We start from the raw sequence: 57,249 nt of genomic DNA, 5'->3' as shown, positions 1-57,249 counted from the left end.
AAGCTGGCGGACCTTTATTAGGGGTTTGTGGTGGTTTTCAATTACTGGGACAATACTTTCTGCTAGCGGATGGCAGCCGGGTTGAAGGTATTCATGCCATGGACCACTATACTCTGAATCAACCTGATGACCGCTTTATTGGTAATATTGAAATTAAGGATCCAACCAATGGGGATATTTACCATGGCTTTGAGAACCATCAGGGACGCACTTTCTTGGATGATAAGGAGCGACCACTTGGCCAGGTTTTGAAAGGTCACGGAAACAATGGTGAAGATGGGGGCGAAGGATTAGTCTATAAAAATGTGTATGGGACCTACTTTCATGGGCCTATATTTACGCGTAACGGTAATTTAACCTTACGTGTGTTGGAAACCATCTTAAAACGGCGGTATCCAGAAGTCGCATGGGCTGATCAAATTGCTAAAATTGAACCAGAATACTTCTAACACAAAAAGGGCCGTCTCCGATTGAGACATGCCCTTTTTTTATAGTTTGAAGTTCGCTATACTGATATATGAGTGTCCAATCAAGTTTGATTGAGTTGATAAGGGGGAAGCAGATGGCCCAACTATTTTTTCGTTATGGTGCAATGGCATCAGGGAAAAGCATTGAAATTTTAAAGGTTGCGCATAATTATGAAACCCAGGGGCGACAGGTCTTGTTGCTGACGAGTGCCTTGGACAATCGAACCCAGGTGGGGGAAATTGCTTCTAGAATTGGACTAACTCGTCCAGCCGAAGCAATTAATGAGACTGATAATTTGTTTGATTTGATTAATGAACAAAGGTCAGATATTGCGGCGGTCTTAATTGATGAAGCTCAATTTATGACCAAGACCCAGGTCTTACAGTTGGCTCAGGTAGTAGATGAGCTGGGGATTCCAGTACTGACCTTTGGCTTAAAAAATGATGCTTTTAATCAATTATTTCCCGGCTCAGAAGCCCTGTTAATCTATGCTGATAAAATTGAAGAGATGAAAACACTCTGCTCCTTCTGTGGACGCAAGGCGACGATGAATCTGCGTTTGTCGGATGGCCAACCGGTTTATGAAGGGGAACAAGTGCAGATTGGCGGGGATGACAGTTATTTGCCAGTTTGTCGTTACCACTATAATCATCCTGATTTAGCAGCCTTAGCTAAGCGGGTAACCCCAAAGTCATTTTTAAATGAAATCAGAGATAAATAAAGGAAATTAAACTATATGAATGATATTTTTGAGCGTGTGCAGTCATTAGTCGACCGTTATGATGAAGTAAACGAATTAATTTCAGACCCAGAAATTATTGCTGATACCAAGCGCTTTTTGAAGTTGTCTAAAGAAGAGGGGCAATTACGTGAGACGGTTGAAGTTTACAAAAAATACGAAGCCGTTATGCATGAAATCAAAGGTGACAAGGAATTACTGGCTGAAACGAATGATCCTGAATTAGAGGAGATGACCAAAGAAGAGTTGAAAGAGCTTACTGAGCAACAGGAATCTTTGGAAGAAGAACTAAAAGTGCTCCTGCTACCTAAGGATCCTAATGATGATAAAAACATCATTATGGAAATTCATGGTGCTGCTGGGGGCGATGAAGGGGCCTTGTTTGCCGCCGACCTATATGATATGTATAGCCGCTATGCCGAACGACAAAAGTGGCAGGTAGAAGTAATCGATGAAAATCGGACTGAAATTGGTGGCTATAAAGAAATTGTGCTGATGATTACTGGGGAGAATGTTTACTCTAAGTTAAAGTTTGAAAATGGTGCGCACCGTGTGCAACGAGTACCAGAAACTGAATCAGCTGGACGTGTCCACACCTCAACGGCTACGGTTGGCGTAATGCCTGAGTATGAGGACGTGGATATTGAAATTGAGGATAAGGATCTACGTGTTGATGTTTACCGCTCATCAGGTGCTGGTGGGCAGCATATCAATAAGACATCATCTGCCGTACGAATGACGCATTTGCCAACTGGGATTGTGGTAGCGATGCAAGACCAACGTTCACAACAACAGAACCGGGCCAAGGCCATGGAAATTTTGAAGCAGCGTGTATATGACTACTATGCTTCAGAAAATGAAGCCGAGTATGCAGAACAGCGTAAAACAGCTGTTGGAACCGGGGACCGTTCAGAACGGATCCGCACCTATAATTACCCACAAAATCGGGTAACAGACCACCGCATTGGTTTGTCCTTGAATAAATTGGATCGTATCATGAATGGTGAATTGGCAGACGTGATTGACCCCTTAATTATTGCTGATCAAGCCGCTAAACTTGAAAACATGAGTCAAGGCTAGCCTATGTTTGAAGACGAATGGACAATTGCAGCTGCCCGTGAATGGGGACTTTGGCAATTAGAACCCTTTATTGTTGATGATGTTGAACGGCAGGCCCAGGTGGATTATGTGCTAACCGGTCTAATGGAGTGGAATTATGCGCAGTTAGCAAATAATGTTAATACTGTCTTAGCTGATGATGTACTTACCCATTTCAAAGAGGCAATCAAGAAAATTAAGGCTGGTCAGCCAGTTCAGTACGCGCTAGGCCAAGCAGCCTTTTTTGGTCGTGAATTTGTGGTAGATGAGCGCGTCCTCATTCCACGGCAGGAAACGGAGGAGTTGGTTGCCTGGGCCTTGGATAGTTTTTCGCCGCTTGCCCCTGTTCAGGTCTTAGACCTTGGAACAGGGTCGGGCGCTATTGCCATAACAGTGGCTAATGAACGTCCGCATTGGGTGGTGACGGTGAGTGATGTTTCTAGATCGGCCTTGTCAGTTGCTAAACTCAATGCACAGCGGCTAGGGGCTGCTGTTGAGTTTGTAGAGAGTGATTTATTTACTAATATTAAGCCTGAATTTGACTTAATTATTTCTAACCCACCTTATATTAGTGAAAACGAAAAGACTGCAATGGATCAGTCGGTCTTAGATTATGAACCAGCCTTAGCCCTTTTTGCTGATCATGACGGTTTAGCTGTTTATGAGGCGTTAGCCCAACAGCTTTTAGAGCATCTAAAGGTTGGCGGTCAGGCCTATTTTGAAATTGGTTATCAACAAGGACCAGCAGTGGTAAAGCTATTCAAACAATTGCCACATGTAAGTGTAAAATTAAAACAAGATATGAGTGGCCATGATCGAATGGTTCAGCTCAAGCGGGAGGCATAAAATAGAATGGTTGAAACGAAGATATGGACAGCAGAGGAATTGCCAGATGCGGTTAAGGCACTTAAAAGGGGGGCACTAGTCTCGTTTCCGACAGAAACAGTTTATGGATTAGGTGCAGATGCCTACAATGAGCGGGCAGTTGGCAAGGTCTATACGGCTAAGGGACGTCCCTCTGATAATCCTTTGATCGTACATGTTGCGGATGTTGAACAAGTTAGTGATTTTGCACAGGTAAACGAATGGGCCAAAACGTTAATGGCAACCTTTTGGCCTGGACCTATGACTATGATTTTGCCGGTTGTTCCTGGTGTGCTGTCAAAAACAGTAACTGGTGGTCTTGATACAGTGGCCGTACGCTTACCTGCTAATGATTTAACGCGTGACCTCATCCGCCAAGTGGGTAGTCCGCTGGTTGGCCCCTCAGCAAATACTTCGGGTCGTCCTTCACCAACCTTAGCTAAGCATGTTTATCATGATTTACATGGCAAAATTGCGGGTGTTCTTGATGATGGTCCTACTAAGATTGGGGTTGAGTCAACAGTAATCGACTTATCAACGGATATGCCCACAGTGTTGCGCCCAGGATGGATTACACCAGAAGCAATTGAAGAAGCACTAGGACGCTCTGTCATGTCCCAAAGTCGGGTTCTTGATCCTAGTGAAGCGCCTAAAGCGCCGGGAATGAAGTATCGCCATTATGCCCCAGATAAGGCCGTTTATATGGTTGGAGATGATGAGTGGACGCAGGCCATTGTGTGGGCCCAAGACCAATTATCACCGGTTGGTTTAATGTTGCCCAATGCATTGATTGCAAAACATCAGTTGGCGGGCATGGATTTTGTTTGGTCACTGGGAGATGATGCCCGCAGTGCGGCAGCCAATCTGTTTGCAGGTTTACGGTACTTTGATGACCAAAAAGAGGTGCAAACGATTTTAGTTGCCTCTATGCCTGCTCAATCAGAGAATGCGGCCTATAATAATCGGTTAGGTAAGGCTTCCGGAGGTCATTTTGCAAGTGAGTTATGGACAGATTAATGTCTAGTTGGTTATGATTGTAGGTAATACCAATTACCTGATTAATGATGTTAGCTGAGGAGGAGTTCAAGATGACCGATTATCGCCAATTTGATCCAGAGTTGTGGGCTGCTGTTGACCGCGAAAGTGATCGACAAGAGCATAATATAGAATTAATTGCCTCAGAAAATATTGCTTCAGCCGGGGTGAAGGCTGCTCAAGGAAGTATTTTGACAAATAAATATGCTGAAGGGTACCCAGGCAAGCGGTATTATGGTGGTACAGAATATGTCGATCAAGTTGAACAGTTGGCGATTGATCGCGCCAAGACTTTATTTGGGGCTGACTATGCGAATGTGCAACCACATTCTGGGTCTCAGGCTAATGCGGCCGTCTATGCAGCCTTATTAGATGCAGGCGATGAAGTCTTGGGAATGGGCTTAAATGAAGGTGGGCACTTAACCCATGGTGCGGCGGTGAACTTTTCTGGAAAAATGTATCATTTTCATGAGTATGGGTTGGATGAAAATGAACGCATTGACTACGATCAGGTACAACGTTTAGCTGATGAGTATCACCCTAAGTTGATTGTAGCGGGTGCTTCGGCTTACTCACGCTTTATTGACTTTGACCGTTTTAGAGCGATCGCCGATTCGGTGGGAGCCTACCTAATGGTTGATATGGCGCATATTGCCGGATTAGTTGCAGCTGGTGTGCACCCCTCACCAGTGGGAATTGCGGATGTCGTTACAACCACTACTCATAAAACGTTGCGCGGTCCGCGGGGTGGTATGATTCTAGCCAAAGCAGATCTAGCTAAGCAATTAAATTCAGCCATCTTCCCAGGTACTCAAGGTGGGCCGCTTGAGCATGTTATTGCGGGTAAAGCGGCTGCCCTTTATGAGGCCATGCAACCAGAATTTAAGGAATATGGTCGTCAGGTGGTTGCCAATGCCAAGGCAATGGCGGATGTTTTCGCCGCCGCCGATGACGTGCGCGTGGTCTCTGGTGGTACTGATAATCATCTTTTTAACCTGGACTTAACTAAGACCGGTTTGTCAGGGAAAAAAGTCCAACAACTCTTAGACAGTGTGCACATTACGACGAATAAAGAGGCGATTCCAAATGAACCGCGTAGCCCTTTTGTAACCTCTGGAATTCGAATTGGCACGCCAGCGATCACTACGCGCGGCTTTAAAGAAGAACAAGCACGGACGGTGGCTAACTTAATTTTGACTGTTTTACGTCATCCAGAGGATGAACAGGTCTTGGCACAAGTAAAGCAAGCCGTGCTTGATTTAACTGCGCAATTCCCACTTGATCAGATTGAATACGCCAATTAAGGCTAGATTTGGAGATAATACATTATGAGTAAACTAACTGTTTTTGAACATCCTTTAATTCAACATAAACTAACCCTAATTCGCGATAAAAAGGTTGGCACGAAGGAGTTTCGTGAAATCGTTGATGAAATTGCGTCCTTAATGGCTTATGAAGTCACGCGTGATTTGCCTATGACGGAAGTTGAAGTGGAAACGCCAATTACAACAACAACACAAAAAATCCTAGCCGGGAAAAAATTGGCAATTGTGCCAATTTTGCGAGCCGGTTTAGGTATGGTTGATGGCATTATGAAGTTAATCCCTGCTGCTCGAATTGGCCACATTGGGATGTATCGTGATGAAGAAACGCTAGAACCGGTGGAATATTTCGTTAAATTACCTGATGATATTGACCAACGTGAGGTGTTGTTGGTCGATCCAATGTTAGCTACTGGTGGCTCAGCTGACATGGCCATTGATGCATTAAAGCGGCGCGGAGCAGATAAAATCAAGTTAATTACCCTTGTTTCCGCCCCTGAAGGAGTGGCTGCAGTTCAAAAGGCGCATCCAGATGTTGATATTTATACGGCGGGCCTTGATGAGGGCTTAAATGAGAATGGTTATATTGTTCCTGGCTTAGGCGATGCAGGTGATCGTTTATTTGGAACACACTAAAGGAATCAGTAGTAGTGGTTAACGCTGCTACTTTTTTTGTAGGCTTTTACTCATCAACCTGCTAGACTAAAAGAAGTAAGTAATGTAAACAACTGAACTAGAGAGGGGATTAGGATGACTAAGTTGACAGAGTATGTGGCAGCGGCCCAGCACATGATGGTATTAGGAACCGCCGTGGACGAGCAACCATCTGTGCGGGTGGTTGGGTTTGCCCAAGATGCAAAAGCAGAAAATATCTTTTATGTTGTTTCTGCACCGAAAACACCAAAATTAGCGCAAATCCAACACAATAAACAAGTCGCCTTTGTAACTTTCCCTGGTCCAGGGGGTAAGCGTATTTCAACCAATCAAGCAAGGGCCAGCGTGTCATCAAAAACGTGGCCTGAGATTGCGCCACTGTTTGCTGATAGCGAAGGCTTTAAACAGGGACATCCACATCCAGAAGATGAAGTCATTATTGAGATTCAAGCTGCTTCACTCTTATTGGATTCCTTTGTGGAACCAGCTGAAGTGATAAGCTATTAGGCTTGCTCTTTAATGAAGGGTAGCGTATACTAAATAAAAATTTGTTGTGCTTTAAACCAGTCCTGTGAGACTGATAAGCAGCTACTATTCTTGTTGGTTCATGAATTAATCGAACTTAGCTAGAGCTGGTACCTGCGGGGACCAGCTCTTTTTGCTACCACCGTTTTTTAAATTGAAGGAGAGAAAATGACGAAGCAAGTACATGATGTTGTCTTAGATGTTGATGATCGGCCAAAATTCTTCCAGTGGTTAGGCCTGTCCTTACAACATATGTTTTCAATGTTTGGGTCGACGGTTCTCGTACCTCTATTAGTTGGTTTGAATCCCGGAATTGCATTGTTTTCTTCTGGGGTGGGTACCTTATTACATATTTGGATTACTAAGAAAAAGATTCCAGCTTATATGGGGTCATCCTTCGCCTTTATTGTACCGATGGTATCGTTAATGAAGACGACAGGTTACCCTGGCGTGGCTGCCGGTGTGATTGCTGTGGGGGTTGTTTATTTAATTGTGGCGGCAGTTGTGGCACTCATTGGTACCGATTGGATTGAGCGCTTATTACCACCGATTGTGGTGGGCCCAATTATTATGGTTATTGGATTATCATTATCTTCTTCTGCGGCTCAATCAGCAACAGTGCTAAACGGTCATTATGATTTGCGAGTTTTTGCGGTAGCAATGATTACCCTAGGTGTGACTATATTCTTTAATATGTACTTATCAGGGTTTATGGGGTTAATTCCTATTCTATTGGGTATCGTGGTTGGTTATCTCTTTGCGCTTTGGTTTGGCCTAGTCGACTTGAAACCAGTGACTGAGGCTGCCTGGCTAGCTTGGCCAGATTTTGATATTCCCTTTATTGATTACCAGCCGCATATGTATTGGAATGCCATTATTGTTATGGCACCAATTGCCTTAGTAACGATTACTGAGCACTTGGGACATTTAATGGTCTTAGATGAATTAACTGGCCGGGACTTTATTAAGAATCCGGGTCTACACCGTACGCTGGCCGGCGACGGCGCGGCCTCCATCTTTGCCGGCTTAGTTGGTGGTCCTTCTGTGACATCGTACGGTGAAAACATTGGGGTTATGGCTATTACCAAGGTGCATTCCGTGTATGTTTTGATTGGGGCAGCGCTATTTGCGATTGCCTTCTCATTTGTTGGTAAGTTATCAGCCCTCATTCAGTCTATTCCAGGTGCAGTAACTGGTGGTGTCTCCTTTTTACTATTCGGGGTCATTGCAGCCTCAGGGTTACGTATTTTGGTTGAAAACAAAGTTGATTTTAATCTAAAGCGCAATTTGATGATTGCTTCAGCTGTGTTGGTAATTGGTATTGGAAATGCCTACTTGCAGGTGGGAACAGGCAGTCAGGTAGTACAGTTTTCTGGGGTTGCGATTGCAACGGTCCTAGGCATTGTTCTTAATTTAGTTTTGCCTCAGGAAGCAGCATCAGAGCGTCAACTACATTCATAATCAGATAAACATAAAAGGTCTGTTTGTTAAACAAACAGACCTTTTCCTAATGTCGGGCTAAATACCAGTCTATAGCCTCTACAAACAAGTTGGATAAAAAAAGTTTGTGAAAAAAAGAACCAAACACCTATCTGCCTAGTCTTTGTATATTCACAATATCTAAACTGCAAATTTTTTTAATTGAAAATCAAAATGGAAGAGGTTAGTATAATGATATATTGATGACGGAGCCACCTAGGTGACTGACTGTTACCAATGAAAAGGGAGAAAAGGGGGTGAATCTCTGTGGGTGAAAAGACCGCATCATTTAGTATTGCGGGGCTAACATTTGACTGGCCAGTTATTATTTCAGTGACCATTACGATGGCCATTGTGTTTTTTGTTCTCTATTGGATGGCACATAAGTTGACCATGAAACCAAAGGGCAAGCAGAATGCATTGGAAATGATCATTGACTTTACTAACGGCATTGTGGAGACATCGTTGCCAAATCAAATTGGTAATAATTTAAAGTTCTATGCTTTCACATTATTTATGTTTATTTTTATGGCTAATCAAATTGGGCTAATCTTACATATTAGTGTAGACGGCGTAACTTTTTTGAAGAGTCCTACAGCTGATCCGTTAATTGCCTTAACGTTGGCCTTAATTTCAATTGGTATCTCACATTACCTTAGTGTGAGTCAGTTAGGATTTAAAAAGTATGTAAAAACAGTATTTCTAAGTCCGTACCCTGCTTTATTACCAATTAACTTGATTGATCAGTTCACCAGTTATATGACCTTAGGCTTACGGCTTTTTGGTAATATTTTCGCTGGTGAAACTGTGTTGGCGCTACTTTGGCAATTTGCTAAGGCAGCGGGATTATTGTCGCTTGTGCCGGGAATGTTAATGACAATCGTATGGATTGCCTTTTCACTCTTTATTGGTGCAATCCAGGCATATGTCTTTGTTACACTGACGATGGTATATACGTCAGAAAAATTAGAAGTATAATATAGAACCTATTCAGGAGGATATACGTCATGACAGGTAGTTTAGCAACGATTGGTGTTGGTTTGGCTGCTGCGGGAGCCGCTATTGGTGGAGGAGTTGGTAACGGATTAGTTATCTCAAAGATGCTAGAAGGGATGGCTCGCCAACCAGAATTAGAAGGAAAGTTACGTTCAAACATGTTTATTGGTGTCGCCTTGATTGAGGCCGTGCCAATTATCGCTATTGCGATTGCATTCATGTTGTTAAGCAAATAAGCAAAACATGGAGGCCAACTAATTATGTTAGATCAATTTATTCTAGCGGGTGCTAGTGAAGGGTTGGCTCTGGGTAACTTGTTGTTCGTCTTGGTTGCCTTTTTACTCCTCATGCTACTTCTAAAGAAGTTTGCCTGGGGTCCAGTTACCAAGATGATGGATGATCGTGCGCAAAAGGTAGCAAATGATTTAGATACGGCACAAACGCAACGTGAGCAAGCAGAACAATTAGCTACAGCGCGGAAAGAACAATTAGCTGCGGCCCGACAGCAGGCTAATCAAATTGTTTCTGACGCTAAAGATGCAGGCAAGAAGCAAGGTGCACAGTTGATTGCTGATGCTCAAGCGGATTCGAAAGCCTTAAAGGAACGTACGGCTGCCCAGATTGAACAAGATCGTAATGAAGCGATGACGCTGGTCAAAAATGATGTGGCTGATTTGTCGGTTACGATTGCCCAAAAGATTATTCAAAAAGAATTGAACTTGTCAGACCAAAAGGCATTAATTGATGCCTATATTGATGGATTGGGAGAGAGCAAATAATGGCAATGAATCGAGTAGCGGTTGCTAAGCGCTATGCAGTTGCATTATTTGAATTAACCCATGCGCAAGGCACTGATGAAACGACAGCTAGTGACTTGCAAGCAGTGTTGATGGTTATCCAAACTGACCCAACCTTGATGAAGGCCTTAACAGCTCCTAATATTACTGAGAATGCCAAGCAGAATCTGCTAAAGACTTTAGGCAGTCAAAGTACTGACTTAGTCCAGCGATTATTGGCCTTGGTTTATACGAATGGGCGTATAACGTTGTTACCGGTCATTATTGACCAGTATCAACAGCTGATCGATCAATCTATTCAACATGTACGAGTGGAAGTGACAACGGCCATTCCATTAACTTCTGATCAGGAAACAAAATTGACTGAAAAATTAAAGCAGCAATTTGCTGCCAAGTCGATTAGCCTGGATCAAGTTGTTGATGAGCATATCTTGGGTGGAGTGATTGTGAAAGCCCGTAATCAGGTTTTGGATGGGTCTTTAGCAACTAAATTAGCAACTATTCATCAAAAAATCCTGAGCTAGTAAGCAACGTATGATATAAATCAACGTGCTAAAGAACACAAGATTAAAGAAAGAGGAACTGTGGAAATGAGCATTAAAGCTGAAGAAATCAGTTCCCTCATTAAGAAGCAATTAGCTAACTATCAAGACGAATTAAAAGTAGAAGAAACTGGAACCGTAACCTATGTTGGTGATGGAATCGCACGTGTTGACGGCTTAAATGACGTTTTGGCGGGCGAGCTGGTTCGTTTTGACAGTGGCGTTTATGGCATGGCGCAAAATTTGGAGTCAAATGACGTCGGTATTATTATTTTAGGACGTTATGATGACATCCGTGAGGGTGATACGGTAACGCGTACCGGTCGTGTCATGGAAGTGCCTGTTGGTGAGGAACTGATTGGACGTGTAGTGAACGCTTTGGGACAGCCAATTGATGGCCTAGGTCCAATTAATACGAATAAGACGCGTCCTGTAGAAGCAAAAGCACCTGGAATTATGCAACGGCAATCTGTCTCAGAGCCTTTGCAAACTGGAATTAAGGCTGTTGATGCCCTAGTTCCAATTGGTCGCGGACAACGTGAGTTAATCATTGGAGATCGTAAGACTGGTAAAACATCTATTGCGATTGACACTATCTTGAATCAAAAGGATCAGGATATGATTGCCATTTATGTAGCTATTGGGCAAAAGGATTCAACGGTCCGTGCCCAAGTGGAAACACTACGTAAATATGGTGCCTTAGACTATACCATCGTGATTTCAGCTGGGCCTTCTGAGCCAGCTCCTATGCTCTACCTAGCGCCTTATGCTGGTGCTGCTATGGGTGAGGAGTTCATGTACAATGGCAAGCATGTTTTGATTGTTTATGATGATCTATCAAAGCAAGCTACAGCTTACCGTGAGCTGTCGTTAATCTTACGTCGTCCGCCTGGTCGTGAAGCCTACCCTGGTGACGTTTTCTATCTACATTCACGATTGCTAGAGCGGGCGGCCAAGTTATCTGATAAGTTGGGTGGTGGATCAATGACGGCGCTGCCGATTATTGAGACCCAAGCGGGTGATGTATCAGCTTATATTCCAACCAACGTTATTTCGATTACCGATGGTCAAATTTTCCTAGATGCTGACGAGTTTTATGCCGGCATTCGACCAGCCATTGATGCTGGAACATCTGTTTCGCGTGTTGGTGGTGATGCGCAAATTAAGGCCATGAAGAAGGTTTCAGGAACCTTGCGTTTGGATTTGGCTTCGTTCCATGAACTAGAATCCTTTGCCCAGTTTGGCTCTGACTTGGATGAAGCCACCCAAGCTAAGTTGGCCCGTGGTCGTCGGACTGTTGAATTGTTGAAGCAACCATTGCATCATCCTTTGGCAGTTGAAGATCAAGTTGTGTCATTATACTCACTGACGCATGGTTACTTAGATGATGTGGCGGTAGAGGATATTCAACGTTTTGAAACAGAACTGTTAACAGCGATGCACTCATCACATGCCGACTTGTTGGCAACGATTGTTGAAACTAAGGCCCTGCCTGATGCTGATCAGTTAAATGAAGCCATTGAGGCATTTAAGACGACGTTTGTTCCAACAGCGAAGAAATGAGTAAAGGAGGGCAGAAATGACAGCTTCTTTACAAGGAATCCAAAGACGGATTAGTTCAACGCAAAGTACGCGTCAAATCACGAATGCGATGAAAATGGTCTCTACTGCAAAATTGGCTAAGATTCAGCGTTCTGGGGACGGTTATCGGGTTTATGCTAGTTACTTACAGAATGTGGTGGCTCATTTAGCTAAGGCCCATTTAGGTGATGTGTCAGGTACGCTCTTAGAAACACGTGCCGCTAAAAAGATTGGTTATTTGGTCGTAACTTCTGATCGGGGGCTAGTTGGTGGTTATAACTCGACGTTGATTAAAGCCGTCATGGCTGATATTCAACAACGCCAACTAAGTAAGGATCAATTAGTAATCTTAGCCGTTGGTGGTAACGGAGCTGACTTCTTTAAGAAGCGTGGTTTTAATGTAGCCTACGAATATCGCGGTGTTTCAGATGTACCCGATTTTAATGAAGTCCGTGGAATCGTAAAAATGGTAACGACTATGTATGATAATGAAGTGTTTGATGAACTAGAGGTAGCTTATCAACACTTTGTTTCGCGAATTTCAAATGAAGTTCGGGTAGTAAAGATGTTGCCCGTGACCACAGATGATTTGGAAGCTAAGGAAGAAAATCCCGATACGGTACCACCAGAGTATGATTTTGAACCATCACCAGAAGATGTCTTGGAAGTCGTATTGCCTCAGTATGCACAAAGCTTAATTTACGGCTCTATCTTGGATGCCAAAACGGCTGAACATGCGGCTTCGGTCACTTCCATGTCAGCGGCTTCTGATAATGCTGAAGAAGTGATTAATAAGCTCAGACTTGAGTTTAATCGTGCACGACAAAGTGCTATTACGACTGAAATAACAGAAATTACAGGTGGTATGGCTGCCCTGGAAGATTAGTGGCAGACAGCCAAATATAGAAAGGAAAAACAATGAGTACCGGACAAATTGTTCAGATTATTGGACCGGTTGTCGACGTTGCCTTTCCAACAGATGCAAAACTTCCAACTATTAATAACGCCTTGATCGTGGATAAAGGCGATGGTAAGCAACTAACAGTTGAAGTCTCAATCGAGTTGGGTGATGGTGTTGTGCGAACAATTGCCATGGATTCGACTGATGGATTGCAGCGTGGAATGTCGGTAACAGACACAGGAGCGCCGATTGAAGTACCAGTTGGTAAGGAAACACTAGGCCGGGTCCTCAATGTATTAGGTCAACCCGTCGATGACGGAGAACCTTTTGCAAAGGATGTAAAGCGGATGCCAATCCATCGGGCTGCACCAGAATATGATGAATTAGCAACTTCAACGGAAGTGCTAGAAACAGGAATCAAGGTCATTGATTTACTGGCTCCATATATTCGTGGTGGAAAGATTGGTCTTTTCGGTGGTGCTGGAGTTGGTAAAACCGTGTTGATTCAAGAGCTTATTCATAACATCGCTCAAGGTCATAACGGAATTTCAGTCTTTACGGGTGTTGGAGAACGAACCCGTGAAGGTAATGATATGTACTATGAAATGAAGGCCTCAGGGGTCTTAGCGCAGACGGCCATGGTTTATGGTCAAATGAATGAGCCACCGGGTGCCCGGATGCGGGTAGCCCTAACCGGATTGACAATTGCTGAATATTTCCGTGATGTAAACCATCAAGATGTTTTACTCTTCATTGATAACATCTTCCGTTTCACACAAGCTGGGTCTGAAGTGTCAGCTTTGCTTGGCCGAATTCCATCAGCCGTTGGTTACCAACCAACATTAGCTACAGAAATGGGTCAGTTACAGGAACGGATTACATCAACTAAGAACGGTTCAATCACATCCATTCAAGCGGTGTATGTGCCAGCCGATGATTATACTGATCCAGCGCCGGCTACAACCTTCGCTCATTTGGATGCAACAACTAACTTGGAGCGTTCTTTGACGCAGCAGGGAATTTATCCAGCCGTTGATCCATTAGCATCAACCTCAACGGCCTTAACGCCTGAAATCGTTGGTCAAGAGCACTATGACGTTGCTTCTGAAGTACAACGCGTTTTGCAACGGTATCGTGAGTTGCAGGATATCATTTCTATTTTGGGGATGGATGAATTGTCAGACGAGGAGAAAACCTTGGTTGGTCGGGCACGCCGAATTCAGTTCTTCCTATCACAGCCATTCTCAGTGGCTGAAACCTTTACTGGGGTAAAGGGTGAATATGTGCCAGTTGAAGAGACGGTACGTTCTTTCAAGGAAATCTTAGAAGGAAAATATGACCAATACCCAGAAGAGGCTTTCCGAAATGTTGGTGCCATTGAACAGGTAGCTGAAAAGGCTGCTAAAATGAACGCATAGTGGAAAGTGAGGGCTGATCATGGAGGACGCACATAATTTTAAGGTAGCGGTCGTGACGCCTGCTGGTAAGGTGTTTGATTACGGCAAAGCAACCTTGGTTGTCCTACATACTGTTTCTGGTGAAACAGGTGTGATGGCTAATCACAATCCCTTTGTCTCGGCATTGCGGATCAGTGAAGTAAAAGTTAAAAATGATGACGAAGATTATCAAGAGTTATTAGCCGTTAACGGTGGCTTTGTTGAGTTTACGAATAATCAATTAACGATTGTAGCAGATGCAGCTGAAAAGGCAGCCGACATCGATGTGAACCGGGCTGAGACTGCCCGGCAACGTGCTGAGCGTCGTTTGAAAGAAGCGCATGATAAGCGTGAGCAGGACCGAGCACAAGCGGCTCTCTTACGTGCGGTGAATCGAATTCATGCGGCTACTGGTCGTTAGTAAAAAAGCTCCCTTTGGGGGCTTTTTTTATGAGCAAATACGTAATTAAAATAGGGTTTGCTATAATGAATTTCAGTACGTTTAAAAAGTAAAGGGGAATGTAATGAAGGGGATGAGCAAACTGGTAACCGGTCTGGTGGGGGTCATGATCGGAATGGTACCAATATTGAGTTCAGCAGCTGTCATAAAGCCGCAGGTACAAACGCGTTCAGCAGTAGTAGTTGATCAAGTTACAGGTCAAGTGTTAGCAGATAAGGATGGCGAAGAGCGTTTGCCAATTGCCTCTTTATCTAAATTAGTGGTGGTCTATCTAGTTGCCCAGCAGCTTAAGCAAGGCAAGCTGCAGATGGAACAGTCAGTTTATGTGCCAGAAAAAATTGCCCGTTTTACTCAGACGGGTAATTTAGATACGGTACCGTTGACGAGTGAACATCCTTATACTGTTCGTGACCTTCTAACAGCCGCCTTATTGCCGTCGGGTAATGGTGCTGCCATGACCTTGGCGAATTTAGTAGCTACTAGCCAAGCAGCCTATAATCGACGCGCCGAGCGACTTTTAACTAGTTGGGGCATTAAAGGGGTTCATTGGTATTCGGCTGCTGGTTTATCAGAAGCCGACTTAGGCCCTTTTAAAAGTTCAAAGATTAGTCCAAAAGCAGAAAATAAGTTGTCAGCCCGTGAAGTGGCCCTGGTAGCACAGCATCTAGTCCAAGATTTTCCGCAGGTAGTTTCAATTACCGCACAAAAACAAGCCCAGATTCCAGATTTGAATGGACAAAGTAAGACGATAAAAAATAGTAATCAATTGGTTGGTAATCGGCGCTATCAGATTCGTGGTTTAAAAACGGGTCAAACGCCGGACGATGGGACGAACTTGGTCACCATTGCTCAGGTGAAAAGGCGACCAGTGATTACAGTGGCCTTAAATACTGGTCAGCAGGGGCGTCAAGTTGTTTTTTCAACTACGCTGAGCCTATTAGATCAGGTACAGGCACAGACAAAGACAGTGGTTTTAAAACAATTAAAGGGGCGGTCAACGCTTAACCTGTTAACTGCAAAAAATCAGCAAGTGCCAGTCAAAGTAGCCGCACCGGTAACTGTTTTTGTAGCCCGTCAGGAAGAAAATGAGGCAACCCTTAAATTAATTCAGCCAGCAGCAAAAGCAAAGTTACCGCAAGCACCACTTAAAAAGGCTAGCCAGGTTGGGCAGGCAGAGCTTGTCTTTCAGAACAAGCAGGATGCTGACTTCTTACAGAATCAGGCGCCTAAGCCACCCGTTGTTACCAGCCAACCAGTTAGTCGTGCTAATTGGTTGGTTCTGTGTTGGCGAAGGTTGGGGCTGGGATAGTGGATAGAAAGGTGGAAGCGTATGAAGCAGTATAGCAAACGTGCAGGCTGGGTCAGTTTAGTTGTCTTACTTATGTTGGTGATGATTGGTGTTGGTTTAAGTAGGCAAAACCAAGATCAGATGAAAACGGACAAAGTCAAGCAGGAAGCGGCCTATAAGTCGTCTAAGGCAGAATCTTTACCGAAGACGGCGCAATTGGATAATCCAGACCTGCGGTTAGTAAATAGTCACTACCCTTTAAAAAAAGAGTTGTCTTTTCAAAAGGCAACCTATGCTGGTCAGACTTTTGATCAACGGATTCAAAAACCACTAATGGCCTTTTTACAGGCAGCACGTGATGTAGGTTATCCGGCTACTTTAGTTTCAGGCTATCGGTCGATTGCCTATCAAAAAGAAGTGTTTGCCCGTCAAGAAGAGCAGTATCTTAATCAAGGTGACAGTGAAAAAGAAGCCTATAAAAAAACACGGGCCTATATTCAAACCCCTGGTGCTAGTGAGCACCATACTGGTTTAGCTGTGGATATTATGACCGACAGTTATTGGGATCGTACCCATGGTTTAGATTCAGAGTCTGATCAAGAAAAAGGTCAGCAGTGGCTTATCCGGCATGCGCCTGACTATGGCTTTGTCTTACGGTATCCCAAGTCAGCAGCGGCAGTAAAACAGACTGGCATTGCTTATGAAAGTTGGCATTTTCGCTACGTTGGACTAGCAAATGCTCACTACATGGCCAAACATCACTTAACATTGGAAGAATATGTGCAGCAAATTAAGCAGGCGGGGCAAAACTAAGTTTAAGAAGTAGTGGTTATGTCTGACAGGCTGACATTCTTTTGGTAAAATAAAGCCTAGAAAACATTTAGAAAGCAGGAACTTTAATGATTGTATTATCAGGCACGATTGGTGCAGGCAAGACCAGCCTTACGACGATGTTGGCTGATCACTTAGGGAGCAAGGCCCTTTATGAGTCCGTGGATGATAATCCGATTTTGCCCTTGTTTTATGAAAATCCAAAGCGCTACGGGTTCTTATTGCAAAATTATTTCCTAAATAAGCGTTTAGATAACATCTATGATGCGCAGGACAGTCCCTTAAATATTATCGACCGATCGATTTATGAGGACCAATTGCTCTTTCAATTAAATGCTGATATGGAACGGGCCACCCAGACGGAAGCTGACATCTATTCGGACCTGTTAGATAATATGATGGAACAAGTTGATCATTCTGAACATGCCTTACAAAAGAATCCCGGACTATTAATTTATATTTCGGTTTCCTTTGAGACAATGTTGAAACGGATTCAAAAGCGGGGTCGAAATTTTGAACAAATTGATCATGATCCAGCACTATATGATTATTACCAACAGTTAAATCAGCGTTATGCAGCTTGGTTTGATCAATATGACCGTTCACCTAAGTTGAAAATCGATGGGGATCAGTATGATTTTGTAGAAGATCCTAAAGCGGCCAAGGCTGTGTTAACGATGGTTGATGAGCAATTACGTCAGCTTGGTTTACTAGTTTAACCTTAATCCTAAGGAGGAAATGGAATGATTGATATTAAGTTAATTCGGACACAGCCTGACTTGGCTTCTAAACAATTGGCAACGCGTGGCGTTGAACCAGGCGTGATTGAGGCTATCGTAGCAGATGATAGTCAGCGGCGAGCATTGTTAGTCAAGGTTGAGCAATTAAAGGCAGATCGTAATAAGGTGTCTGAAGAAATTGGTTTGAAAAAGCGTAATAAGGAAGATGCCACTGATACGATTGCCAAAATGCAAGCTGTAGCGGCGGAAATCAAGTCTTTAGATGAGGAAGTTAAGGCTCTTGATACATCTTTGCATAATCGCTTATTACACCTGCCTAATATACCTAATCCAACTATTCCGGTTGGACCAGATGAGGCCGCCAATCGTGAGGAGCGTAAGTGGGGGGCCATTCGTCAATTTGATTTTAAACCCAAGGCCCATTTTGAGCTTGGTGAAGACTTAGGTATTTTAGACTTTGAACGGGGTGCTAAGGTGTCGGGAGCCCGCTTTGTTTATTATATTGGTCAAGGTGCACGGCTTGAACGCGCAGTTTATAATTTCATGTTGGATGAACATCAAAAAGAAGGATATGTAGAAGTTATCCCACCATACCTTGTCAAAGATGCTGCTATGGTTGGAACAGGCCAATACCCAAAGTTTGAGAATGATGCTTACCGGGTGGGCGCACATGATGAAATGACCTTAATTCCAACGGCCGAAGTACCATTGACTAACTATTATCGTGAAGAAGTGATTGATGCTGATGAATTGCCAATCTCAGTGACAGCCTTAACACCAGCCTTTCGACAGGAAGCTGGGGCTGCCGGTCGAGATACGCGAGGATTGATTCGGATGCATCAATTTAACAAGGTGGAGATGGTTAAGTTTGCAAAACCGGACCAATCTTACGTGGAGTTAGATAAAATGGTGGCTAACGCTGAAAGTCTCTTGCAAAAGTTAGGCTTACCTTATCATGTGATTACCTTATCCACTGGTGACATGGGCTTCTCAGCGGCAAAGACAAATGATTTAGAAGTTTGGTTACCAGCGCAAGATGCTTATCGAGAAATCTCTTCTGTTTCAAATACAGAGTCCTTCCAAGCGCGCCGGGCTCGGATTCAATACCGTGATGAAGAAGGCAACTTGCAGTTTGTTCATACGTTAAATGGATCTGGCTTGGCGGTTGGCCGGACGGTTGCCGCAATTTTAGAAAATTACCAAAATGCTGATGGTACAGTGACAATTCCGGATGTTTTAGTTCCTTATTTTGGCGCTGATAAAATTGTTCCTGAAGCAAACCTTTCAAATATTATGAAATAAAGATTTTAGCTCGGCTATTTGCCGGGCTTTTTCTTTGCTGATAGGCCTTGCTTTTTATGTATGAAGTCAGTATACTTAGTCTTGTTGCTGAAAGTTAATCCTTTTACTAATTTTTCTTCATAAAAATAAATTAGGTAGGGGTTGACACCTTAGCTGATAATTGGTATTATATAAAAGTTGTTTCGAGCGAAAGTTCGACATAATGATGCGTTGCGGATGTGGCGGAACTGGCAGACGCGCTGGATTTAGGTTCCAGTGCCTTCGGGCGTGCAGGTTCGATTCCTGTCATCCGCATATATCTCAATGTTATTTTGAGAATATGCCGACTTAGCTCAGCTGGCAGAGCACTTCACTAGTAATGAAGGGGTCGCTGGTTCGAATCCAGTAGTCGGCATCATATGCGAACGTAGTTCAGTGGTAGAACATCACCTTGCCATGGTGGGGGTCGCGGGTTCGAATCCCGTCGTTCGCTTCGGTTCTTATGCGAACCATAAATTTAATATATTGCACCTATAGCGCAATTGGATAGAGTGTCTGACTACGAATCAGAAGGTTGCAGGTTCGACTCCTGCTAGGTGCACTACGTAAAACCATCAAGTTTACTTGATGGTTTTTGTCTTGTCTATTAAAGTGGCTTTGACTAATATTGACATTAAAAGGGGCTCCGGTTTATAATTATGGTCAACAATAGTCAAGGAGATGGGGCAGATGACGGCAGATAACATGTCTGATTGCATTGAACAGTATTTAAAAGCAATTTTGACCAAGGATAAGCACATCGAAATTAAACGGGCTAGTATTGCCGAACAGTTTGATGTGGTACCGTCACAAATCAACTACGTGATAAAAACCCGTTTTACTCTACAAAGAGGCTATTTGGTTGAATCCAAACGCGGAGGTCGAGGTTATATTCGCATTGAACAGGTGGCGCCCGGGGCCGATGATGCCTATCTGAGGGCAATGGTTGCAAGTTTGGGCGATTTAACGACGTCTAGCCAGGCTGATGAAGTGTTAGATTGCTTGATGCAAAAGGGTCTGTTAACAAAGCATGAGCAAAGTCTGATTGGGGCCTTGTTAAGTACGGAGGCCTTAACGTTTGGTAATGTTCAAAAAGCAAATGCTTTGCGGACGCGCTTGTTAACCCAGTTGTTAAATCGATTACGATTTGAAAGTGAGCGTGGATAACTATGAATAATGAATTTACAGAGAGTGCACAAACAGTATTAGAATTAGCGCAAGAACAAGCAAAGCGGTTTAAGCATCAGGCAGTGGGGACTGAACATTTGCTCTTAGCTTTAACCATGGAAAAAGATGGCATTGCTAATCGCGTTTTGGAACAGTTTCAAGTAACTGAGGATTTGGTACGAGAAGAAATTGAGAATTTTACAGGTTACGGAAATTTGAATCGCCAGGCAGAGGACGGCTACTTGCCTTATTCACCTAAAGCGGCTGATGTTTTGACCTTGGCTAGTCGCCAATCTAAGGAATTGGCCCAAACCAAAATTGGGACTGAACACTTCCTATTGGCCTTGCTAGCAGATGACACTATCTTGTCATCACGGATTCTACTGGCCTTGGGCGTTAACCTAGGTGAAATGCAACGAGTGATTTTACAAAAATTGGGTATTAGTATTACGAATCAGCAACGTAATCGTCGCCGGGGCTTCAACCGACGCCGTGGTCAACAGGCCCAACAGGCAGAGGGAACACCATTACTAGATTCATTAGCTACTGATATGACGCAAAAGGCCCGTGACCAGAAGATGGATCCCGTTATTGGACGAGATAAAGAAGTTAAGCGCGTTGTGCAAATCCTATCTCGACGGACTAAAAATAATCCGGTCTTAGTTGGAGAGCCTGGAGTTGGTAAGACGGCCATCGCAGAGGGGCTGGCTCAACGGATGGTTGCCGGACAGGTGCCAACAGACTTAGCCAATAAACGGTTGATGATGTTAGACATGGGTTCGCTGATTGCGGGCACTAAATACCGTGGTGAATTCGAAGATCGAGTTAAAAAAGTGATTGAAGAAATTCAGCACGATGGCAAAGTAGTGCTTTTCATTGATGAGCTCCACACGCTTATTGGTGCTGGTGGTGCAGAAGGGGCGATTGATGCTTCCGATATTTTGAAGCCAGCCCTGGCCAGGGGAGATTTACAGACAATTGGCGCTACCACCCTTGATGAATATCAAAAGTATATTGAATCAGATGCAGCCTTAGAGCGTCGATTTGCTCAGGTATTGGTTAATGAACCCAGTGCTGATGAAGCGGTTGCTATCTTACGTGGTTTGAAGCCGCGTTATGAGGCCTTTCATCAGGTTGCTATTCATGACGAAGCAGTAACGGATGCGGTGAAGTTGTCCCAACGGTATATTAGTGATCGCTACTTACCAGATAAGGCCATCGATTTAATGGATGAAGCAGCGGCTAAAGTTCGGATTGAAGCATCTGGGCATAAGACTGAGTTAGCGTTGATGACTGATGAATTAAAGAAAATACAACGTGCTAAAGAAACGGCTATTGAACGTCTTGATTTTGAAAGGGCAGCTTCTTTGCGGCAAATGGAAATGGATCAGCGGGCAGTGATTCGAGATTACCAAGCAAAGCAAGCGGAAGAAGCCAAGACACCGCATTATGATTTAGAAATGACGAGTCACGATGTGAACGAAATTGTTGCTGAACAAACAGGTGTTCCTCTTGAACAGATGGAAAAATCAGAACAAGAACGTTTATTAAATCTTGAAAGGGTCTTGCATCAGCGGGTAATTGGCCAAGACGAAGCGGTTTCAGCGATTGCGCGTGCCATTCGTCGAGCTCGATCAGGGCTTAAAAGTCCTAACCGGCCGATTGGGACCTTCATGTTCTTAGGTCCTACCGGAACCGGGAAAACAGAGTTAGCTAAGGCCTTGGCTCAAGCTGTCTTTGGTTCTGAAGATAACTTAATCCGAGTTGATATGTCTGAATATCGTGAGGCCTATTCAGCTAGTCGTTTAGTTGGTTCGGCACCTGGTTATGTTGGTTATGATGAAGGGGGACAGTTAACCGAAAAGGTACGACGCCATCCTTATTCAGTAGTGCTCTTAGATGAGGCGGAAAAGGCCCATCCAGATATCTATAACTTGATGCTACAAGTCTTTGATGATGGATATTTAACGGATGCTAAGGGGCGCAAGGTTGACTTTAGAAATACCATTATTATTATGACTTCTAATTTAGGGGCTACTCGTTTACGCGATGAAAAGAAGGTTGGCTTTGGTTCAATTAATCCATTGGATGATTATGAAGCTATGCAAGCTGTGATTAAGGACACGCTCAAGCAGACCTTCCGTCCTGAGTTTATCAACCGGTTGGATGAAACAGTGGTCTTCCATAGTTTAGGCAAGGAAGAATTACGTAAGATTGTAAAACTAATGGCGCAAGACTTGATTAATCGGGTAGCTGAACAAGGTGTCACAGTGAAGTTAACACCCGCGGCCATTGATTTGGTAGCTAAGGCAGGGTTTGATCCGGAATATGGAGCCCGCCCTATTCGACGAGCTTTACAAACTAAGGTCGAAGATAAACTATCAGAGGAGTTATTGGCTGGTCATGTCACAGTAGGTGATCAGGTTACGATTGGGGCTAAACAAGGTGAAGTGACCATCCGGGTGAAAGAAAATAGCCGGGCTGGTCAACCAACCTTAGTTGAGGCCTAGCAGCATGAAGAAAGTGTGGGGTGTAGACCTTGCACTTTCTTTTGATAAGCAGTACAATAAGGGTTAGTTTAATTGTGCAAATAAAATGTTGGTCAGGAAATATTGTCCCTGATCGGCTTCATAAAGGAGACAAGAGCATTTTTATTGAAATGCTGTTGTCTTTTTTGCACTTAAAATTCAGTTTTTTACGGTTGGATTGGTCATTTGTAACCAAATTGTAAGAAACGGAGTGCGTAGTTGGCCAAATCAAAGTGAGGTGGAAAACTTGGTAGGAACGCTTGTTAAATACGGTAAACACCGTGTTCGTCGTAGTTATGCGCGAATTAAGGAAGTCCTTGATTTGCCTAACTTGATTGAAATTCAAACGGATTCATACAACTGGTTTTTGGATGAAGGATTGCGTGAAATGTTTACGGACATCATGCCAATCGAAGACTTCCAAGGCAAGTTGTCACTGGAATTTGTGGACTATAAGCTCTTAGAGCCTAAGTACACAATTGAAGAGGCACGGAACCATGATGCAAATTATTCGGCACCATTGCATGTGACCTTGCGATTAACTAATAAGGAAACTGGCGAAATCAAGTCTCAAGATGTATTCTTTGGCGATTTCCCATTGATGACCCCACAAGGAACCTTCATTATTAATGGAGCAGAACGGGTTATTGTTTCACAATTAGTTCGGTCACCCGGTGTTTATTACACCGAAGAGCCAGATAAAAATGGCCGGCCAATTTATGGAACGACCTTTATTCCTAGCCGTGGGGCTTGGATGGAATTTGAAACGGATGCCAAGGGATTAGATTACGTGCGAATTGATCGTACCCGTAAGTTACCAATGACTGAGTTGGTACGGTCCTTAGGTTATGGATCTGATTCTGAAATCCTACAAATTCTGGGTGAGGATTATGATTCTATTAATCTGACCCTAGATAAGGATGTTCACAAGGATATTAACGATTCACGTGTTGAAGAGGCCTTAAAGGATATCTATGAGCGTTTACGCCCAGGTGAACCTAAGACTGCTGATTCATCACGGTCTTTGTTAACTGCGCGTTTCTTTGATCCTCGTCGCTATGACTTAGCTCCTGTTGGTCGTTATAAGATCAATAAGAAGTTGTCACTAAAGACCCGTTTGATGGGCTTGACCTTAGGTGAAACTTTAGCTGATCCTGATACAGGTGAGGTCTTATTTGAAAAAGGTACCCTCATTGATAAGCGAGTTATGGGCAAGTTAGCTCCTTATCTTGACCGGGATGATTTCAAGACGGAAACGCATATTCCAGCTGATGAAGGTGTTGTAACGGAGCCAATGGTGCTACAACGCATTCTCGTGCAAGATCCTAATGATCCAGAAAAGACACTACCAATGATTGGTAATGGTCATTTTGATGAGTCAGTACGGACATTGAAGCCTGCCGACATTATTGCTGGCATGAACTACTTCTTGAACCTACAACTAGGATTAGGCGCAGTTGATGATATTGACCACTTGGGTAACCGCCGTATTCGTCGTGTTGGTGAGCTGTTGCAAAACACTTTCCGAATTGGCTTAAGCCGGATGGAACGAGTTGTTCGTGAGCGGATGTCAATTCAAGATCCGGACACTGTTACGCCACAGCAGTTGATCAATATTCGCCCTGTTGTTGCAGCTGTTAAGGAATTCTTTGGTTCCTCACAACTCTCACAATTCATGGATCAAACCAATCCATTGGGTGAATTAACTAATAAGCGTCGTCTTTCAGCCCTTGGTCCTGGTGGTTTGACCCGTGACCGGGCCGGTTATGAAGTTCGAGACGTTCACTATACGCATTATGGTCGTATGGACCCTATTGAAACGCCTGAAGGTCCTAACATCGGGTTGATTAATTCCCTAGCAACGTATGCCCGGGTTAACCGGTATGGCTTTATTGAAACGCCATACCGACGTGTCTCTTGGGATACACATAAGGTAACGGACAAGATTGACTACTTGATGGCTGATGAAGAAGATAACTTTGTGGTAGCCCAAGGAAATTCTGTCTTGAACGATGATGGTTCCTTTGCTACTGATACGGTTTTGGCACGTAAGGGTGATGAAAACGTTGAAGTACCAATTGAACAGGTTGACTACATGGATGTGTCACCTAAGCAAATCGTTGCGGTCGCAACAGCGGCTATTCCTTTCTTGGAAAACGATGACTCTAACCGTGCCTTGATGGGAGCTAACATGCAGCGGCAAGCCTTGCCACTGATTAAGCCACACGCTGCCTTAGTAGGAACTGGTATTGAGTATAAGGCTGCTCATGATGCCGGTGTTGCGATTATTGCTAAGTATCCAGGAACTGTTGAGTACGTTGATGCACGTGAAATTCGTGTACGCCGTGAAGATGGTTCTTTGGATAAGTATAAGTTGATGAAGTTCCGGCGTTCGAATGCTGGTAAGAACTACAATCAAACACCAATTGTAGCGGTTGGCGATAAGGTTGACGCTGATGAAGTCCTAGCCGATGGTCCAGCTATGGAGCAAGGTGAATTAGCCTTGGGACAAAACCCATTAATTGCCTTCATGACTTGGCAAGGTTATAACTTCGAAGATGCCATCATTATCAATGAACGCTTAATTCGTGATGATACCTACACGTCAATTCATATTGAAGAATATGAATCAGAAGCACGTGATACAAAGCTTGGACCTGAAGAGTTCACTCGTGAAATTCCAAATACCGGTGAAGATCAGTTAAAGAATCTTGATGAACGCGGTATTATTCGTGTGGGAGCCGAAGTCCACGATGGAGACATTTTGGTTGGTAAGGTAACGCCAAAGGGTGTGACTGAGCTTTCAGCTGAGGAGCGTCTTTTGCACGCAATCTTTGGTGAGAAGGCACGGGAAGTACGTGATACTTCTTTGAAGGTTCCTCATGGTGGTGGCGGTGTCGTCCAAGATGTTCGCATCTTCACCCGTGAAAACGGGGATGAGTTAGCACCAGGGGTTAACATGATGGTTCGGGTTTACATTGCCCAGCGCCGTAAGATTCAAGTTGGTGATAAGATGGCCGGCCGTCACGGTAATAAGGGTACGGTTTCAGTCGTTGTCCCATCCGAGGACATGCCATATATGCCTGACGGTACGCCAATTGATATCATGCTTTCCCCAATGGGTGTGCCATCACGTATGAACATCGGACAAGTACTAGAACTTCACCTTGGAATGGCTGCGCGTGAGTTAGGTATTCATATCGCTTCGCCTGTCTTTGATGGTGCTCGAGATACAGATATTTGGGATGCCTTAAAGGAAGCTGGATTGCCAGCTGATGGTAAGTCAGTGCTTTATGATGGTCGTACGGGTGAACCTTTCGATAAGCGAATTGCGGTCGGAGTCATGTATTATATGAAACTGGCCCACATGGCTGAAGATAAGATTCATGCGCGTTCAATTGGACCTTACTCACTTGTTACCCAACAACCTTTGGGTGGTAAAGCACAATTTGGTGGCCAACGATTTGGTGAAATGGAAGTTTGGGCGCTAGAAGCTTATGGAGCTGCACATACCTTGCAAGAAATCTTAACGTATAAGTCCGATGATGTGGTTGGACGTGTTAAGACCTATGAAGCTATTGTTAAGGGTGAACAAATTCCAAAGCCTGGTGTACCTGAGTCCTTCCGTGTCTTAGTTAAGGAATTGCAGGCACTAGGTCTAGACATGAAGGTCTTAGACGCTGACCATCAAGAAATTGAGTTACGTGACTTAGATACTGAAGAAGAAGATGAAGTGGTTAACCTAGATAAGGATAAGACCCCTACTGATCAAGCAGTTGATGCTCAATTCAATAAGGATGACGAGTCAGCTAATGCTGACGGGGTTATCACGTCTGATGGTAATATTGAAAAAAAGTAACACGATATAAGTTTAGATAAGCAAGCCTAGTCGATACGCTAGGCTTGTGGTGAGTGGCGACGAACAGGTCTTCATCACTACTCACTACAGGCTTAGCTGCGTCGATGAACTTACTTCTAAACGAAACCTAGAAAGGGGTCACACCATTGATTGATGTCAATAAGTTTGAAAGCATGCAAATTGGCTTGGCTAGTCCAAACAAGATTCGCAGCTGGTCTTATGGTGAAGTAAAGAAGCCCGAAACAATCAATTATCGAACACTTAAGCCTGAAAAAGATGGCTTGTTTGATGAACGAATCTTTGGTCCAACCAAGGATTACGAATGTGCTTGTGGAAAGTACAAGCGGATTCGTTATAAGGGTATTGTCTGTGATCGTTGTGGCGTTGAAGTAACGTCATCAAAGGTTCGCCGTGAGCGGATGGGTCACATTGAATTAGCTGCACCGGTGTCTCATATTTGGTACTTTAAAGGCATTCCATCACGAATGGGCTTGGTACTTGATATGTCACCACGTTCATTAGAAGAGATTATCTATTTTGCTTCATACGTTGTTACTGACCCTGGTGACACACCATTAGTAAAGAAACAGTTGCTTTCAGAGCGTGAGTATCGTGACTTAAAGCAACAGTATGGTGATGCCTTTAAAGCAGGTATGGGAGCTGAAGCAATTAGAACCTTGTTAGCGGATGTTGATTTGGAAACTGAAGTTGACGAGTTAAAGGCACAGTTGCGGGAAGCAACTGGCCAAAAGCGTGTGCGGGCGGTTCGCCGTTTGGACATCTTGGAAGCCTTTTTAAAGTCTGGTAACAAGCCAGAGTGGATGGTCATGGATGTTGTGCCAGTTATTCCACCTGACTTACGGCCAATGGTTCAATTGGAAGGTGGTCGCTTTGCCACTTCTGACTTGAATGACTTGTACCGGCGGGTGATTAACCGTAACAACCGGTTGAAGCGTCTCTTAGAATTGAATGCACCAGGTATTATTGTCCAAAACGAAAAGCGGATGCTTCAAGAAGCCGTTGATGCCTTGGTCGATAATGGCCGTCGTGGTCGTCCTGTAACGGGTCCTGGTAATCGTCCTTTGAAGTCACTTTCGCACATGCTGAAGGGTAAGCAAGGCCGTTTCCGTCAAAACTTACTTGGTAAGCGTGTTGACTATTCAGGTCGTTCAGTTATTGATGTTGGTCCATTCTTGAAGATGAACCAAATGGGATTACCTGTCAGCATGGCGGTTGAGTTATTCCGTCCATTCATTATGCGTGAATTAGTTAAGCGGGACTTGGCTGGCAATATCCGGGCTGCTAAGCGTAAGATTGATCGGCGCGATGATGATGTGATGGATGTATTGGAAGATGTTGTTAAAGAACATCCTGTGCTCTTGAACCGTGCGCCTACTTTGCATCGTTTGGGTATTCAAGCCTTCGAGCCAGTCCTAGTTTCAGGTAAGGCGATGCGCTTGCATCCTTTGGTTACTGAGGCCTACAATGCCGACTTTGACGGTGACCAAATGGCCATTCATTTGCCATTGTCAGACGAGGCGCAGGCCGAAGCACGTCTCTTGATGTTAGCTGCTGGTCATATTTTGGCACCTAAGGATGGAAAGCCAATTGTGACGCCTTCTCAAGACATGGTTATTGGTAATTATTACCTAACGACCGAAGAGGCTGACCGTGAAGGTGAAGGCATGATCTTTAAGGATATTAATGAGGCCCGGACTGCTTTACAAAACGGCTATGTGCACTTGCATACCCGGATTGGGGTCCAGACGTCTTCATTCCCAGCAGAAAAGCCATTCACTGATGAGCAACGTTCTAAGATTATGACAACGACTGTTGGTAAGTTAATCTTTAATGATATCTTGCCAGTTGACTTCCCATACTTGAATGAACCAACTGAAGCTAACTTATCTCGAATTGATGATAAGTACTTCCTCGAGCCAGGTGAGAACATAAAGGAACACTTCAAGAACACGCCAATTCTTGAACCTTTCAAGAAGGGTTACCTTTCTGATGTTATCGCCCAAGTTTACAAGATCTATAAAGTTACTGAGACATCATTACTTTTGGACCGCATGAAGGATTTGGGTTATGCTGAATCAACTAAGTCTGGTTTGACGGTTGGTGTGGCCGATGTCACTGAATTGAAAGAAAAGCCTGAAATTATTGCGGCTGCTCATGATAAGGTTGCTACGGTTACCAAGCAGTTCCGGCGTGGTTTGATTACGGATGAAGAGCGTTATGAGCGGGTTATCGATATTTGGAACCGGGCTAAGGATGATATCACTGAAAAGTTGATTGAACATTTTGAACCAGATAACAACATCTTCATGATGTCTGATTCTGGTGCCCGTGGTAATATTTCTAACTTCTCTCAATTGGCTGGTATGCGTGGTTTGATGGCTGCGCCTAATGGTAAAATCATGGAGTTGCCAATTATTGCCAACTTCCGTGAAGGCTTGTCAGTTTTGGAAATGTTCTTCTCAACCCACGGTGCTCGTAAGGGAATGACTGATACGGCCTTGAAGACCGCCGATTCTGGTTATATGACCCGTCGTTTGGTTGATGTTGCCCAAGATGTTATTGTCCGTGAAGAGGACTGTGGTACCGATCGTGGTTTGGATGTGGCTGCCATTATGAATGGTAACGAAGTCATCGAGCCACTTTATGATCGTATCTTGGGTCGTTTTGCCCAGAAGGAAGTGGTCGACCCAACTACTGGTGAAGTCATTGTTAAGCATAACGAGATGATTACTGAGGATAAGGCTAAGCAAATTGTTGAAGCCGGCGTGCAAACAGTTAACATCCGTTCTGTCTTTACTTGTAATACAGAACACGGTGTCTGTGTACGTTGTTATGGCCGTAACATGGCTACTGGTGAAGTGGTTGAAGTTGGTGAGGCTGTCGGTACTGTGGCTGCCCAATCAATTGGTGAGCCAGGAACGCAATTGACTATGCGGACTTTCCATACCGGTGGTGTTGCCGGAAACGATATTACCCAAGGTCTTCCTCGTGTGCAAGAAATCTTTGAAGCTCGTAACCCTAAGGGTCGTGCCATTATTTCTGAAGTAACCGGGGAAGTGAAGTCCATTGAAGAAAATCCTTCTGATCGGACCAAGGAAGTGACGATTGAGGGTGAAACTGATACACGCATTTATACCTTACCAATGACTGCCCGGATGCGAGTCGCTGAAGGTGACCACATTCACCGTGGTGAGACCTTAAATGAAGGTTCTGCCGATCCAAAGGAAATGATCCAAGTCCGTGATACTTTGGCAACTGAAAACTACCTAGTTGATCAGGTGCAAAAGGTTTATCGGATGCAAGGTGTGGCCATTTCGGATAAGCATATTGAGGTTATGGCCCGGCAAATGTTGCGTAAGATTCGCGTAATGGATCCCGGTGAGACTGATTTGTTGCCAGGTACCTTATTGGATATTGCTGATTTCCGTGAAGCTAACATTAAGCCTTTGCGCGAAGGAAAGATTCCAGCAACTGGTCGACCAGTTTTGCTTGGTATTACCAAGGCTTCATTGGAGACCAACTCATTCTTGTCAGCTGCCTCCTTCCAAGAGACAACGCGTGTCTTGACGGATGCTGCTATTCGCGGTAAGAATGATCCATTAGTTGGTTTGAAGGAAAATGTTATTATTGGAAAGCTGATTCCAGCTGGTACTGGTGTGAAGGCTTACCAGGCTATTCAACCTGAAGTGGTTGCAGACCCTGTGGTAGCCACTGATGATGCAGAGAACCTGGTTTCTCTATCAGATATTGAGCAGTCAATGCACTCTGGTAATTCAGGTGAAGAAGCTTACGAATAAGGCTGTATAAATTAAAATCTCATCTTAACTTAACTGAGTTAGGATGAGATTTTTTTCATAATTTAAAGATTAGTCCTTGCGAATTATACTTACAAATAGTAAACTAGCACCCAAAGGTTAGGCTAGTAAACATGATACGAAGGTGAGGTTATGATGGAAAATTTTCAGATTCAAAATCAAACGGATATTCGTTTTGGTGCTAATCGTTTTCAAAAAGAATTGCAGACCGTTCTTGCACAGTTTGGTCAGCGGGTACTACTGGTTTACGGTGGTGGTTCAATTAAAAAAAGTGGGCTTTATGATCAAGTGATGACGGCTTTAGAGGACTTTGATATCACTGAATTAAATGGTATTGCGCCCAATCCTAAGATTGATTCAGTTCGTCGGGGCCAAGCCCTTGTTAAAGAGCACGATATTCAAGTTATTTTGGCAATTGGTGGCGGATCTGTGATTGATGCAAGCAAAGTGATCGCTTCATCGCGCTACTATGAAGGAGACCCTTGGGATTTAGTTAAAGATGCCAGTCTAAGAACCGACCTTGATCAATTACCAGTAGTCGATATCTTGACCTTAGCGGCCACGGGTACTGAGATGAATTATGGTTCTGTTATTTCAAATCCTAATACGCATGAAAAGTTAGGAACAGTCGGTCCTAATCGACCAGCCGTTTCCTTTGAGGATCCTACCTTAACCTATTCTGTCTCGGCTTGGCAAACGGCGGCCGGTTCAATTGATATCTTCTCACACTTAGCCGAGCAGTACTTTGATTAAGCTACTGGCACTGATGTTCAAGATGGTATGATTGAAGGCATAATGCGTGCGGTTATTAAGTGGGCTCCAGTGGCCATTGAAGAACCAAATAATTATGATGCACGTGCTAACTTAATGTGGGCATCCACGATGGCCTTAAATGGGCTTGTTCGTACAGGTGAGCGTAACGGCTGGACAGTTCATCCAATCGAACATGAGTTATCTGCTTATTATGATATTACGCATGGGGTCGGATTAGGTATTTTAACCCCACGTTGGATGAAGTTTGCCTTGAATGAGCAAACAGAGGCTAAATTCGCTCGTTTTGGTCGACAGGTCTGGGGATTGAAGGGTGATGATGATCAAGTTGCCCAGGCGGCTATCCAAGCGACTTATGACTGGGTGAAGTCACTAGGTGTTCCAACGACCTTGCCGGGTGTTGATATTAATGAAGAAACGCACTTTGTGCCAATGGCGAACTCGGCCGTAAAGGTTGGTCACTTAGAGCAACAAGCCTATGTGCCAATGACATCTGATGATGTGGTGGCCCTTTATCAAGCTTCAATGACGACCGATGGCTTTGAATAAACCGGCTAAATAAAGGTCTAATAAATACAAAAGACTGGTCATGATAGGGCGACCAGTCTTTTTTGTTAGCACGTATCTGCGGTATACTGGAAACGAGAACATTTACATTGAAAAGGGAAAGTACATGAAAAAAATTGATGGAGCAGCAAACTTTTTAGCGCAAGAAGTGACTAAATTTAAATGTCCAGTCTGTCAGCAACCTTACGTCAGTGTGCAAGGACATAGTATTGTTTGCGGCCAGCATCACCAGTTGGATTTAAATAAAAAGGGGTCTTTAAACTTTTTAAAGCATCCTGCTAGTACAGAATATGATGATGCCATGTTAGCTGACCGGCGACGTGTGCTAGCAGCAGGGCTCTTTGATGGTATTATCACTGCAGTTAGCCAGACCTTACCACAGAAAACACAGACAATGTTAGATGTTGGGACTGGCGAAGGAACACCTTTAGCCAACTTATTGGCACTACGTCGGAGCTACCAAGATACTGCCTTTGGCTTTGATATTTCAAAAGCCGGCATAAACTTAGCCACCCAGCTTAACAGTCCCGCCTTTTTTTTGACGGCTGATTTAGCTCAGTTGCCCTTTGTTGACCAGAGTTTTGATAGTTTAGTTGAGTTCTTTTCACCAAGCGCCTATGCGGAATTTTCACGGGTGCTAAAGCCAGGTGGGCGCTTGATTAAAGTGGTACCAGCCAAAGGGTACTTACACGAGTTACGAGAGCAACTTTATCCAAGTTCAAGTCCCCAGCATACCTATAGTAACCAAGCAGTCGTAGAACGTTTTTTTGAACATTATCCAAATGGACAGGTAGCCTCAGTTCAGTATGACTGGGCGATTCCCACTGACCTTTATCAATCCCTACTTCACATGACCCCCTTGCATTGGGGAGCTCGACATGAGGCACAACTTGCGGCTGAACAACGACCATTAAAGTCGGTCACAGTTGATGTGGTTTTACTAACAGGAACGGAACCAACCCATAAAAGTTAATTTTTTCTTTTATTTAGCTAGAAAAATGCCACTATGTTCGTTAAAATGGTAAAAGGTATTATTTCTATCAGTTATAGGAAAATAAGTAATGGAGTGGGTAAGCGACAATGTTTCCAGATCGATTGCGTGAATTACGTAAGGGACGTAGTATTACCTTGGAGAATTTGGCCGAGGAGATGAATAAAAAGCTAGACCCCGGTCAAAAGCCTAATACGGCGGCGCAGATTGGTAACTGGGAACGAGGTGATCGCTCACCTTCTTACATTGAAGTATGTAAGTTGGCTGATTTTTTTGATGTGTCGATGGATTTCTTAGTCGGTCGTTCCATGGCTGAAAAGACTGATCTCTCATTGCTGTTTTTATCGGGTAAAGAAATTGATTTCAATGGTAAGCCCCTGACTGATCAGCAGCGTTTTGATATTTTTCAGTATGTTAATGCCTATTTAAATCCAGTAACAGCAATTCAGGATGATGATGTGAAGATTAACCATCAAGAAAATCTCTTTTAAGGGTGAAAGTAAAGTAATGAAAGAAACAAAATTAACCTTTGGACAAGGTCGGCAGTTGTCGACCTTGCTTTATTATGAGCAACTTGTTCCCTTTGCCCAACTTTATCAAGCTGTGAAGCCATTAGCTGAAAAAATTCAGTTGGCTATGCAAGTGGTCCAGGATCTTAATCAGGGATACTTACCACCAGCCCTTCCCACGATGGCAGTTACGCAAGCAGATATAGATAGTTTAAAGGCGACTGTCTTGCAACGCTATCCAACAGATGCGGTCCGGGGTAACCATTGGTGGCAGTCTTTAATTGATTCTTTACCCGATTTAGACCAGGTGCTGTCGAATTTACGAACATATTTAATTGAGACCTTTAACATGTATGGTTATGTTTCCCAGCCTTTAGTTGAGGCATTAGGACGCTTGCTTAACCAGCAACCGGTCTTAGAAATTATGGCTGGACAGGGTTATTTAACAGCGGGTTTGCGTGCTCTGGCACCAGAGCAACGTATTTTGGCTACTGATAATCAGGATTGGCAAGATCAACCAATTACCGCGGTGAAGCCGGTTACGTCGGTGGAGAAGTTGTCAGCTCTTGAATCCTTAGTCCGCTACAGCCAAGAGGTGACGACCATTCTATTGAGCTGGGCGCCAGATACTAGTACGGCAGATTGGGACGTTCTAAAGTGGTTACGTAAACACCAATGGTTTGAACATGGCCAATTAATAGTCATAGGAGAACGGCAAGGAGCTACGAATTCTAGGAAATTTTGGTCTCAGGCCCACTTAACAGAAGTAAAAACGATTCAGTACCCATCGTTTGATATTATCGATGAACGACTTTATTTTGTCCATTAAAAAAAGGCCAGTCTCTTGTGGACTGGCCTTTACTAGTGCTTATTTGATAAATTGTGTTGATAGGTCCATAAATTGGTCGATATCAGCTTTAACAAGGTCTGCGCCTGCTTGCCAAAAGTCAGGTTGCGTTAAATCAACGCCTAGATGCTTTTTAGCTAAGTCTTCGGTCGACATGTTAGCTGTATCTCTAAGGAGGTCAATATAGGCTGCTTCAAAATTTGGTTGCTTTTTAGCCCAGGCATAGATACCTAAGCTAAAGAGATAGCCAAAAGTATAGGGAAAGTTATAAAAGGGCACATCATCGATAAAGAAGTGTAATTTGGCTGACCAAAAATGAGGGTGTCGCTTGGTTAAGATACCACCAAAGGCTTCTTGCTGTGCTTGATCCATGAGTTCATTCAGGCGTTTAGCCGGAACATACCCGGCCTGACGTTCCTGGTAAAAGGCTTGTTCAAAGATAAAGCGCGCTCGAATATTTAAAAACATGGCAACAGAATTGGTCATCTTAGCGTCTAAGAGAACGACCTTTTCAGCATCACTATCAGTAGCGGCAACATTAGCATCTGCAATTAATAATTCAGCAAAAGTTGAGGCTGTTTCAGCAATATTCATTGCGTAATCATCGCGCCAAAGGGGTAGATCTTTGAGGGTGTCTGAATGAAAGGCGTGACCTAATTCATGGGCAATCGTAGCCGCATCGTTAACCGATCCAGTGAAGGTTAAGAAGATACGGGATTCTTTTTTATCGGGAACTGATTCCATCCAACCACCAGGTTGCTTACCAGGACGATCTTCAACTTCTAACCAGTGGTTGTCAAAAGCATTCTGAGCAAAAGCGGCCATTTTAGGGGAGAACTTAGCAAAGTTTTGGACGATAAAATTTGCAACTGTATCATAATCCTGTGGGGCGGGTTGATAATCGCCAATTTGGTTTAAGGGTGCAACCTGGTCTTGCCAGCCGATCCCTGTTAGGCCAAGGAGTTCTGCTTTCCGGGCAAAGTAGGGTTTGAACATTTCCTTATTGTGGTCTACAACCTGCCACATTGCCTGCAGAGTAGCTTTGGACATATGATTTAAGGCTAGTGGTTCCTCAAGAACATCTTGATAGCCATGGGCCTTTTGTTCAGTTAGGCGGGCCCCAGCTAAGTGGTTTAAGGTGTCGGCGGTGAGAGGCTCAGCCTTGGTCCACATCTGTTCATATTGATCTAGTAGATTTGCTCTAACCTTAGCATCTGGATAACCATCGAGGAAGTTTAGGGCTTGACCGGCTGAAATGGTGGATGTTTGTCCGTTTTCATCAGTAAAGGGCAGTGATAGTGTGCTAGCAATCGTATCATAATGACTCGACCAGCCCTTTAAGCCATCTAGACGAAGCTGGTTTACTAGGTCTTCATTAGCAGGGGCTAATAGGTGTTGGGCCCTTTTACGCAGTGTGCTTAGGTGAAAAGCGATATCAAAAAAGGCCGGAAGGTGGATGAGGTCGTGAAAGTCGGCTTCAGATAGGGTGGCTAGGCGCCGACTAAAAGTATCAAGTGGGGCTTGGTAGGTCACCATTAATTGTTGAATTTTGGCATCATAAGGCCGATATTCAGGATTTGTATAGTCGGCTGAAATTAGGGCGGTCACGAAGACGTTCACCGTCCCTAGACCACTTTCGATGGTTTGAGCTTGGCTGGTGAGCCTCGCCAATTCCTGATAGTCAGGTTGGTCTTGCTTCAGGTCATAATTACTTACAGCCCGGCTAAAGTTGGCAATTTGGTTCGCTAGGGTGGTTAATTTAGTTTGGAATTCTGGAGAATCGATACCACCTGGATAGATGGTATCAAGATCCCAGTTTTGTGAATAAGACATAAAGAACACCAACTTTCTCATTTTATTTTAATATTGTAGCATATTTAGAGCTAAAGCAAAGGCCGGGCTGGCAATTTAGAAGTGAATCCTCGTATAATAGGAAAGATAAAATGGGATGATGAGTAAAGGAAGCAAGTAGGATGAAGAAACGACGAATAGTAAAGATTATATGCGGTCTAATGACTATACTAGCACTAGGTTATCTAGGAATGAGTGCCTACTTTTTTCATACCGCCCAGGTACGGTCTGAGAAATCGTTTGTTAGTGGGGGACGTTTAAAGCCGACTGATCATTTGTATGCACAACAGCAGGCTTGGTTAGCCCTGCCTAAAAAACCAGTACAGTTAAAAACTGAGGATGGCCTTCTGTTAAAAGGGGACTATGTGCCAGCTGACCAGCCCACTAAAAAAATTGCCATTGTGATTCACGGCTTTTCAGTTGATCATAATGCTAATATCACTTATGCCCAGCTCATGCATGAGCAAGGTTACAATGTTGTGCTGGCTGATAATCGAGCAGCTGGTCGATCACAGGGACGCTATATTGGTTTTGGGTATTTAGAGGCTAAAGATTATTTAGCCTGGATTAAGCAATTGATTAAGCAAGAAGGGGCTGACAGTGAGATTGTGGTCTATGGTACCTCCTTAGGAGGGGCAACCACAATGTTATTAGCGGGGATGCAACCCCCTAAGCAGGTTAAAGCCTTCATTGAGGATTGTGGTTATAACGATGTTCGCCAGGAGCTCTATTATGAGGCGAACGGTATGTATCATTTACCAATGTGGATTACCCGGCCGATGGTTGAAACCTTATCGCTTTATTCACGTTGGCTAGCGGGTTACAGCTATGATCAAGTTCGGCCAACAGAAGCTTTAAAGCATAATCGACGGCCAATCTTGTTTATTCATGGGTCTGAGGACAAGTTTGTACCAACAGCGATGATTCATGATGTCTATCGAGCTAATCGCGGACCAAAGGAACAGTATATTGCTAAATCAGCTGGGCACATGGACGCTTACCAGGTAGACCCACAAAAGTACGAAGCCGTTGTTAGTCATTTTTTGCACCGGTATGTACCATAGGAATGTTTTAAGTTAACTGCGTTAGGACAACAAGAGAAAAAGAAGGTGCATAATGACAGAACATTATTATACAAAGGAACCTAGTGGCCAACATGATGAACATAGTTTAACCTTTCGTTTGTTAAATCATGAGTTAACCTTTGTGACAGATGCGGGCGTTTTTTCTAAACATACTATTGATTATGGAACGCGAACGATGTTAGAAAATTTTCGTTTTACTGACTTACCGCAGGGCCCTTTTTTGGACCTGGGTGCTGGCTATGGACCGGTAGCGATTGCCTTAGCAAAGGCTTTTCCTGACCGTCAAGTGGTTGCTGCGGAAATCAATGAACGAGCGGTGAATTTGATTAAACGCAATGCAAAAGAAAATGACGTATCACAGCAGGTGACGGTCGTTCAGTCTGACTGTTATGAACACGTTCAGGGCCGCTTTGCTGCTATTTTAGTTAATCCCCCTGTTCGGGCTGGTAAACAGGTGGTACAAACGATGCTTAGCCATGCGCCGAACCATCTGGAAACTGGGGGCACTTTAACAGTAGTGCTACAAAAAAAGCAGGGGGCGCCCTCAGCTAAACAATTGATGAAGGATGTCTTTGGTAATGTCACAGTGATTGCTAAAGATAAAGGGTACTATATTATGGAGAGTCGCTATCATGACCGAGTTGACGCCTGAAGAAGTCGAGTATTTTATGGGTCAGGCCTTGCAAGAGGCTAAAAAAGCTGCAGCTTTAGGTGAGGTGCCAATTGGGGCAGTTGTTGTGTTGAAGGGCCAAATTATCGGACGTGGTTTTAACCTACGTGAACGGGCCCAAGATGCTAGTCAACATGCAGAAGTGATGGCAATTACTGAAGCTAGTCGTTACCTACACTCATGGCGCCTACCAGAGGCCCAGCTCTTTGTGACCTTAGAACCATGCATCATGTGTGCTGGATTGATTCAACAAACGCGAATTGATAAGCTTTATTATGGGGCTGAAGATCCAAAGGGTGGGGCTGTAAATTCGCTGTATCAAATCTTAGCAGATCAACGGTTAAACCATCAGGTTGAGGTAAATGCAGGTGTTCGCCAGTCAGAGGCAAGCCAGCTGTTAAAAGCATTTTTTAAAGCAATTCGCCAGCGCCAAAAAGCGGTCAAGCGGGCACGAAAAGATGCTAGTCAAATGAAAAAGGACATGCTATAATAGTCGTGTGAGGCAAGTATGCACTTCGAACCGTGTCAGGGTCGGAAGGCAGCAGCACTAAGGAGATCGTGTATTGTGCTTCACTTCTGATGAATATGAATTCGCTGGCTGATTTTTATCGGCTAGCGTTTTTTTCTTTGATTTTCTGGTAAGATGATAGGTAGACAAAACACGTTAAACCATCGTGGCTAGGTGCAAAAGAAGGGAGACTACAGTTGGCATATCAAGCTCTATATCGGACTTGGCGTCCGCAAAAATTTAGTGATATGGTCGGCCAAGAGGTGGTCACCAAAACCCTACAAAATACAATTATCAGTCATCAAATCAGTCACGCCTATTTATTTACGGGACCACGGGGAACGGGTAAAACATCAGCAGCTAAGATTTTTGCTAAGGCGGTTAATTGTTTGCACCCTATTGATGGCGAACCGGATGAAACCTGTGAACTCTGTCTAGCTGCCAATCAAGGAAGCTTGGGTGATATCATCGAATTAGATGCAGCCTCTAATAATGGTGTTGATGAAATTCGACAAATTCGCGAGGATGTTAACTATGCTCCGACCCAGGCTAAATATAAAGTTTATATCATTGATGAGGTACACATGTTATCAACGGGAGCCTTCAATGCTTTGTTGAAAACGCTAGAGGAACCACCTGCCAACGTCATCTTTATTTTAGCCACGACTGAACCACAAAAAATACCGGCGACGATTATTTCGCGTACTCAGCGTTTTGACTTTAAGCGGATTGATGCTCAGGCAGCCTATGATCGGATGGTCTACATTTTAAATGAACGTGGTAGCAGTTACGAAGAAGCGGCCTTGCGGGTCATCGCGAAAGCGGCTGATGGCGGCATGCGAGATGCCTTAAGTATTCTTGATCAAGTATTATCATTTGGGGATGGCCGGGCAACCTTAGAAAATGCACTTTTGGTTACTGGCTCCGTTAGGCAAAATTTATTGGGTGAGTATGTACAGGCCGTTGTTGCCGGGCAGACCCCAGCAGCCTTAGTTAAAGTAACCGAGGTATTAGCAGCCGGTAAGGATGCTAATCGGTTTATTGAAGATCTGATAAGTTATGCACGTGATTTACTTCTTTATACTGAGGCGCCGGATTTAATCAGCCTGGTGCCAGATGATAACTTCGATCAATTAGCCAAGAACAGCCAACCAGCTACCTGGTATGAAATGATTGATGTGCTTAATGAAACGCAACAACAACTACGTTTTACAAACCGTCCCAGTGTTTACCTTGAAGTGTTAACGGTAAAATTAAGTCAAGGTCGTACTAGTCGTCAATCAAAAAACCTTCCAGTAGACAAAATATCGGCACAACCAGTCAATGACCAGGTAGCGCTAAAGAAAACGCCGGTACAACCAGTTTCACAAGCTAAAGCAAGTACCCGGTCTAGTATTGGGAATGAACAACCTGACCAAGAAAAAGAGCCGGTAGCATCACAACAGGTAGCGCAGACCGCAAGGCAAGTCGAGAACGGGTCAAGTGTTCAAGCCGTGGCACGGGTTCAGGTTGGTGAGGGGGCAGCAGCTGTCTTTCAGGTTTTGCAGGCAGCAACCAGAGGAGACTTATCGCGTGTTCAAACCATCTGGGCAGGTATGGTCAATATGTTGGCAGTTCCGCAACAGGCCATGCTTAATGTGGCTAAACCGATTGCGGCCTCTCCTGAGGGGTTAGTGATTGCCTTTGACTATGATGTGATTCGGGTTAATGCTAAAAAGGATCAGCATCTATTAGCTAAGATGGTGCAGGAGATTCGGGTGCTTTCTGAAGCTAAACATGATCGGTCAATGGTCTTTATTACGAGTGATGAATGGCCAAAATTACGGGCAACCTATCTTAAAGATCACCAGGTTGGTCATCAAGATAAGCCCAGCCAACCGGCAGCCAATGACCTGGAAGCTGTGACCGAATCAGTAGAACCAGATGCTTCAGTAGAAAATGATACGGTGGTTACTGAGGCTGAGAAAATTTTCAACCAAGACCTGATTGAAACAACCGATGATTAACGTCCAACTAAGGTTTAGTGAGTAAACTAGGTAGGATAGCTTAACACAAGAGATGAAGAGGAGAGAGAATAATGTTTGGTGGACAAAATATGCAACAGATGATGAAGCAGATGAAAAAGATGCAGGCTAAGGTGCAAGATGAACAGGCAGCGATTGCCAAGACCGAATATACTGGTAAGGCGCCCGAAGACTTGGTTTTAGCTAAGTTTAATGGCGATCGTCAGTTACTGGACCTACAAATCAAACCCGAGGTGATTGATCCTGAAGATCCAGAGGCGTTGACTGATTTGGTAATGGAAGCGGTTAACGATGGCTTACAGCAAATTGACGCTGATACTGAAAAGCGGTTAGGTCAATTTGCGCCTAAAGGAATGGGCTTGTAAGGCCTTTATTAATTGAAAGGAAAGGAGGCGCTCTGGTGCAATATCCTGAACCAATTGCTAAGTTGATTGATAGTTTTACTAAATTACCAGGGATTGGCATTAAAACTGCTACGCGACTCGCCTTTCATGTTATTGATATGCCTGAGGAGGATGTGACGAGCTTTGCCCAAGCATTGATTTCTGCCAAACGTGATTTGCGTTTTTGTAGTATTTGTGGCAATTTGACGGAAACGGATCCGTGCGAAATCTGTTTGGACACCAGCCGAGACCAAACAACCGTCTTAGTTGTTGAGGATGTTAAAGACTTAATGGCGATTGAAAATACGGGTGAGTATCACGGTCTGTACCATGTTCTACACGGAGTATTATCACCGCTAGCTGGTAAGGGGCCTGACGATATTAATATTGAAAGCCTGGTTACTCGTTTACAAAAAAATGCGGCGATTACTGAAGTGATTGTGGCTACAAATGCTAATGCTGAAGGTGAAGCGACTGCTATGTACTTATCACGCCTGTTGAAGCCAGCTGGCATTAAAGTATCGCGCTTGGCCACCGGCTTGGCGGTAGGTAGTGATATTGATTATGCTGATGAGATCACATTGATTAAGGCCGTAGAAGGAAGGACAGCATTATAATGTTTGGTTTTTTAAAGCGGCAAAAATTAGACCTAGCTCAGTATGACCGGGACCTTGTGGAAGCGATTGACGACGCTAAGTATGATTATGAAAAGGCAAAGTTATCTGAAGAGGCCATGTTTGAAAGCGAGGTTGATCCTCGCTTAATCCAAGCAGAAACGGCGAAAGCAAAACAAAAGTACTTCTTTCTTTTACGGGCAGCCCGCGAAAGAAAGATGAAGGGGCACTGGCAAACCGCTTTTGTTCGGCCAGAACTATAGTACTGATAGATATAATGAAAAGATGCAGCCTATCACAAGTGAGGGCTGCTTTTTTATTCGTTTAAATTCTTGTGACTTTAAAGACGGGTAACTGGGTCTCTAAAAGGCAGTATGCTATAATGTACACAATTAAATTTGTAGAAAGAGTGAAGGCCATGCAGGGAACATTCATATCATTTGAGGGACCAGACGGGGCTGGTAAGACGTCCGTGTTAGGTGTGATTAAAACGCGGTTGCAAGCTCAGTTAGGTGATGACCTAGTTGTCACTCGTGAACCGGGTGGTAAGGGCAGTAAGATTGCTGAGGCCATTCGGGATGTCGTTTTAGATCCGGCTTATCCAGACATGGATGTACGAACAGAAGCTTTACTCTATGCTGCGGCTAGGCGCCAACATATTTTGGATACGATTCAACCGGCTTTAGCGGCACATAAGGTAGTCTTATCCGACCGTTATTTGGATAGTTCAGTTGCTTACCAAGGTGGTGGTCGCCAATTAGGGGTTCAAACGATATTGGAGCTTAACCAATTTGCTACGCAAGGTTTAGTACCAGACGCCACGATTTACTTAGATATTGATCCTGAAATTGGTCTGCAGCGGATTCAAACTACCCGCACCGATGAAATTAATCGCTTGGACCAAGAGGCCTTGGCTTTTCATCAACGAGTGACCCAGGCCTATCGACAATTGGCACAGGCTGAACCACAACGGATTAAAGTCATTGATGCCAATCAACCTTTCGACCAGGTAGTCGCTGCAGCTTGGCAAGCAGTCGAACAAGTCTTAACTGAGGACAAGTGAATAAAGGGGAGTTAACATTATGAAAATGATTACAGCAATTGTTCAAAATCAAGATGCCAACGCACTAGGGAAAGCTTTCGTGGCTGCAAAAATTCAAGCCACACGGATTGCATCTAAGGGTGGTTTTTTACGGGCTGGGAACACAACCTTTCTAATCGGGGTGCCAGATGACCAAGTAGAACAAACCCTTGCGATTATTAGTGAAACGTCAAAGACCCGTACACAAATCATGTCACCGGCTTGGTATACAGAGTCCGTTATGGAATCTATTAACACGGTGCCAGTTGAGGTACAAGTTGGTGGTGCAACCGTCTTTGTTCAAGATGTTGAACAGTTCCATCATTTTTAGGTGAATCGAAGGGGGAGCAATATGGCTGAAGAAGCAAGTGCTGTCGCAATTTGTCAGATGGCCTTAGATCAGCAACCCCAATTAGTGGCCCACTTTAAACACATGGTTCAAGCTGGTACCTTAGCCCATGCTTTTTTGTTTGCAGGTCCAGATGGGCGGGGGCAGTTGCCATTGGCTAAGTGGCTAGCGATGCGGTTGTTTTGCCAACATGTAGATGCAAATGGAAATCCAGATGGTACTTGTGTAGACTGTGTACGAATTGCAAAAGGGGAACATCCGGATGTACTGGAATTAGCACCAACAGGACAGCGATTAAAGATTGATCAAATTCGCCAGTTACGGAGCGAATTTACGAAAAAGGCAGTCGAAGGCCAGCAAAAAGTCTTTATTATTCGAGGTGCTGATACAATGACCACGAGTGCTGCCAATAGTCTTTTAAAGTTTATTGAAGAGCCAGTAGGGCAACAAACGGCGATTTTGTTAGCAGAAAATCGACAACAACTACTACCAACCATTATTTCACGGACTGAAGTTATTGAATTTCCGCGAGTAGCCGCCCAAGATTTTCATCAGCAGGTGATGGATTTGGGCTATTCAGATGAAGAGGGTTACTTGGTGCAAGCTCTAACCGATAGTTTGACTGAAGCTAGGAACTGGCTAGAAGATGATTGGTTTGCGAGTGTGGTAAGGGCCGTGACCCAGTTAGTAACTGAGCTCTTACAAGGTGACTTAACGGCCTTTACGACGGTCCAAACGAGCATAGTGCCACTAGCGTCAGATCGATCTAGGGCTAAGATACTCATGGCGATGGTGGTACAAGCATGGCGGGACCTTTTAATGCAACGGTTAGTACCTAGTCAACAGCAACCACACTTTGTGGCCCTAACCAATCAATGGGCACCATTAGCAGAAGTGGTCCCCACGGATGTTATCTTAACAGTGCTCGAGCAAGCTTTGTCCATGCAACAACGCTGGCAACTTAATATCAGTTTCCAAGCGACTTTGGAGGCCTTTGTTTTGACCAGTCAACTGACATTAGCAGAAAATAGGAAGTAATTATGCAAGAACAAAAAAGTTACGCTAAGCACCAAAACGGGACCCTGTACCTGGTGCCGACCCCAATTGGTAATTTAGGCGATATGACGCAGCGGGCCATCGAAGTCTTGAAAGAGGTGGCCGTGATTGCCGCTGAAGATACCCGACATACACAGCACTTATTAAATCAGTATGGAATTGACCAGCGACAAGTGTCCTTTCATGAGCACAATAAAGAGAGCCGCATTCCAGAACTAGTAAAGCGGCTGCAAGCAGGTGAAGATATTGCGCAAGTGTCTGATGCTGGTATGCCATCGATCTCTGATCCTGGACATGAGTTAGTTAAGGCGGCCATCTTAGCTGATATTCCGGTAGTTCCTATTCCAGGCGCTAGTGCGGGTATTACGGCCCTGATTGCTTCAGGACTAGCCCCACAGCCCTTTACCTTTATTGGTTTCTTGCCGCGTAAGGCGGGCGAACAAGCAGCAGCCTTAGCAGAACTTGTTGATCGACCAGAAACGTTGATTTTTTATGAGGCTCCCCATCGCCTAGCCAAAACCTTACGGCAGATACGAGCTGTCTTTGGTGATCAGCGTCCGGTGGTGCTAGCCCGTGAGCTGACGAAACGTTACGAAGAATTTCTACGGGGAACAGCGGCTGAAGTAGTTGCTTGGGCCGACCAGACTGAGGTGCGAGGCGAGTTTGTCGTGATGGTTGCGGGAAATGATCAGGCCACTCAAATGACAACCCCTGATCCCCTGGCAGAATTAACGACAGTTGAGGCAGTTAAAGCATTAGTGGAGAGTGGCCTTAAGGCCAGTCAGGCGGTTAAACAGGTTGCAAAGCAACGACAAGTTGATCGACAAAGTTTATATGCAGCCTATTTGGCAGAGAAAGAGGGGTAAGTCAGGTGGCTCAGGTTTTTGAGGTTGAACATACAGTGCAATATTATGAAGGCGATATGACTGGCAAGTTAAGTTTACCTATGTTGTTAAACTTAGCAGTGCTATCAGGAACCTTACAGGCTGATCAATTGGGGATTGGAGACGAGGTCGTTCATGCTCAGGGAGTAGGATGGATTGTCTTACAGTATGAGATGACGATTACTCGGCGCCCTAAAGTTAATGAAACCATTGTTTTACAAACGCAAGCCCGTGATTGCAATGCTTTTTTCTGCCAACGGCAGTATCGGATGTTAGATCAAACTGGTCAGGTCTTGGTTGATATTCAAGCCTTGTTCTCACTCTTGGATATGGAAAAACGTAAATTAGCACGGGTGCCAGACGAGTTTATTGATGCTTATGGCGCACAGCGGGTCAAACGAATCAAACGTGGATTGGCACCGGCTAAAATCGCTGAGGATGAGCCGGTAGATGGGCAACAACAATATCGAGTCCGGTTTACGGATATTGATATGAACCAGCATGTGAACAATTCGCGTTATTTCGACTGGTTAGAGGATGTATTAGGGGCGGATTTTTTGTTAACCCATGAACCAAAAAAATTAAATATTCGGTTTGAACAGGAAGTAGGCATTGATGCAGTGGTGACGTCACGCTATATCTTTGACCAGGCCAGTCAAATTAGTCGCCACCAAGTTTTAGACGGTGATCAATTGTCCTTGGAGGCTGATATAAGTTGGCGTGTGATAGAATAATCGAGTAGATGGTATACTTATGCCTAGTTAACGGCTCAGGTTTTGAATGGATAAGAGGAGAAAAAGATGGCAACTTTGGTCTTAGGTGGAGCAGGTTATATAGGGTCTCACATGGTAGATCGGCTGCGAGAGGCCGGTCGCAAGGTGGTAGTAGTCGATAACTTAATGACGGGCCATCGGGCAGCCGTACCGGCGGATGTACCTTTTTATCAAGTGGATATCCGCGATAAAGAAGCGCTTGGTCAGGTATTTGATCAAGAACCGATTGATCAGGTGGTTCATTTTGCAGCATCATCGATTGTTCCTGAATCGATGCAAGATCCATTGAAGTATTTCGACAATAATGTAGGAGGAATGATTAGCTTATTGGAAGTCATGTTGGCGCATCAGGTTAAACAGATTGTCTTTTCCTCAACTGCGGCAACATTTGGTATTCCAACAGAGTCCCCTATTACAGAGGCGACACCGCAAAAGCCTATTAATCCCTATGGTCAATCTAAGTTGCAAATGGAAGAAATTATGCACTGGGTTGAAAAGGCGAATGATCTCCGTTGGGTTGCCTTTCGTTATTTCAACGTTGCAGGGGCTAAGGCAGATGGTTCAATTGGCGAAGATCATCCGGTCGAGACGCATTTGGTACCCATTATTTTGCAAGTTGCTGCTGGGCAACGCGAAAAAATTATGATGTTTGGGGATGACTATCAAACGCCAGATGGGTTTAATGTGCGTGATTATGTTCATGTGACGGACCTAGCTGACGCCCATATCTTAGCCCTCGATTATTTGGCAGAAGGTAATCCTTCTGATCAGTTTAATCTAGGCTCAGCCAATGGCTACTCAGTGAAACAAATGGTTGAGGCTGCACGGAAAGTAACTGGTCAGCCAATCCCTGCTGAAGTAGGACCTCGCCGTCCTGGTGACCCTGATTCCTTAGTAGCTTCTTCAGATAAGGCCCGCCGTATTTTGGGTTGGCAACCAACCTATGAAAATGTTGAAGATATTATTAAGACAGCTTGGACCTGGGAGCAAAAACACCCTCGAGGATATGAAGACCGCTAAACTTCACTTTACTTGGCTAGACAGTGAGAATTAAATTTTTGGTGTCCTGACCTTAGAGGCATGATATGAGATGATCAACTGATCAGCAGCTTTCGCTAGTAACTCGGAACCTGTTGGTCAGTTTTTTATTTGCAGTTAGTGTAAGATAAAAGCGGAGTTAAGGTAGGTGGACAGACAAAAGTAGCTTATATTGTTTTGCAATTGCAGGTATAGTAGAGCAATCAAATTTATCATGCTACCCAGTATTCTTACTAGACAGACGGTTAAAATATGGGCTGTCCGTGCTATGATAGAATAGATTGGGTTGATTTAGTTTGGCATTAGCCTAAATGAATGCGTGATAGTGGTAAAAATTAAGGAAGAGAGTCGGCATATTCATGGAAAAAACAATTGCCTTTGATACTAGTAATCGGGCCCTAAGTGTCGCGTTATTTGAAGATGAACGTTTATTATTTCAAATTGAGAGTAATTTAACGCGTAATCACTCGAGCCAGTTATTGCCTGACATTGACCAGGCTTTAAAATCAGTTGACTGGCAACCAGCTGATTTAACCCAGGTTATTGTAAGCCAGGGGCCTGGTTCTTATACCGGACTGCGGATTGGGGTGACAACGGCTAAAACGTTAGCCTTTACGTTAGGGATTGGACTGACTGGTATTTCAAGCTTGGCCCTCTTGGCAACGAACGTGGATGACCCGACAGCACTGATTATTCCGGTGATGGATGCTCGCAATCAAAACCTATATGCGGGTGCTTATCGTTGGCAGGACGGACACCTGGTGCAAGTATTACCTGATCAGCACACCCATGTTAAGGGCTTGATTGACCAGGTTAAGGCTTTAACAGAACAACCAGTCGTAGTGGTAGGTGAGTGGCAATCAGTGCAGGCCGATTTAAGTTTAGCTTGGTCTCAGTTACGCTTTGCTCAGGATAATCTGCCGCATGCGTCCCATAGCCTAATACTGGCAGCAGATGCAACTAGCTTAACTGATATGACGGCTATTCATCAGTTTGTCCCTAACTATCATCGCTTATCACAAGCTGAGGCCGATTGGGCCCAAGCACATCCAGGAGCAAGTAATGACGGTTATGTTGAAAAGATTTAAACAATGGTGGCAACAGGTACAGCATCCTATTCCTGCAACCATGGAAGAATTTATGCAGGTGGTCCAAATTGCCGATTTTGAATTTATTTTACGGCGGGCTAAGGAGACTGATATTGATGATATTGTTGCCATGGAAGAAGATGTTTTTGATGGGGTAGCACCCTGGTCAGAAGCGGTTTTTCGAGCTGAAATCCAAAAGGAACGTGGCCACCTCTACATGACCCTGCGACATCCCGAGACCAACTCGTTAGTAGCCTATATTGGGGCTATCTTTCGCCCGGGCATTCATGAAGTACACATTACCAATTTAGCGGTGACCCCACATTGGCAACGGCGTCAAATTGGAACGTTTTTGTTGACTTATTTGATGTCATTAGCCCAGCAAAGTCGGTACCAGCGGATTTCATTGGAAGTAGGAGTACATAATCAGGTGGCACAAACCTTGTATCAACGGTTAGGCTTTCAAATTGTTCGCCGTCGGCGCAATTATTATGGCCAAGGAATAGATGCTTTTGATATGGCACAATTATTAAATAGACATGGATGATTTTAGTAAAGAAGCGATACTATATCGGCGTCCCAAGACGGCCGAAGAAGTTTTTACCTTGGCACAAGATGCTTATGGGCAGTCGCCATGGTCGTTAGCAATGTTTAAACATGATTTAGCAAGTCGCCTAACTGATTATCTGGTGGCGGATTTTCATGGGCAACCATTAGCCTTTGTTGGTGGTACCCTGGTGATTGATGAATTATCAATTAGTAACGTAGCCGTTAGTCGGGCTGCCCAAGGACAAGGGCTGGCTACTAACTTGTTAAATCAGTGGTTATTGAGCTTTCCTAGCCAAACTAGGGTGCTTTTAGAGGTGCGGGTTAGTAACATAGCGGCTCAACGTCTTTATCAAAAGCTAGGATTTAACGTGTATGCGACCCGGACAGCTTATTATCAGCGGCCTAGAGAAGATGCCTATATGATGGACTGTTATCTATCAACAGGATGGAAGGAGAAACAGGATGGAAAATGATCGGTTAATTATGGCCTTTGAGTCGAGTGCCGATGAAACAAGTGTCGCAATTGTGAAAAATGGGAATGAAATCGTTAGTCTGGAAACGGCTACTCAAATTAAGAGTCATCAGCGGTTTGGTGGAATTGTGCCTGAAGTGGCTAGTCGTCACCACATTGAGGAAGTGACCATTTTAGCAGATGCTGCATTAAGTGATGCTGGGTTAACTTATCAAGACTTGACTGCTATTGCTGTTACACAAGGGCCAGGATTGGTCGGTGCCCTGTTAATTGGGGTGACGGCGGCCAAGACAATTGCCTGGGCCCATCATTTACCTTTGATACCAGTCATTCATTTGGCTGGTCATATTAGCGCTGCTAACTTTGTGCAGCCAATTGTTTACCCGGCCTTAGCCTTGATGGTATCAGGAGGACATACTGAACTAGTTTGGATGCCAAGCGAGTTTGAGTACTTAGTTATCGGAGACACCCGTGATGATGCTGCCGGTGAATGTTTTGATAAGGTTGGGCGCGTGATGGGCCTCACTTATCCGGCTGGTAAGACCATTGATCAAATGGCGGCACGTGGTAGTGAAAACTATGATTTGCCGCGAGCCCTTATGAATGATCAGCAGTATGATTTTTCCTTTTCAGGCCTGAAAAGTGCTGTGATTAATTTATTGCACAATGCTGATCAACGCCAGGAGACTGTTAATCTAGAGGATTTGGCAACGAGTTTTCAACATGCCGTTATGGACGTACTACTTGCAAAAACAAAAGCGGCCCTGTTGGCTTACCCAGCTAAAACCTTTATTGTGGCTGGTGGAGTGGCGGCTAATCAGGAATTAAGGTCCCGTTTGAAGGCGCTCTTAGCAACCTTTCCTGACACAACCTTTACGCCAGTACCAATGAATTTGGCTGGCGACAATGCGGCGATGATTGGTGCTGCCGGGGATATTGCTTATCGGCATGGTGTGCGGGCTGATTGGTCGCTCAATGCTAATCCTGGGCTAGAGTTCCCTTATTTAGACGATAATGTACAGTAAAAAAAGGACCAGTTTCTAAAAACTGGTCCTTTTTAGTTTATCGTTGCCGACTAAGTAATTGGTCGCTTAAAGCATAGAGAATGTCTTTAGCTTCACCATCTGGTAGGGCATCTAGATGGTCTTCGGCTTGATCCGTGTAATGACTAGCCATTTCCATAGCCGTTTCAATGGCTTGACTTTGTTGAACTAGTTGTGCAATTTCAGTTACCTGGTTAGTCGATAACACAGGCACTTGTAAAAGAGTTTTGATAGTTGGTTCTTCTTGCATTGCTAAGATGAGCGGCAGTGAATAAACACCATTTTGAATATCTTCTAAGGTGGGCTTACCTAGCGTTTCCTGATCATCGGCGTAGTCAAGGATATCGTCTAAGATTTGAAAGGCCATGCCTAAATTATAGGCAAACTGCTGTGCAGACTGGCTAAAGGCTGGATCGAGGTTATCAACCGTGGTGGTGCCTAAATAACTAGCAAATTCAAATAGGGCCGCCGTTTTACCAGCTATTTGATTGGTATAATCGGCAACCGTAATATTCGTGTTGAAATGATTCATGCGTTGACTAAGTTCACCATTAAGAATTTTCTCCAAGTATTCAGCTCCCTTACGGCCTGCTTCAACGCTATGACTATGATAAGCTAGGAGCCTGAAGGTTGTAGCAAATAAATAGTCGCCTGCATAGACAGCGACGTCTTTACCAAATTGAGTTTGGATAGTCTTTTGGTGGCGGCGCAGAGGTGCATCGTCAATGATGTCATCATGAATTAACGTTGCTGTGTGCAGTAATTCAACCGTGGCTGCTAGGCCTAATAAGTCATTATGGTGGTGGGGAAAGAAACGCCCAATCAAGATAGTTAACGCTGGACGTAAGAGCTTACCACCATCTGTTAACATACTGGTTAGCGCAGTTTGAATCTCAGTATCTTGGACGGTTAAATTATCCACCATGATGGCTCTAACCGTTTTTAAATCACGTTGCATACTGGGAAATTGATCCCAGAGGGGGTTTAACTGTTGAAATCTATCGTTCATGGAAGGGAAGCTCCTTTTTCCAAGCGGCATATTAACTATTTTTGCATATGTCTTTTAGTTTAAGCCATTCTCGTAGAAAAGTCAGGTCAAGATTACGTGAAATGGAAATAAAATCCGGAAGTAAGGTAGATGAAATTAACTAGGTTAACTCATTTTCTACTATAGTAATACCTGTATACGTGAACATATTAAACACGGGGTAAAGATGAAGCCGTCAAACTTAATAATGACAAGTTACTCAATTAGGCCGAATTAAACGAGGTCAACGAAAGAAATGAAGAAAAAGCGCATATTAAGCAAAAAAATTACTTGTCAAGTAGTGGTAAGTCCTGTATTATAGACAAGTACGCTAATTGAGTGGAAATGTTTTTTGCGTGGGTTAGTGACAAAATGAAGAGCGATGATGTGGGAGGTTGCGACACACCCGGCAGCATTGCCACGAGATCCATGCCATGGAATCTCGTCAGGTAGTCGGTAGTTTCCACGGAGTTAGTCTCATATTCCAATATGGACGAAGGGAGAATTTATATCATGGCAAATAAGAAGATTCGTATCCGTTTGAAGGCTTACGAACACGACATCTTGGATGCATCAGCAGAAAAGATTGTTGAAACGGCAAAGCGGACAGGGGCTGAGATTTCAGGTCCAATTCCATTGCCTACTGAGCGTACTCTTTACACGGTTTTGCGTTCACCACATAAGCACAAGGATTCACGTGAACAATTCGAAATGCGCACTCACAAGCGTTTGATCGATATCATGAATCCAACTGCTAAGACAATTGATGCTTTATCAAAGCTTGAATTGCCAAGTGGTGTGGATATTGAAATTAAGCTATAGGCTTGATTACAACACAAGCTATACTACTTGCCTGGTTAAGCATTTAACTGACCAAAGATAAACGATACTTATATAAATAAAGGAGATAGTCATGACTACTAAGGGTATCTTAGGCCGCAAAGTCGGCATGACTCAGGTATTTACTGAGAATGGTGAGCTAATCCCAGTTACTGTGATTGAAGCAACGCCAAATGCTGTCCTCCAAGTTAAGACTGTGGAGAATGACGGTTACAGCGCAATTCAATTAGGTTTCCAGGATAAGCGTGCTGTTAAGAGTAACAAATCTGAGCAAGGTCACGCCGCTAAGGCAAACACGACCCCTAAGCGCTACATTCGTGAGATCCGCGACGCGCAAGGAGATTATAAAGTTGGGGATGAGGTTAAGGTTGACATTTTCGCTGCTGGCGATGCTGTTGACGTAACTGGAATCACAAAGGGTCATGGTTACCAAGGTAACGTTAAGAAGGACGGTCAATCACGTGGACCAGAAACACACGGTTCTCGTTACCACCGTCGTCCAGGTTCTCTTGGAGCTGTTATCAATCGTGTGTTTAAGGGTAAGAAGTTGCCTGGACGCATGGGAAACAACAAGCGCACAATGCAAAACTTGCAAATTGTACGCGTTGATGTAGATAACAATGTGATCTTGGTCAAGGGTAATGTCCCTGGTGCTAATAAGTCACTTGTTACTATTAAAGACTCAGTTAAAGCTAAGTAATAAGTGCGAAAGGAGGAAATTAACATGACTAAGATTGCTTTGCATAAGCAAGATGGTTCACAGGCCGGCGAAGTTGAATTGAACGATGCAATTTTCGCTGTTGAGCCTAACAATAATGTCATTACTGATGCAGTTTTGATGCAACGTGCATCAATGCGTCAAGGTACTCATGCCGTTAAGAATCGTTCTGCGGTTTCTGGTGGTGGAAAGAAGCCTTGGCGTCAAAAGGGTACAGGTCGTGCCCGTCAAGGATCAATCCGTTCTCCACAGTGGCGTGGTGGTGGAATCGTCTTCGGACCTACCCCTCGTTCATACGCATACAAGATGCCAAAGAAGGCTTACCGGTTAGCATTGAAGTCAGCCTTATCACAAAAGGTGATGGACAATGATTTGGTCTTGGTTGACGTATTAACTTTTGATGCTCCAAAGACTAAGGACTTCAAGGCTACTTTGGAAAATCTAAATGCAAACGGAAAGACATTAGTAGTCTTGGACGATGACAACACCAACGCAGCATTGGCAGCACGTAACTTAGAAAACGTTACTGTCATGACTGCTAAGGGTGTTAATGTCCTAGACGTTGTCAACAACGATAAGTTGGTTGTCGTACAATCAGCTTTGGCACAAGTTGAGGAGGTTTTGGCATAATGGACGCACGTGATATTATTTTGCGCCCGGTCATCACTGAGCAAACGATGGGCGACTTAGATGATAAGCGCTACACGTTTGAAGTTGATGTTCGCGCTACAAAGCCACAAATCAAACGCGCTGTTGAAGAAATTTTTGATGTTCAAGTTGAAAAGATTAACACAGCTAACGTTCGTGGTAAGTTGAAGCGTCAGGGACGCTTTGTTGGGTATACTAAGAAGAGTAAGAAGGCAATTGTTAAGTTGTCTGCTGCTTCAAAGGACATTCAGTTGTTCAACGAAAACTAATAGGAGGAACTAAGCGTGGCTATTAAGTATTATAAGCCAACCTCTAATGGTCGTCGTAACATGAGTGGTTCAGACTTTTCTGAAATCACCAAGACGACACCAGAAAAGAGCTTGGTTGAATCAAAGTCAAACACTGGTGCACGTAACAACTACGGTCATATGACAGTTCGTCATCGTGGTGGTGGTCACAAGCGCCAATACCGTATCATCGACTTCAAGCGGACAAAGGATGATGTTCCAGCAAAGGTTGTTGCGATCGAATACGATCCAAACCGGACTGCTAACATTGCTTTGTTGCAATACACTGATGGTACTAAGGCCTACATCTTAGCCCCTAAGGGATTGGAAGTTGGCACACAAGTCGTATCAGGACCAGAAGCTGATATTAAGGTCGGAAATGCAATGCCATTGGCTAACATTCCTGATGGAACGCAAGTTCACAATATCGAATTGAAGCCAGGCAAGGGTGGTCAATTGGCCCGTTCTGCTGGTGCTTCAGCCCAAGTTTTGGGTAAGGAAGGTAAGTATGTCCTAGTTCGCCTACAATCTGGCGAAGTTCGGATGATCTTAGCTGCCTGCCGTGCAACCATTGGTGTTGTTGGAAATGAACAACATTCATTGATTAGCTGGGGTAAGGCTGGTCGTAGTCGTTGGAAGGGTCAACGTCCACACGTTCGTGGTTCTGTTATGAACCCTAACGATCACCCACATGGTGGTGGTGAAGGAAAGGCCCCAATCGGTCGTCCATCTCCATTGTCTCCATGGGGTAAGAAAACTGCCGGTAAGAAGACACGTAACCAAAAGGCCCGCTCAACAAAGTTTATCGTGCGCGGTCGTAAGGGTAAGTAAGCTTAGTACTAATCAGAGTATTAAACTAATTATAAGCAATCGAGAGGAGGACTCAGAATGGGTCGCAGCCTGAAAAAGGGACCATTTGCTGACGCCAGCTTGTTGAAGAAGGTTGAAGAAGCCAACGCTTCAGATAAGCATGCTGTTATCAAGACATGGTCACGTCGTTCAACAATTTTTCCTAGTTTTATCGGATTAACTTTTGCTGTTTATGATGGACGAAAGCACGTTCCAGTTTTGATTCAAGAAGACATGGTTGGTCACAAGTTAGGTGAATTTGTTCCTACTCGTACCTTCCACGGTCATGGATCAGACGATAAGAAGACGGTTCGTAAGTAAAGGAGGACAATACAATGGCTGAACAAATCACGTCAGCACGCGCCACTGCGAAAATCGTTCGTGTCGCTCCACGTAAGGTCCGCCTTGTGCTTGACCAGGTACGTGGAAAGTCAGTAGATGAAGCATTTGCAATTTTGCAATTCTTGCCTAATCATTCAGCTACTGATGTTTACAAGGTGTTGAACTCAGCAGTTGCTAATGCTGAGAATAATTTCTCACTAGATCGCGAAGATTTGGTAGTTGCCGAAGCCTACGCAAACGAAGGACCAACGCTTAAGCGTTTCCGTCCACGTGCTAAGGGTTCTGCATCACCAATCAATAAGCGGACAAGCCACATTACTATTGTGGTAAAAGAAAAGTAAGGAGGATTGAGTCATGGGTCAAAAAATTAACCCAACCGGTTTCCGGGTCGGTGTCATTCACGACTGGGATTCTAAGTGGTACGCAGACAAGAAGAAGTACGCAGACAACTTGCTCGAAGACTTGAAGTTGCGTGAATACATTGAGACTAAGTTGGCTGATGCTTCAGTTTCACAAATTGAAATTGAACGTACTGCTAACCGTGTGAACATCTCAATCCACACTGCAAAGCCAGGTATGGTTATTGGTAAGGGTGGATCAGAAGTTGACGCATTGCGTAACCAACTTTCAAAGATGGTTGCCAAGGGTGAGCGTGTTCACATTAACATCGTTGAGATTAAGAAGCCTGATTTGGACGCTAACTTAGTTGGTGCTCAAATTGCTGGTGACTTGGAGCGTCGTGTGGCCTTCCGTCGTGCAATGCGCGGTGCCATTCAACGTGCCATGCGTGCCGGTGCTAAGGGTATCAAGGTGCAAGTTTCAGGTCGTTTGAACGGTGCTGATATTGCGCGTGTTGAACAATATACTGAGGGTACGGTGCCTTTGCACACTTTGCGTGCAGACATCGACTACTCATGGAACGAAGCTAAGACAACTTACGGTAACTTGGGTGTAAAGACTTGGATTTACCGTGGTGATGTTTTACCAGAGAAGAAGTCAGATAAGAAGCAAGGAGGCGAGTAACATGCTAGTACCAAAGCGTGTCAAGTACCGTCGTCCACACCGTGGTCACATGCGTGGCGAAGCTAAGGGTGGCCGTCAGGTAGCGTTTGGTGAATATGGTTTACAAGCAATCGATTCACATTGGATCACAAATCGTCAAATTGAAGCCGCTCGTATTGCCATTACTCGTAAGATGAAGCGTGGTGGCCAAGTGTGGATTAAGATTTTCCCACAGTTGTCATACACATCTAAGGGTGTTGGTGTCCGTATGGGTAACGGAAAAGGTACTCCAGAAGGATGGGTAGCACCAGTTAAGCGTGGAACTGTGATGTTCGAAGTTGCCGGTGTTCCAGAAGATGTAGCCCGCGAAGCCTTGCGTCTTGCAGCTAGCAAGCTGCCTGTCCGGGCTAAGATCGTGACTCGCCAGCAAACGGAGGGTGAATAATGAAGATCAAAGATTTACAAAATGAAATCAAGGGTCTCAGCCATGCTGAATTGGTTGCCAAGGAAAAGAGCTACAAGGAAGAGTTGTTTAACCTACGCTTCCAATTAGCTACGGGTCAACTTGAGAACACGGCTCGGTTGTCAGAAGTACGTAAGCAAATTGCACGTATCAAGACGGCCATTCGTCAAGCAGAATTAAACAAGTAGACTAGGAGAGGAGACCGGTATGACTGAAGATCGTAACGCACGTAAGGTTTACCAAGGCCGCGTGGTTTCAGATAAGATGGACAAGACAATTACTGTTGCCATCGAAACTTATAAGAACCACCCAGTTTATGGTAAGCGTGTTAAATACACGAAGAAGTTTAAGGCTCACGATGAGAACAACGAAGCTAAGACAGGTGACATCGTACGCATCATGGAGACGCGTCCAACGTCAGCTACAAAGCGCTTCCGTTTGGTAGACATCGTCGAGAAGGCTGTTATTATCTAATCGTTAATCTCGAATCTTACCAAGTAACGGAAGGAGGACAAAAACGTGATTCAACAAGAGAGTCGTTTAAAGGTTGCGGACAATTCTGGTGCGCGCGAAATCTTGACCATCAAAGTTTTGGGTGGTTCAGGACGTAAGTTTGCTGGTATCGGTGACGTCATTGTCGCAACTGTTAAGCAAGCTATTCCTGGTGGTACTGTGAAGAAGGGTGACGTTGTTAAGGCTGTTATCGTTCGGACTGTTTCAAGTAGTCACCGTGCTGATGGTTCATACATTAAGTTCGATGAGAACGCTGCAGTTATCGTCAAAGATGACAAGAGCCCTGTGGGCACTCGTATCTTCGGACCAGTTGCTCGTGAACTACGTGACAATGATTTCATGAAGATTGTTTCATTGGCACCTGAAGTTTTGTAAAAGACCATCATTAAATCAAGGAGGAAGCCTCGCATGTTTGTAAAGACAGGTGACAAGGTGGTTGTGATCGCCGGTAAAGACAAGGGCAAGAAGGGCGAAGTTATCAAGACGTTAGCTAGCCAAGATCGTGTCGTTGTCGAAGGTGTTAACATGATGAAAAAACACCAAAAAGCCAACAACCAATACCCACAAGGTGGAATTATCGAGCAACCTGCTCCAATCCACGTTTCAAACGTACAATTGCTTGACCCTTCTACTGATGAACCAACCAAGGTTGGTTACAAGGTTGAAGATGGTAAGAAAGTACGCTTTGCAAAGAAGTCTGGAAAGACTTTAGCATAAATTTTTAGGTGAAAGGAGGAAATCATTATCATGGCAAATCCCTTAAAGGAAAAGTACGTCAATGAGGTAACCCCTGCGTTGATGGAAAAGTTTGATTACTCATCAATCATGCAAGCACCAAAGATCGATAAGATCGTGTTGAACATGGGTGTTGGTGACGCTGTTTCAAACTCAAAGAACTTGGACGAAGCTGTTGCTGAACTTGAGTTAATTGCTGGTCAAAA

The 57,249-nt window shown here is 44.2% G+C and carries 61 protein-coding genes, 4 tRNA genes, 1 other RNA gene and 1 pseudogene (2 of these 67 cut by a window edge); 65 read left to right on the top strand and 2 right to left on the bottom strand.

From position 1 onward, the window contains the following. From G414_RS0104065 to G414_RS0103905, 33 genes and pseudogenes are all read left to right on the top strand, one after another. Positions 1–449 carry the 3' portion of a type 1 glutamine amidotransferase gene (locus G414_RS0104065; protein WP_022791584.1) on the top strand. 259 nt of this gene lie to the left of the window's left edge, so the window shows 449 of its 708 coding nt (coding positions 260–708); its start codon lies beyond the left edge, outside the window; the stop codon is at positions 447–449. A 113-nt stretch (positions 450–562) separates the two neighbouring features. Then, positions 563–1,189: a thymidine kinase gene (locus G414_RS0104060; RefSeq protein ID WP_022791583.1), complete on the top strand. Its 627-nt coding sequence runs from the start codon at positions 563–565 to the stop codon at positions 1,187–1,189. Between the two features lie 15 nt (positions 1,190–1,204). Beyond that, positions 1,205–2,287 carry a peptide chain release factor 1 gene (prfA, locus tag G414_RS0104055; protein ID WP_022791582.1) on the top strand — a complete coding sequence of 361 codons (1,083 nt, stop codon included), beginning with the start codon at positions 1,205–1,207 and terminating at the stop codon, positions 2,285–2,287. 3 nt (positions 2,288–2,290) lie between these two features. Next, positions 2,291–3,151 carry a peptide chain release factor N(5)-glutamine methyltransferase gene (gene prmC, locus G414_RS0104050; RefSeq protein ID WP_022791581.1) on the top strand — a complete coding sequence of 287 codons (861 nt, stop codon included), beginning with the start codon at positions 2,291–2,293 and terminating at the stop codon, positions 3,149–3,151. A 6-nt stretch (positions 3,152–3,157) separates the two neighbouring features. Next, a complete protein-coding gene (locus tag G414_RS0104045) occupies positions 3,158–4,186 on the top strand; it encodes an L-threonylcarbamoyladenylate synthase (RefSeq protein ID WP_022791580.1) in 1,029 nt (342 codons plus the stop codon). A 71-nt stretch (positions 4,187–4,257) separates the two neighbouring features. After that, positions 4,258–5,508 (top strand): serine hydroxymethyltransferase, encoded by a 1,251-nt coding sequence (gene glyA, locus G414_RS0104040; RefSeq protein ID WP_022791579.1) that lies wholly within the window; start codon positions 4,258–4,260, stop codon positions 5,506–5,508. 24 nt (positions 5,509–5,532) lie between these two features. After that, entirely contained in the window at positions 5,533–6,162 is a 630-nt protein-coding gene (gene upp, locus G414_RS0104035; RefSeq protein ID WP_022791578.1) for a uracil phosphoribosyltransferase, read from the top strand. Positions 6,163–6,276: 114 nt separating this feature from the next. After that, positions 6,277–6,687, top strand: a complete 411-nt coding sequence (locus tag G414_RS0104030) for a pyridoxamine 5'-phosphate oxidase family protein (protein WP_022791577.1) — start codon at positions 6,277–6,279, stop codon at positions 6,685–6,687. A gap of 186 nt (positions 6,688–6,873) precedes the next feature. Continuing rightward, positions 6,874–8,166, top strand: a complete 1,293-nt coding sequence (locus G414_RS0104025) for a solute carrier family 23 protein (RefSeq protein WP_022791576.1) — start codon at positions 6,874–6,876, stop codon at positions 8,164–8,166. A gap of 285 nt (positions 8,167–8,451) precedes the next feature. After that, entirely contained in the window at positions 8,452–9,162 is a 711-nt protein-coding gene (atpB, locus tag G414_RS0104020; protein ID WP_022791575.1) for a F0F1 ATP synthase subunit A, read from the top strand. 29 nt (positions 9,163–9,191) lie between these two features. Continuing rightward, positions 9,192–9,416: a F0F1 ATP synthase subunit C gene (gene atpE, locus G414_RS0104015; RefSeq protein WP_022791574.1), complete on the top strand. Its 225-nt coding sequence runs from the start codon at positions 9,192–9,194 to the stop codon at positions 9,414–9,416. A gap of 24 nt (positions 9,417–9,440) precedes the next feature. Further along, the gene (gene atpF / locus G414_RS0104010; RefSeq protein ID WP_022791573.1) at positions 9,441–9,959 is read left to right on the top strand and encodes a F0F1 ATP synthase subunit B; all 519 of its coding nucleotides are present in this window, start codon (positions 9,441–9,443) and stop codon (positions 9,957–9,959) included. Then, complete coding sequence (gene atpH / locus G414_RS0104005) at positions 9,959–10,501, top strand: ATP synthase F1 subunit delta (protein WP_022791572.1); 543 nt, start codon at positions 9,959–9,961, stop codon at positions 10,499–10,501. The genes atpF and atpH overlap by 1 nt, the downstream gene beginning before the upstream one ends. Before the next feature lie 66 nt (positions 10,502–10,567). Then, on the top strand, positions 10,568–12,082 hold the full coding sequence (gene atpA, locus G414_RS0104000; RefSeq protein WP_022791571.1) for a F0F1 ATP synthase subunit alpha: 1,515 nt from the start codon (positions 10,568–10,570) through the stop codon (positions 12,080–12,082). A 16-nt stretch (positions 12,083–12,098) separates the two neighbouring features. After that, positions 12,099–12,986 carry a F0F1 ATP synthase subunit gamma gene (locus tag G414_RS0103995; RefSeq protein WP_022791570.1) on the top strand — a complete coding sequence of 296 codons (888 nt, stop codon included), beginning with the start codon at positions 12,099–12,101 and terminating at the stop codon, positions 12,984–12,986. Positions 12,987–13,018: 32 nt separating this feature from the next. Then, positions 13,019–14,419: a F0F1 ATP synthase subunit beta gene (gene atpD, locus G414_RS0103990; RefSeq protein ID WP_022791569.1), complete on the top strand. Its 1,401-nt coding sequence runs from the start codon at positions 13,019–13,021 to the stop codon at positions 14,417–14,419. A 19-nt stretch (positions 14,420–14,438) separates the two neighbouring features. After that, positions 14,439–14,858 (top strand): F0F1 ATP synthase subunit epsilon, encoded by a 420-nt coding sequence (locus tag G414_RS0103985; RefSeq protein WP_022791568.1) that lies wholly within the window; start codon positions 14,439–14,441, stop codon positions 14,856–14,858. 103 nt (positions 14,859–14,961) lie between these two features. Beyond that, the gene (locus tag G414_RS0103980; protein WP_022791567.1) at positions 14,962–16,206 is read left to right on the top strand and encodes a D-alanyl-D-alanine carboxypeptidase family protein; all 1,245 of its coding nucleotides are present in this window, start codon (positions 14,962–14,964) and stop codon (positions 16,204–16,206) included. A gap of 21 nt (positions 16,207–16,227) precedes the next feature. After that, entirely contained in the window at positions 16,228–16,998 is a 771-nt protein-coding gene (locus G414_RS0103975; RefSeq protein ID WP_022791566.1) for a M15 family metallopeptidase, read from the top strand. 86 nt (positions 16,999–17,084) lie between these two features. Further along, on the top strand, positions 17,085–17,735 hold the full coding sequence (locus G414_RS0103970; protein WP_022791565.1) for a deoxynucleoside kinase: 651 nt from the start codon (positions 17,085–17,087) through the stop codon (positions 17,733–17,735). A gap of 24 nt (positions 17,736–17,759) precedes the next feature. After that, positions 17,760–19,058 (top strand): serine--tRNA ligase, encoded by a 1,299-nt coding sequence (gene serS, locus G414_RS0103965; protein WP_022791564.1) that lies wholly within the window; start codon positions 17,760–17,762, stop codon positions 19,056–19,058. Positions 19,059–19,270: 212 nt separating this feature from the next. Beyond that, a tRNA-Leu gene (locus G414_RS0103960) sits at positions 19,271–19,352 on the top strand. Between the two features lie 27 nt (positions 19,353–19,379). Then, positions 19,380–19,452, top strand: a tRNA-Thr gene (locus G414_RS0103955). 6 nt (positions 19,453–19,458) lie between these two features. Next, positions 19,459–19,530 (top strand) — tRNA-Gly (locus tag G414_RS0103950). A 34-nt stretch (positions 19,531–19,564) separates the two neighbouring features. Further along, positions 19,565–19,638 (top strand) — tRNA-Arg (locus G414_RS0103945). A 128-nt stretch (positions 19,639–19,766) separates the two neighbouring features. After that, entirely contained in the window at positions 19,767–20,243 is a 477-nt protein-coding gene (locus tag G414_RS07735; protein ID WP_022791563.1) for a CtsR family transcriptional regulator, read from the top strand. Positions 20,244–20,245: 2 nt separating this feature from the next. Continuing rightward, positions 20,246–22,753, top strand: a complete 2,508-nt coding sequence (locus G414_RS0103935) for an ATP-dependent Clp protease ATP-binding subunit (RefSeq protein WP_022791562.1) — start codon at positions 20,246–20,248, stop codon at positions 22,751–22,753. 256 nt (positions 22,754–23,009) lie between these two features. Next, the gene (gene rpoB / locus G414_RS07250; RefSeq protein ID WP_081634563.1) at positions 23,010–26,630 is read left to right on the top strand and encodes a DNA-directed RNA polymerase subunit beta; all 3,621 of its coding nucleotides are present in this window, start codon (positions 23,010–23,012) and stop codon (positions 26,628–26,630) included. Between the two features lie 146 nt (positions 26,631–26,776). Then, entirely contained in the window at positions 26,777–30,448 is a 3,672-nt protein-coding gene (rpoC, locus tag G414_RS0103925) for a DNA-directed RNA polymerase subunit beta' (RefSeq protein WP_022791560.1), read from the top strand. A 153-nt stretch (positions 30,449–30,601) separates the two neighbouring features. Beyond that, positions 30,602–31,786 (top strand): annotated as a pseudogene (locus tag G414_RS07245) (iron-containing alcohol dehydrogenase). 124 nt (positions 31,787–31,910) lie between these two features. Further along, a complete protein-coding gene (locus G414_RS0103915; RefSeq protein WP_022791559.1) occupies positions 31,911–32,777 on the top strand; it encodes a methyltransferase domain-containing protein in 867 nt (288 codons plus the stop codon). Between the two features lie 107 nt (positions 32,778–32,884). Beyond that, positions 32,885–33,286, top strand: a complete 402-nt coding sequence (locus G414_RS0103910) for a helix-turn-helix domain-containing protein (protein ID WP_022791558.1) — start codon at positions 32,885–32,887, stop codon at positions 33,284–33,286. A 16-nt stretch (positions 33,287–33,302) separates the two neighbouring features. Then, entirely contained in the window at positions 33,303–34,133 is an 831-nt protein-coding gene (locus tag G414_RS0103905; RefSeq protein ID WP_022791557.1) for a hypothetical protein, read from the top strand. A 39-nt stretch (positions 34,134–34,172) separates the two neighbouring features. Here the strand turns inward: G414_RS0103905 and G414_RS0103900 are convergent, their stop codons facing one another. Next, entirely contained in the window at positions 34,173–35,984 is a 1,812-nt protein-coding gene (locus G414_RS0103900) for a M3 family oligoendopeptidase (RefSeq protein ID WP_027694534.1), read from the bottom strand. A gap of 140 nt (positions 35,985–36,124) precedes the next feature. Here G414_RS0103900 and G414_RS0103895 point away from each other — a divergent pair, with 140 nt between their 5' ends. The 18 genes from G414_RS0103895 (at position 36,125) to tsaD (ending at position 49,601) form a co-directional block, all read left to right on the top strand. Next, complete coding sequence (locus G414_RS0103895) at positions 36,125–37,066, top strand: alpha/beta hydrolase (RefSeq protein ID WP_022791555.1); 942 nt, start codon at positions 36,125–36,127, stop codon at positions 37,064–37,066. Positions 37,067–37,118: 52 nt separating this feature from the next. Beyond that, positions 37,119–37,739 carry a class I SAM-dependent methyltransferase gene (locus G414_RS0103890; protein ID WP_022791554.1) on the top strand — a complete coding sequence of 207 codons (621 nt, stop codon included), beginning with the start codon at positions 37,119–37,121 and terminating at the stop codon, positions 37,737–37,739. After that, on the top strand, positions 37,720–38,247 hold the full coding sequence (gene tadA, locus G414_RS0103885) for a tRNA adenosine(34) deaminase TadA (RefSeq protein WP_022791553.1): 528 nt from the start codon (positions 37,720–37,722) through the stop codon (positions 38,245–38,247). Before G414_RS0103890 ends, tadA begins: the two co-directional genes overlap by 20 nt. Continuing rightward, positions 38,247–38,344: signal recognition particle sRNA small type (ffs, locus tag G414_RS07575), an RNA gene on the top strand. The genes tadA and ffs overlap by 1 nt, the downstream gene beginning before the upstream one ends. A 118-nt stretch (positions 38,345–38,462) precedes the next feature. Further along, positions 38,463–40,271 (top strand): DNA polymerase III subunit gamma/tau, encoded by a 1,809-nt coding sequence (gene dnaX / locus G414_RS0103880; protein ID WP_022791552.1) that lies wholly within the window; start codon positions 38,463–38,465, stop codon positions 40,269–40,271. Positions 40,272–40,342: 71 nt separating this feature from the next. Then, positions 40,343–40,654, top strand: a complete 312-nt coding sequence (locus G414_RS0103875) for a YbaB/EbfC family nucleoid-associated protein (protein WP_022791551.1) — start codon at positions 40,343–40,345, stop codon at positions 40,652–40,654. 35 nt (positions 40,655–40,689) lie between these two features. Beyond that, a complete protein-coding gene (gene recR, locus G414_RS0103870; RefSeq protein WP_022791550.1) occupies positions 40,690–41,289 on the top strand; it encodes a recombination mediator RecR in 600 nt (199 codons plus the stop codon). Further along, positions 41,289–41,549, top strand: coding sequence for a YaaL family protein (locus G414_RS0103865; protein ID WP_022791549.1), 261 nt, complete (start codon positions 41,289–41,291; stop codon positions 41,547–41,549). Before recR ends, G414_RS0103865 begins: the two co-directional genes overlap by 1 nt. A 155-nt stretch (positions 41,550–41,704) precedes the next feature. Next, complete coding sequence (gene tmk / locus G414_RS0103860) at positions 41,705–42,349, top strand: dTMP kinase (protein WP_022791548.1); 645 nt, start codon at positions 41,705–41,707, stop codon at positions 42,347–42,349. Positions 42,350–42,368: 19 nt separating this feature from the next. After that, positions 42,369–42,698: a cyclic-di-AMP receptor gene (locus G414_RS0103855; protein ID WP_022791547.1), complete on the top strand. Its 330-nt coding sequence runs from the start codon at positions 42,369–42,371 to the stop codon at positions 42,696–42,698. A 21-nt stretch (positions 42,699–42,719) separates the two neighbouring features. Next, entirely contained in the window at positions 42,720–43,754 is a 1,035-nt protein-coding gene (holB, locus tag G414_RS0103850) for a DNA polymerase III subunit delta' (protein ID WP_022791546.1), read from the top strand. Between the two features lie 2 nt (positions 43,755–43,756). Continuing rightward, entirely contained in the window at positions 43,757–44,638 is an 882-nt protein-coding gene (rsmI, locus tag G414_RS0103845) for a 16S rRNA (cytidine(1402)-2'-O)-methyltransferase (protein ID WP_022791545.1), read from the top strand. 5 nt (positions 44,639–44,643) lie between these two features. Continuing rightward, positions 44,644–45,390 (top strand): acyl-[acyl-carrier-protein] thioesterase, encoded by a 747-nt coding sequence (locus G414_RS0103840; protein WP_022791544.1) that lies wholly within the window; start codon positions 44,644–44,646, stop codon positions 45,388–45,390. A 66-nt stretch (positions 45,391–45,456) separates the two neighbouring features. Beyond that, positions 45,457–46,449, top strand: a complete 993-nt coding sequence (gene galE, locus G414_RS0103835; RefSeq protein WP_022791543.1) for a UDP-glucose 4-epimerase GalE — start codon at positions 45,457–45,459, stop codon at positions 46,447–46,449. Positions 46,450–46,826: 377 nt separating this feature from the next. Beyond that, on the top strand, positions 46,827–47,555 hold the full coding sequence (tsaB, locus tag G414_RS0103830) for a tRNA (adenosine(37)-N6)-threonylcarbamoyltransferase complex dimerization subunit type 1 TsaB (protein WP_022791542.1): 729 nt from the start codon (positions 46,827–46,829) through the stop codon (positions 47,553–47,555). Further along, on the top strand, positions 47,530–48,102 hold the full coding sequence (gene rimI, locus G414_RS0103825; RefSeq protein WP_022791541.1) for a ribosomal protein S18-alanine N-acetyltransferase: 573 nt from the start codon (positions 47,530–47,532) through the stop codon (positions 48,100–48,102). Before tsaB ends, rimI (G414_RS0103825) begins: the two co-directional genes overlap by 26 nt. Continuing rightward, positions 48,095–48,577, top strand: coding sequence for a ribosomal protein S18-alanine N-acetyltransferase (gene rimI, locus G414_RS0103820; protein ID WP_022791540.1), 483 nt, complete (start codon positions 48,095–48,097; stop codon positions 48,575–48,577). Before rimI (G414_RS0103825) ends, rimI (G414_RS0103820) begins: the two co-directional genes overlap by 8 nt. Next, positions 48,567–49,601, top strand: coding sequence for a tRNA (adenosine(37)-N6)-threonylcarbamoyltransferase complex transferase subunit TsaD (gene tsaD / locus G414_RS0103815; protein ID WP_022791539.1), 1,035 nt, complete (start codon positions 48,567–48,569; stop codon positions 49,599–49,601). Before rimI (G414_RS0103820) ends, tsaD begins: the two co-directional genes overlap by 11 nt. Positions 49,602–49,638: 37 nt before the next feature. On the opposite strand, the gene G414_RS0103810 is transcribed toward tsaD, so the two are convergent. Continuing rightward, positions 49,639–50,628 (bottom strand): polyprenyl synthetase family protein, encoded by a 990-nt coding sequence (locus G414_RS0103810; protein ID WP_022791538.1) that lies wholly within the window; start codon positions 50,626–50,628, stop codon positions 49,639–49,641. Between the two features lie 531 nt (positions 50,629–51,159). Between G414_RS0103810 and rpsJ the strand changes: the two genes are divergently transcribed. From rpsJ to rplE, 14 genes are all read left to right on the top strand, one after another. Next, on the top strand, positions 51,160–51,468 hold the full coding sequence (gene rpsJ / locus G414_RS0103805; RefSeq protein WP_027694529.1) for a 30S ribosomal protein S10: 309 nt from the start codon (positions 51,160–51,162) through the stop codon (positions 51,466–51,468). A 91-nt stretch (positions 51,469–51,559) separates the two neighbouring features. Further along, the gene (rplC, locus tag G414_RS0103800; protein ID WP_022791536.1) at positions 51,560–52,186 is read left to right on the top strand and encodes a 50S ribosomal protein L3; all 627 of its coding nucleotides are present in this window, start codon (positions 51,560–51,562) and stop codon (positions 52,184–52,186) included. A gap of 24 nt (positions 52,187–52,210) precedes the next feature. Continuing rightward, complete coding sequence (gene rplD / locus G414_RS0103795) at positions 52,211–52,834, top strand: 50S ribosomal protein L4 (RefSeq protein WP_022791535.1); 624 nt, start codon at positions 52,211–52,213, stop codon at positions 52,832–52,834. Continuing rightward, positions 52,834–53,121: a 50S ribosomal protein L23 gene (rplW, locus tag G414_RS0103790; RefSeq protein ID WP_022791534.1), complete on the top strand. Its 288-nt coding sequence runs from the start codon at positions 52,834–52,836 to the stop codon at positions 53,119–53,121. The genes rplD and rplW overlap by 1 nt, the downstream gene beginning before the upstream one ends. A gap of 15 nt (positions 53,122–53,136) precedes the next feature. Beyond that, on the top strand, positions 53,137–53,970 hold the full coding sequence (rplB, locus tag G414_RS0103785) for a 50S ribosomal protein L2 (protein ID WP_022791533.1): 834 nt from the start codon (positions 53,137–53,139) through the stop codon (positions 53,968–53,970). 57 nt (positions 53,971–54,027) lie between these two features. Further along, positions 54,028–54,309: a 30S ribosomal protein S19 gene (rpsS, locus tag G414_RS0103780; RefSeq protein ID WP_022791532.1), complete on the top strand. Its 282-nt coding sequence runs from the start codon at positions 54,028–54,030 to the stop codon at positions 54,307–54,309. 14 nt (positions 54,310–54,323) lie between these two features. Then, a complete protein-coding gene (gene rplV, locus G414_RS0103775; protein WP_022791531.1) occupies positions 54,324–54,671 on the top strand; it encodes a 50S ribosomal protein L22 in 348 nt (115 codons plus the stop codon). 13 nt (positions 54,672–54,684) lie between these two features. Further along, positions 54,685–55,353, top strand: coding sequence for a 30S ribosomal protein S3 (rpsC, locus tag G414_RS0103770; RefSeq protein WP_022791530.1), 669 nt, complete (start codon positions 54,685–54,687; stop codon positions 55,351–55,353). A 1-nt stretch (position 55,354) separates the two neighbouring features. Next, on the top strand, positions 55,355–55,777 hold the full coding sequence (gene rplP, locus G414_RS0103765) for a 50S ribosomal protein L16 (RefSeq protein WP_022791529.1): 423 nt from the start codon (positions 55,355–55,357) through the stop codon (positions 55,775–55,777). After that, positions 55,777–55,983, top strand: a complete 207-nt coding sequence (gene rpmC, locus G414_RS0103760) for a 50S ribosomal protein L29 (protein WP_022791528.1) — start codon at positions 55,777–55,779, stop codon at positions 55,981–55,983. The genes rplP and rpmC overlap by 1 nt, the downstream gene beginning before the upstream one ends. Before the next feature lie 19 nt (positions 55,984–56,002). After that, on the top strand, positions 56,003–56,269 hold the full coding sequence (gene rpsQ / locus G414_RS0103755; RefSeq protein ID WP_022791527.1) for a 30S ribosomal protein S17: 267 nt from the start codon (positions 56,003–56,005) through the stop codon (positions 56,267–56,269). Between the two features lie 45 nt (positions 56,270–56,314). Further along, entirely contained in the window at positions 56,315–56,683 is a 369-nt protein-coding gene (rplN, locus tag G414_RS0103750; RefSeq protein ID WP_022791526.1) for a 50S ribosomal protein L14, read from the top strand. Positions 56,684–56,716: 33 nt separating this feature from the next. Beyond that, positions 56,717–57,025 (top strand): 50S ribosomal protein L24, encoded by a 309-nt coding sequence (gene rplX / locus G414_RS0103745; protein ID WP_022791525.1) that lies wholly within the window; start codon positions 56,717–56,719, stop codon positions 57,023–57,025. 30 nt (positions 57,026–57,055) lie between these two features. Continuing rightward, a protein-coding gene (gene rplE / locus G414_RS0103740; protein WP_022791524.1) for a 50S ribosomal protein L5 crosses the window boundary here: on the top strand, positions 57,056–57,249 show its start. Its footprint extends 349 nt past the window's final position; 194 of the gene's 543 nt are visible here — the first part of the coding sequence; the start codon lies at positions 57,056–57,058; the stop codon falls past the right edge of the window.

This window comes from Weissella halotolerans DSM 20190, from assembly GCF_000420365.1.
Classification (GTDB): domain Bacteria; phylum Bacillota; class Bacilli; order Lactobacillales; family Lactobacillaceae; genus Weissella; species Weissella halotolerans.
Note: the sequence above shows the minus strand (reverse complement) of the source record. Positions and strands in the feature narration are given on the sequence as shown.

What these genes read in the sequence shown, in the direction of transcription:
- G414_RS0104060 (WP_022791583.1), top strand. Translation starts at nt 563, where the DNA reads ATGGCCCAACTATTTTTTCGTTATGGTGCAATGGCATCAGGGAAAAGC.
- prfA (WP_022791582.1), top strand. Translation starts at nt 1,205, where the DNA reads ATGAATGATATTTTTGAGCGTGTGCAGTCATTAGTCGACCGTTATGAT.
- prmC (WP_022791581.1), top strand. Translation starts at nt 2,291, where the DNA reads ATGTTTGAAGACGAATGGACAATTGCAGCTGCCCGTGAATGGGGACTT.
- G414_RS0104045 (WP_022791580.1), top strand. Translation starts at nt 3,158, where the DNA reads ATGGTTGAAACGAAGATATGGACAGCAGAGGAATTGCCAGATGCGGTT.
- glyA (WP_022791579.1), top strand. Translation starts at nt 4,258, where the DNA reads ATGACCGATTATCGCCAATTTGATCCAGAGTTGTGGGCTGCTGTTGAC.
- upp (WP_022791578.1), top strand. Translation starts at nt 5,533, where the DNA reads ATGAGTAAACTAACTGTTTTTGAACATCCTTTAATTCAACATAAACTA.
- G414_RS0104030 (WP_022791577.1), top strand. Translation starts at nt 6,277, where the DNA reads ATGACTAAGTTGACAGAGTATGTGGCAGCGGCCCAGCACATGATGGTA.
- G414_RS0104025 (WP_022791576.1), top strand. Translation starts at nt 6,874, where the DNA reads ATGACGAAGCAAGTACATGATGTTGTCTTAGATGTTGATGATCGGCCA.
- atpE (WP_022791574.1), top strand. Translation starts at nt 9,192, where the DNA reads ATGACAGGTAGTTTAGCAACGATTGGTGTTGGTTTGGCTGCTGCGGGA.
- atpF (WP_022791573.1), top strand. Translation starts at nt 9,441, where the DNA reads ATGTTAGATCAATTTATTCTAGCGGGTGCTAGTGAAGGGTTGGCTCTG.
- atpH (WP_022791572.1), top strand. Translation starts at nt 9,959, where the DNA reads ATGGCAATGAATCGAGTAGCGGTTGCTAAGCGCTATGCAGTTGCATTA.
- atpA (WP_022791571.1), top strand. Translation starts at nt 10,568, where the DNA reads ATGAGCATTAAAGCTGAAGAAATCAGTTCCCTCATTAAGAAGCAATTA.
- G414_RS0103995 (WP_022791570.1), top strand. Translation starts at nt 12,099, where the DNA reads ATGACAGCTTCTTTACAAGGAATCCAAAGACGGATTAGTTCAACGCAA.
- atpD (WP_022791569.1), top strand. Translation starts at nt 13,019, where the DNA reads ATGAGTACCGGACAAATTGTTCAGATTATTGGACCGGTTGTCGACGTT.
- G414_RS0103985 (WP_022791568.1), top strand. Translation starts at nt 14,439, where the DNA reads ATGGAGGACGCACATAATTTTAAGGTAGCGGTCGTGACGCCTGCTGGT.
- G414_RS0103980 (WP_022791567.1), top strand. Translation starts at nt 14,962, where the DNA reads ATGAAGGGGATGAGCAAACTGGTAACCGGTCTGGTGGGGGTCATGATC.
- G414_RS0103975 (WP_022791566.1), top strand. Translation starts at nt 16,228, where the DNA reads ATGAAGCAGTATAGCAAACGTGCAGGCTGGGTCAGTTTAGTTGTCTTA.
- G414_RS0103970 (WP_022791565.1), top strand. Translation starts at nt 17,085, where the DNA reads ATGATTGTATTATCAGGCACGATTGGTGCAGGCAAGACCAGCCTTACG.
- serS (WP_022791564.1), top strand. Translation starts at nt 17,760, where the DNA reads ATGATTGATATTAAGTTAATTCGGACACAGCCTGACTTGGCTTCTAAA.
- G414_RS07735 (WP_022791563.1), top strand. Translation starts at nt 19,767, where the DNA reads ATGACGGCAGATAACATGTCTGATTGCATTGAACAGTATTTAAAAGCA.
- G414_RS0103935 (WP_022791562.1), top strand. Translation starts at nt 20,246, where the DNA reads ATGAATAATGAATTTACAGAGAGTGCACAAACAGTATTAGAATTAGCG.
- G414_RS0103915 (WP_022791559.1), top strand. Translation starts at nt 31,911, where the DNA reads ATGAAAAAAATTGATGGAGCAGCAAACTTTTTAGCGCAAGAAGTGACT.
- G414_RS0103910 (WP_022791558.1), top strand. Translation starts at nt 32,885, where the DNA reads ATGTTTCCAGATCGATTGCGTGAATTACGTAAGGGACGTAGTATTACC.
- G414_RS0103905 (WP_022791557.1), top strand. Translation starts at nt 33,303, where the DNA reads ATGAAAGAAACAAAATTAACCTTTGGACAAGGTCGGCAGTTGTCGACC.
- G414_RS0103900 (WP_027694534.1), bottom strand. Translation starts at nt 35,984, where the DNA reads ATGTCTTATTCACAAAACTGGGATCTTGATACCATCTATCCAGGTGGT.
- G414_RS0103895 (WP_022791555.1), top strand. Translation starts at nt 36,125, where the DNA reads ATGAAGAAACGACGAATAGTAAAGATTATATGCGGTCTAATGACTATA.
- G414_RS0103890 (WP_022791554.1), top strand. Translation starts at nt 37,119, where the DNA reads ATGACAGAACATTATTATACAAAGGAACCTAGTGGCCAACATGATGAA.
- tadA (WP_022791553.1), top strand. Translation starts at nt 37,720, where the DNA reads ATGACCGAGTTGACGCCTGAAGAAGTCGAGTATTTTATGGGTCAGGCC.
- G414_RS0103875 (WP_022791551.1), top strand. Translation starts at nt 40,343, where the DNA reads ATGTTTGGTGGACAAAATATGCAACAGATGATGAAGCAGATGAAAAAG.
- G414_RS0103865 (WP_022791549.1), top strand. Translation starts at nt 41,289, where the DNA reads ATGTTTGGTTTTTTAAAGCGGCAAAAATTAGACCTAGCTCAGTATGAC.
- tmk (WP_022791548.1), top strand. Translation starts at nt 41,705, where the DNA reads ATGCAGGGAACATTCATATCATTTGAGGGACCAGACGGGGCTGGTAAG.
- G414_RS0103855 (WP_022791547.1), top strand. Translation starts at nt 42,369, where the DNA reads ATGAAAATGATTACAGCAATTGTTCAAAATCAAGATGCCAACGCACTA.
- holB (WP_022791546.1), top strand. Translation starts at nt 42,720, where the DNA reads ATGGCTGAAGAAGCAAGTGCTGTCGCAATTTGTCAGATGGCCTTAGAT.
- rsmI (WP_022791545.1), top strand. Translation starts at nt 43,757, where the DNA reads ATGCAAGAACAAAAAAGTTACGCTAAGCACCAAAACGGGACCCTGTAC.
- galE (WP_022791543.1), top strand. Translation starts at nt 45,457, where the DNA reads ATGGCAACTTTGGTCTTAGGTGGAGCAGGTTATATAGGGTCTCACATG.
- tsaB (WP_022791542.1), top strand. Translation starts at nt 46,827, where the DNA reads ATGGAAAAAACAATTGCCTTTGATACTAGTAATCGGGCCCTAAGTGTC.
- rimI (WP_022791541.1), top strand. Translation starts at nt 47,530, where the DNA reads ATGACGGTTATGTTGAAAAGATTTAAACAATGGTGGCAACAGGTACAG.
- rimI (WP_022791540.1), top strand. Translation starts at nt 48,095, where the DNA reads ATGGATGATTTTAGTAAAGAAGCGATACTATATCGGCGTCCCAAGACG.
- tsaD (WP_022791539.1), top strand. Translation starts at nt 48,567, where the DNA reads ATGGAAAATGATCGGTTAATTATGGCCTTTGAGTCGAGTGCCGATGAA.
- G414_RS0103810 (WP_022791538.1), bottom strand. Translation starts at nt 50,628, where the DNA reads ATGAACGATAGATTTCAACAGTTAAACCCCCTCTGGGATCAATTTCCC.
- rpsJ (WP_027694529.1), top strand. Translation starts at nt 51,160, where the DNA reads ATGGCAAATAAGAAGATTCGTATCCGTTTGAAGGCTTACGAACACGAC.
- rplC (WP_022791536.1), top strand. Translation starts at nt 51,560, where the DNA reads ATGACTACTAAGGGTATCTTAGGCCGCAAAGTCGGCATGACTCAGGTA.
- rplD (WP_022791535.1), top strand. Translation starts at nt 52,211, where the DNA reads ATGACTAAGATTGCTTTGCATAAGCAAGATGGTTCACAGGCCGGCGAA.
- rplW (WP_022791534.1), top strand. Translation starts at nt 52,834, where the DNA reads ATGGACGCACGTGATATTATTTTGCGCCCGGTCATCACTGAGCAAACG.
- rpsS (WP_022791532.1), top strand. Translation starts at nt 54,028, where the DNA reads ATGGGTCGCAGCCTGAAAAAGGGACCATTTGCTGACGCCAGCTTGTTG.
- rplV (WP_022791531.1), top strand. Translation starts at nt 54,324, where the DNA reads ATGGCTGAACAAATCACGTCAGCACGCGCCACTGCGAAAATCGTTCGT.
- rpsC (WP_022791530.1), top strand. Translation starts at nt 54,685, where the DNA reads ATGGGTCAAAAAATTAACCCAACCGGTTTCCGGGTCGGTGTCATTCAC.
- rplP (WP_022791529.1), top strand. Translation starts at nt 55,355, where the DNA reads ATGCTAGTACCAAAGCGTGTCAAGTACCGTCGTCCACACCGTGGTCAC.
- rpmC (WP_022791528.1), top strand. Translation starts at nt 55,777, where the DNA reads ATGAAGATCAAAGATTTACAAAATGAAATCAAGGGTCTCAGCCATGCT.
- rpsQ (WP_022791527.1), top strand. Translation starts at nt 56,003, where the DNA reads ATGACTGAAGATCGTAACGCACGTAAGGTTTACCAAGGCCGCGTGGTT.
- rplX (WP_022791525.1), top strand. Translation starts at nt 56,717, where the DNA reads ATGTTTGTAAAGACAGGTGACAAGGTGGTTGTGATCGCCGGTAAAGAC.